Annotated in this window: 38 protein-coding genes; 23 read left to right on the top strand and 15 right to left on the bottom strand. The window is 64.7% G+C overall.

Features of this window, described 5'->3' with window-relative positions; translation table 11 throughout:
* Window positions 1-39 precede the first annotated feature (39 nt).
* Together FXV83_RS30805 and FXV83_RS30800 are read right to left on the bottom strand one after the other, a co-directional pair.
* Window positions 40-417 carry a VOC family protein gene (locus FXV83_RS30805; protein WP_187436280.1) on the bottom strand — a complete coding sequence of 126 codons (378 nt, stop codon included), beginning with the start codon at window positions 415-417 and terminating at the stop codon, window positions 40-42.
* 130 nt (window positions 418-547) lie between these two features.
* Window positions 548-1,327, bottom strand: a complete 780-nt coding sequence (locus tag FXV83_RS30800; RefSeq protein WP_148743346.1) for an SDR family NAD(P)-dependent oxidoreductase — start codon at window positions 1,325-1,327, stop codon at window positions 548-550.
* Here FXV83_RS30800 and FXV83_RS43160 point away from each other — a divergent pair.
* From FXV83_RS43160 to FXV83_RS30785, 4 genes are read left to right on the top strand one after another with little or no spacing between them, the layout of a single operon-like run.
* Complete coding sequence (locus FXV83_RS43160; protein WP_187436279.1) at window positions 1,326-1,481, top strand: hypothetical protein; 156 nt, start codon at window positions 1,326-1,328, stop codon at window positions 1,479-1,481. The genes FXV83_RS30800 and FXV83_RS43160 overlap by 2 nt on opposite strands.
* Before the next feature lie 10 nt (window positions 1,482-1,491).
* A complete protein-coding gene (locus FXV83_RS30795; RefSeq protein WP_148743345.1) occupies window positions 1,492-2,280 on the top strand; it encodes an enoyl-CoA hydratase/isomerase in 789 nt (262 codons plus the stop codon).
* A complete protein-coding gene (locus tag FXV83_RS30790; protein WP_148743344.1) occupies window positions 2,277-3,263 on the top strand; it encodes a phosphotransferase family protein in 987 nt (328 codons plus the stop codon). Before FXV83_RS30795 ends, FXV83_RS30790 begins: the two co-directional genes overlap by 4 nt.
* Window positions 3,264-3,266: 3 nt before the next feature.
* Window positions 3,267-3,644, top strand: coding sequence for a DUF6285 domain-containing protein (locus FXV83_RS30785; protein WP_148743343.1), 378 nt, complete (start codon window positions 3,267-3,269; stop codon window positions 3,642-3,644).
* Between the two features lie 269 nt (window positions 3,645-3,913).
* Here the strand turns inward: FXV83_RS30785 and FXV83_RS30780 are convergent, their stop codons facing one another.
* On the bottom strand, window positions 3,914-4,693 hold the full coding sequence (locus tag FXV83_RS30780; protein WP_148743342.1) for an enoyl-CoA hydratase-related protein: 780 nt from the start codon (window positions 4,691-4,693) through the stop codon (window positions 3,914-3,916).
* Window positions 4,694-4,903: 210 nt separating this feature from the next.
* Between FXV83_RS30780 and FXV83_RS30775 the strand changes: the two genes are divergently transcribed.
* Window positions 4,904-6,178, top strand: coding sequence for an acyl-CoA dehydrogenase family protein (locus tag FXV83_RS30775; RefSeq protein ID WP_148743341.1), 1,275 nt, complete (start codon window positions 4,904-4,906; stop codon window positions 6,176-6,178).
* A 168-nt stretch (window positions 6,179-6,346) separates the two neighbouring features.
* On the opposite strand, the gene FXV83_RS30770 is transcribed toward FXV83_RS30775, so the two are convergent.
* Together FXV83_RS30770 and FXV83_RS30765 are read right to left on the bottom strand one after the other, a co-directional pair.
* Entirely contained in the window at window positions 6,347-7,924 is a 1,578-nt protein-coding gene (locus FXV83_RS30770) for a fatty acid--CoA ligase (protein WP_148743340.1), read from the bottom strand.
* A gap of 217 nt (window positions 7,925-8,141) precedes the next feature.
* Window positions 8,142-9,014, bottom strand: a complete 873-nt coding sequence (locus FXV83_RS30765; protein WP_148743339.1) for an SDR family oxidoreductase — start codon at window positions 9,012-9,014, stop codon at window positions 8,142-8,144.
* A 105-nt stretch (window positions 9,015-9,119) separates the two neighbouring features.
* Here FXV83_RS30765 and FXV83_RS30760 point away from each other — a divergent pair, with 105 nt between their 5' ends.
* From FXV83_RS30760 to ppc, 4 genes are all read left to right on the top strand, one after another.
* A complete protein-coding gene (locus FXV83_RS30760) occupies window positions 9,120-9,929 on the top strand; it encodes a crotonase/enoyl-CoA hydratase family protein (RefSeq protein ID WP_148743338.1) in 810 nt (269 codons plus the stop codon).
* 172 nt (window positions 9,930-10,101) lie between these two features.
* Entirely contained in the window at window positions 10,102-11,646 is a 1,545-nt protein-coding gene (locus FXV83_RS30755) for an acyl-CoA synthetase (protein WP_148743337.1), read from the top strand.
* Between the two features lie 74 nt (window positions 11,647-11,720).
* The gene (locus FXV83_RS30750; protein WP_148743336.1) at window positions 11,721-12,125 is read left to right on the top strand and encodes a YccF domain-containing protein; all 405 of its coding nucleotides are present in this window, start codon (window positions 11,721-11,723) and stop codon (window positions 12,123-12,125) included.
* A gap of 114 nt (window positions 12,126-12,239) precedes the next feature.
* Window positions 12,240-15,026: a phosphoenolpyruvate carboxylase gene (gene ppc / locus FXV83_RS30745; protein ID WP_148743335.1), complete on the top strand. Its 2,787-nt coding sequence runs from the start codon at window positions 12,240-12,242 to the stop codon at window positions 15,024-15,026.
* Window positions 15,027-15,085: 59 nt separating this feature from the next.
* Here ppc and FXV83_RS30740 read toward each other — a convergent pair whose 3' ends face one another.
* The 4 genes from FXV83_RS30740 to FXV83_RS30725 form a co-directional block, all read right to left on the bottom strand.
* Window positions 15,086-16,252 (bottom strand): SMP-30/gluconolactonase/LRE family protein, encoded by a 1,167-nt coding sequence (locus tag FXV83_RS30740; protein WP_148743348.1) that lies wholly within the window; start codon window positions 16,250-16,252, stop codon window positions 15,086-15,088.
* 112 nt (window positions 16,253-16,364) lie between these two features.
* Window positions 16,365-17,279 (bottom strand): SDR family oxidoreductase, encoded by a 915-nt coding sequence (locus FXV83_RS30735; RefSeq protein ID WP_148743334.1) that lies wholly within the window; start codon window positions 17,277-17,279, stop codon window positions 16,365-16,367.
* A gap of 199 nt (window positions 17,280-17,478) precedes the next feature.
* Window positions 17,479-18,618: a thiolase C-terminal domain-containing protein gene (locus FXV83_RS30730; RefSeq protein ID WP_148743333.1), complete on the bottom strand. Its 1,140-nt coding sequence runs from the start codon at window positions 18,616-18,618 to the stop codon at window positions 17,479-17,481.
* Between the two features lie 3 nt (window positions 18,619-18,621).
* A complete protein-coding gene (locus tag FXV83_RS30725; protein WP_148743332.1) occupies window positions 18,622-19,035 on the bottom strand; it encodes a Zn-ribbon domain-containing OB-fold protein in 414 nt (137 codons plus the stop codon).
* Between the two features lie 178 nt (window positions 19,036-19,213).
* Between FXV83_RS30725 and FXV83_RS30720 the strand changes: the two genes are divergently transcribed.
* The 5 genes from FXV83_RS30720 (at window position 19,214) to FXV83_RS30700 (ending at window position 24,166) form a co-directional block, all read left to right on the top strand.
* A complete protein-coding gene (locus FXV83_RS30720) occupies window positions 19,214-20,563 on the top strand; it encodes an amidase (RefSeq protein WP_148743331.1) in 1,350 nt (449 codons plus the stop codon).
* Window positions 20,556-21,242 (top strand): DUF2848 domain-containing protein, encoded by a 687-nt coding sequence (locus tag FXV83_RS30715; RefSeq protein ID WP_148743330.1) that lies wholly within the window; start codon window positions 20,556-20,558, stop codon window positions 21,240-21,242. Before FXV83_RS30720 ends, FXV83_RS30715 begins: the two co-directional genes overlap by 8 nt.
* A gap of 182 nt (window positions 21,243-21,424) precedes the next feature.
* A complete protein-coding gene (locus tag FXV83_RS30710) occupies window positions 21,425-22,171 on the top strand; it encodes a 2OG-Fe(II) oxygenase (protein ID WP_148743329.1) in 747 nt (248 codons plus the stop codon).
* 39 nt (window positions 22,172-22,210) lie between these two features.
* The gene (gene alkB, locus FXV83_RS30705) at window positions 22,211-22,864 is read left to right on the top strand and encodes a DNA oxidative demethylase AlkB (protein WP_148743328.1); all 654 of its coding nucleotides are present in this window, start codon (window positions 22,211-22,213) and stop codon (window positions 22,862-22,864) included.
* 57 nt (window positions 22,865-22,921) lie between these two features.
* Window positions 22,922-24,166, top strand: a complete 1,245-nt coding sequence (locus tag FXV83_RS30700) for an MFS transporter (protein ID WP_148743327.1) — start codon at window positions 22,922-22,924, stop codon at window positions 24,164-24,166.
* A 99-nt stretch (window positions 24,167-24,265) separates the two neighbouring features.
* On the opposite strand, the gene FXV83_RS30695 is transcribed toward FXV83_RS30700, so the two are convergent.
* From FXV83_RS30695 to hpaH, 6 genes are all read right to left on the bottom strand, one after another.
* On the bottom strand, window positions 24,266-25,894 hold the full coding sequence (locus FXV83_RS30695; protein ID WP_148743326.1) for a thiamine pyrophosphate-dependent enzyme: 1,629 nt from the start codon (window positions 25,892-25,894) through the stop codon (window positions 24,266-24,268).
* 24 nt (window positions 25,895-25,918) lie between these two features.
* The gene (locus FXV83_RS30690; protein ID WP_148743325.1) at window positions 25,919-26,788 is read right to left on the bottom strand and encodes a fumarylacetoacetate hydrolase family protein; all 870 of its coding nucleotides are present in this window, start codon (window positions 26,786-26,788) and stop codon (window positions 25,919-25,921) included.
* 174 nt (window positions 26,789-26,962) lie between these two features.
* Window positions 26,963-27,946: a 3,4-dihydroxyphenylacetate 2,3-dioxygenase gene (hpaD, locus tag FXV83_RS30685; RefSeq protein ID WP_148743324.1), complete on the bottom strand. Its 984-nt coding sequence runs from the start codon at window positions 27,944-27,946 to the stop codon at window positions 26,963-26,965.
* Window positions 27,947-28,074: 128 nt separating this feature from the next.
* The gene (hpaE, locus tag FXV83_RS30680) at window positions 28,075-29,613 is read right to left on the bottom strand and encodes a 5-carboxymethyl-2-hydroxymuconate semialdehyde dehydrogenase (RefSeq protein WP_148743323.1); all 1,539 of its coding nucleotides are present in this window, start codon (window positions 29,611-29,613) and stop codon (window positions 28,075-28,077) included.
* A complete protein-coding gene (locus FXV83_RS30675) occupies window positions 29,606-30,004 on the bottom strand; it encodes a 5-carboxymethyl-2-hydroxymuconate Delta-isomerase (RefSeq protein WP_148743322.1) in 399 nt (132 codons plus the stop codon). The genes hpaE and FXV83_RS30675 overlap by 8 nt, the downstream gene beginning before the upstream one ends.
* Before the next feature lie 31 nt (window positions 30,005-30,035).
* Window positions 30,036-30,842, bottom strand: coding sequence for a 2-oxo-hept-4-ene-1,7-dioate hydratase (hpaH, locus tag FXV83_RS30670; RefSeq protein ID WP_148743321.1), 807 nt, complete (start codon window positions 30,840-30,842; stop codon window positions 30,036-30,038).
* A 128-nt stretch (window positions 30,843-30,970) separates the two neighbouring features.
* Between hpaH and hpaR the strand changes: the two genes are divergently transcribed.
* The 9 genes from hpaR (at window position 30,971) to FXV83_RS30625 (ending at window position 45,386) form a co-directional block, all read left to right on the top strand.
* Window positions 30,971-31,489 carry a homoprotocatechuate degradation operon regulator HpaR gene (hpaR, locus tag FXV83_RS30665; protein ID WP_148743320.1) on the top strand — a complete coding sequence of 173 codons (519 nt, stop codon included), beginning with the start codon at window positions 30,971-30,973 and terminating at the stop codon, window positions 31,487-31,489.
* A gap of 300 nt (window positions 31,490-31,789) precedes the next feature.
* Window positions 31,790-32,566 carry an HpcH/HpaI aldolase family protein gene (locus FXV83_RS30660; protein ID WP_187436278.1) on the top strand — a complete coding sequence of 259 codons (777 nt, stop codon included), beginning with the start codon at window positions 31,790-31,792 and terminating at the stop codon, window positions 32,564-32,566.
* A 202-nt stretch (window positions 32,567-32,768) separates the two neighbouring features.
* Window positions 32,769-34,292 (top strand): UxaA family hydrolase, encoded by a 1,524-nt coding sequence (locus FXV83_RS30655; protein ID WP_148743318.1) that lies wholly within the window; start codon window positions 32,769-32,771, stop codon window positions 34,290-34,292.
* Window positions 34,293-34,485: 193 nt separating this feature from the next.
* The gene (locus FXV83_RS30650) at window positions 34,486-37,761 is read left to right on the top strand and encodes a transglutaminase family protein (protein ID WP_148743317.1); all 3,276 of its coding nucleotides are present in this window, start codon (window positions 34,486-34,488) and stop codon (window positions 37,759-37,761) included.
* A 27-nt stretch (window positions 37,762-37,788) separates the two neighbouring features.
* Window positions 37,789-40,302: a circularly permuted type 2 ATP-grasp protein gene (locus FXV83_RS30645; protein ID WP_148743316.1), complete on the top strand. Its 2,514-nt coding sequence runs from the start codon at window positions 37,789-37,791 to the stop codon at window positions 40,300-40,302.
* Window positions 40,299-41,177 carry a transglutaminase family protein gene (locus FXV83_RS30640; protein ID WP_148743315.1) on the top strand — a complete coding sequence of 293 codons (879 nt, stop codon included), beginning with the start codon at window positions 40,299-40,301 and terminating at the stop codon, window positions 41,175-41,177. Before FXV83_RS30645 ends, FXV83_RS30640 begins: the two co-directional genes overlap by 4 nt.
* 217 nt (window positions 41,178-41,394) lie before the next feature.
* Window positions 41,395-42,222: an HD domain-containing protein gene (locus FXV83_RS30635; protein ID WP_148743314.1), complete on the top strand. Its 828-nt coding sequence runs from the start codon at window positions 41,395-41,397 to the stop codon at window positions 42,220-42,222.
* Between the two features lie 322 nt (window positions 42,223-42,544).
* On the top strand, window positions 42,545-44,062 hold the full coding sequence (locus tag FXV83_RS30630) for an FAD-dependent oxidoreductase (RefSeq protein WP_148743313.1): 1,518 nt from the start codon (window positions 42,545-42,547) through the stop codon (window positions 44,060-44,062).
* A gap of 112 nt (window positions 44,063-44,174) precedes the next feature.
* Window positions 44,175-45,386, top strand: a complete 1,212-nt coding sequence (locus FXV83_RS30625; RefSeq protein WP_148743312.1) for an ABC transporter substrate-binding protein — start codon at window positions 44,175-44,177, stop codon at window positions 45,384-45,386.
* Window positions 45,387-45,440 lie beyond the last annotated feature (54 nt).

The following is a 45,440-nucleotide window of genomic DNA, read 5'->3' as shown; positions in this document are numbered from 1 at the left end:
GGCCTTCGCCGGGACGACACCGAGAGTGTGGCGCCCCACTCACGCCATCCGGTGCATCGCGCAGATCTTGTTGCCGTCGAGGTCGCGCAAATACGCAAGATAGAGCTTGACCCCCGGACCCTGGCGAATACCCGGCGGATCCTCACAGGTCTTGCCGCCACTGGCGAGGCCGGCCGCATGCCAAGCGTCGACCTGCTCCGGTGAATTGCAGGCAAAGCCGATGGTGCCGCCGTTCGCCGCCGTCGCCGCTTCGCCGTTGATCGGTTTCGACACCGAGAACACGCCGGTCTTGGTGATGTAGAAGATGCGATGGCCGTCGACCCGGGCCGGCCGCACCTCCAGCGTGGCGAGCAGCTTGTCGTAGAAGGCCTTGGCCTTGTCGAGGTCGTTGGTGCCGATCATGACGTGCGAAAACATTTGTCCGTTCCCTTCTACGCTTACGACACCGGAAACCGTAGGGTGGGCAAAGCGCAGCGTGCCCACCACGACAGTCGAAAATGCTTGCGGTGGGCACGCCGCAAGTGCGGCTTTGCCCACCCTACGCAAATCAAAACGCCGTATAGCCGCCATCGATCACGAACGTATCCGCGGTGTGATAGGATGACGCCCTGCTCATCAGGTACACCGCGATGCCGCCGAAATCGCTGGCTTCGCCGAACCTGCGCACCGGAATCCGCGGCATCACGTTGGCGACGAATTTGTCGTTGGCCATGAGGCCCGCGGTCATATCGCTCTTGATCCAGCCGGGCAGGATCGCGTTGGCGGTGACGCCGTGGCGCGCCAGCTCAACACCGAGTGCGCGCACCAGCGCGTTGATCGCGGCCTTGGTCGCAGCATAGTGCTCGTTGCGCGCAGTGCCGAAGATCGAGGCGAGGCTCGATGTGGCAACCAGACGGCCGAAGGGATCGCCGGCATTGGAACGCTCCGTCATGTGCTTCGCGGCCGCCTGGAACGCATGGAAGACGCCGTCGAGATTGGTCGAGAACATCGTGCGCCATTCCTCCTCGGTGCGCTCGATGAAGGAGCGCCGGCCGCCGCCGCCGATGCCGGCATTGGCAAAGCAGCCGTCGACCCGACCGAAAGCGTCGAGCGTCGCCTTCATCGCCGCATCGACCGAGGCTGGGTCGGTGACGTCGCAGATGCGGGTATCGACCTTGCCGGGCAGCCCGGACAGGCTCGCGGCAGCGGTTCTGTTCTTGTCAGGATTACGTCCCCAGATCGAGACGTTGCAGCCCTGGCCGGCGAGCGCCTGCGCGATGCCGAGCCCGATACCGCCATTGCCGCCGGTGATCACGGCCACGCGGCCGGTGAGGTCGAAGAGATTCATGGCGCGTTTCCTGTTTTCGCTTGAGGCGCATCAGCCGCTGCGCGCAAGATTGCTTGCTATGCTCTTATCACCATGGACAAGAGCGCGCCAAAAATCAAATATGCGTCCGGGCAAAAGTAATTCCGGTCTGCGAAACATCGCAGGCGACAACTGACGAGGAAGCCATGCAGTTCAAACACGTCACGCTCGATTTCGATGGGGCGGTCGCGATCCTCAAGCTCGACCATCAGGAGGTGATGAACGCGGTCTCCGTGGACATGCTGGGCGGTCTTGCCGAAGCACTCGACGCCATCGAGGAGAAGAAGGACGAGGTGCGCTGCGTCGTGCTGACCGGTGTGGGGCGGGCGTTCTGCACCGGCGCGAATCTCCAGGGCCGCAACAACCAGTCGAAGAAGACCAAGGCCGGCCTGACGCTCGAGACCGGGTTTCATCCCTTCCTGCGCCGCATCCGCAATCTGCACTGTCCGATCGTCACCGCTGTCAACGGCCCTGCCGCCGGCGCCGGCATGAGCTTCGCGCTGCTCGGCGACATGATCCTGTGCGCCCGCTCGTCTTACTTTCTGCAGGCCTTCCGCCGCATCGGGCTCGTGCCGGATTGCGGCTCGACCTGGCTCTTGCCGCGCCTCGTCGGTCGGGCGCGCTCGATCGAATTGTCGCTGATGGGCGAGCGGCTGCCGGCCGAGAAGGCGTTGGAATGGGGACTCGTCAACCGCGTCTACGACGACGGCGTGCTGATGGAGGAGGCGATGAAGCTCGCGCGCGATCTCGCCAGCGGTCCGACGGTCGCACTCTCGCTGATCCGCAAGCTCTATTGGGACAGTCCGGAAAATTCCTTCGAGGATCAGCTCAATCTCGAATTCCAGTGCCAGCTGCGCGCCGGCGATACCCAGGACTTTCGTGAAGGCGTCGGCGCGTTCCTGGAGAAGCGTCCGGCGCAGTTCAAGGGCAAATGATCGAGGCGGAGCTTTCCCGCAGCGTCGTGCGCTGGTGCAATGGGGCGACCGGTGCCACCAGGGCGGCAAAGCTGTCCGGCGGCGCCAGCCAGGAAACCTGGCGCTTCGACATCGTGCACCCCGATGGTCCGATCGGAGCGATCCTGCGCCGTGCACCGAAAGGCTATGGCGCGGCGCCGACGCGTGCGGCGGGCCTTGAGGCCGAGGCGCAGCTGATGCAGCTCGCCTACGAGGCCGGCGTGCCGTCGCCGCGCGTCATGCATGTGCTGGTGCCGGAGGACGATCTCGGCACCGGCTTCATTATGCAGCGGATCGAAGGCGAGACCATCGCGCGCAAGATCCTGCGCGACGACGCGTTCGCGGCGGCGCGGCCGCTTCTCGCGCGCCAGATCGGCGGTGTACTGGCCGGTCTGCACCGGCTGCCGCTGTCAAAGCTGCCCGAGCTACGCCACATGACCGCAACGAAGGAGATCTCTGAGTTCGAGCGGGACTATCGCGGCCTGAACTGGCCCAAGCCCGTGTTCGAGCTGGCGCTGCGGTGGCTGCGCGACAATGATCCTGGTCCTTCGGCCGAGGAGACGCTGGTGCACGGCGATTTCCGCAACGGAAATCTCATCATTGGTTCCGACGGCATCCGCGCCGTGCTGGACTGGGAGCTCGCTCATCTCGGCGATCCCATGGAGGATCTCGGCTGGGTCTGTGTCAATTCGTGGCGCTTCGGCGAGATCGACAAGCCCGTCGGCGGCTTTGGCTCGCGCGAGGAGATGTTCGCCGGCTATGAGGCCGCCGGCCGCAAGGTCGATGTTGCGCGGGTAAAATTCTGGGAAGTGATGGGGACGCTGCGCTGGGGCATCATGTGCGGCGGCATGATGCAGCGTTTTCGTGAAGGGCCGGATCATTCGATGGAGCGCGCCATGATCGGCCGCCGCGCCTCCGAGACCGAGATCGATCTGTTGCGGCTGCTTGTGCCGCGCGGGAGCTGAAGCATGCAGGACGAACCGACACCGCCCGAGCTGACCAAATCGGTCGCCGATTTCCTTCGCAACGACATCGCGCCGTTGATCTCCGGCCATCAGGCCTTCAAGCTCCGCGTCGCCATCAATATGCTCGACCTGGTGACGCGGCAATTGACCCTGGAGGAGGGGAGTGACGCTGCGGAGGTGACGCGGCTGCGCGCACTGCTCGGAACGGACGGCTCCGTGACGGAGCTCAACCGCGTCCTCTCCGAACGCATCGCCAAGGGCGAGATCGACCTAGCAACGCCGGGTCTCGCCGAGCACCTCTGGCAAACCACGATGGACAAACTTGCGATCGATCAGCCGAACTACGCCTCGTACAAGCGCGAGCTGTCAAGAGACGGCTAAGCGCAGCCCCATCTTCCGTCATTGCGAGCGTAGCGAAGCAATCCAGAGCCTTTCCGCGGAGGCAGTCTGGATTGCTTCGCTGCGCTCGCAATGACGACGTTGAGGCAGAGGCGCACACTCTCTAGCTGTCATTCCGGGGTGTCGCGTAGCGACGAGCCCGGAATCCATCCATCTTCGGTCTCTGCGGCGCGATGGATTCTCAGATGCGCAACTGCGTATCATAGCTCGCGCCTGTTGGCGCGCCCCGGAATGACGAGGGAAGGAGAGCGCTACTTCCCCACCCATTTCGGCGGACGCTTCTCCGAAAATGCCTTCGGACCCTCGATATAGTCTTGCGACGCCACCATCGCCTTCACCGCCGGATAGTCCCGCTGCTCCTCGATCGCCTGCTCCAGCGAGACGCCAAGCCCCTTCTGGATGGTCTGCTTCGACGCGCGGATCGACATTGGCGAATTCTTGGTGATCATCTCCGCCCAGCGCAGCGCGCCTGACAGCGCCTCGCCCTGCGGCACCACCTCGTTGACGAAGCCGAGCTCATGGCCCTCCTTGGCGCTGACATGGCGGGCGGTCAGGATCATGCCCATGGCGCGCTTCAGGCCGATCTGCCGCGGCAGCCGGTGCAGGCCGCCGGCGAGCGCGGCGAGACCGACGCGCGGCTCGGGCAACGCAAAGGTCGCATTCTCCGAGGCGATGATCAGATCGCAGGCGAGTGCGATCTCGAAACCGCCGCCCATCGCGACGCCGTTGACCGCCGCAATGATCGGCTTGTCGCAGTCAAAGCGCGAGGTGAGGCCCGCAAAGCCGCCCTTGTCCCAGCCACGCTTTCCGCCCGCCGCCTGCCACTTCAGATCGTTGCCGGCGCAGAAGGCTTTATCGCCGGCGCCGGTAACGATCGCGACCCACTGCTCGGGGTCGGCGGAGAAATCGTCGAAGACCCGTTGGAGCTCGAAATGCGCATCCGTGTGCAGCGCATTGTAGACCTCGGGCCGCGACAGTGTGACGATCGTGATCGGCCCCTTGCGTTCTACTTTGGAAAATTTCAGCTCCATGGTCGCTCCCCGCATTTTCTCCTGAAGGAATATTGGTGCCATACTAGCGCGGCGGCACGGTTCAACACCATCGATTTGCGCAACGCGGTTTGCGCGCCTCACACACCTCGGCTTGCTTGACTTGCGCACACGCTTCTCACCTTAATCGCTGCGAAGCCGAGGCGCGCGTAGCGCCTTGACGCAAACCAAAAAATCATCCGGGAGAGAACAGTGGATTTCTCATTGCCTGCCGATCTCGTCGCCTATCTCGGAGAGCTCGACCGTTTTATCGAACGAGAGATCAAGCCGCTGGAGGCGGCCGACGACAACATCCGCTTCTTCGATCACCGCCGCGAATGGGCGCGCACCGATTTCGAGAATGGCGGCCTGCCGCGCCACGAATGGGAAGCGCTGCTGCGCAAGGCAAAGGATCTCGCGGATGCCGCCGGCCATCTGCGCTTTCCTGTCCCAAGGCAATATGGCGGCAAGGACGGTTCCAACCTCTGGATGGCCGTGATCCGCGAGCATTTTGCCGCAAAGGGACTCGGCCTGCACAACGACCTCCAGAACGAGCACTCGATCGTCGGCAACTTCCCGGTCGTCACCATGCTCGACCACTATGGCCGCATCGACCAGAAGGCGATGATCGACGGTTCCATCAAGGGCAAGTACCGCATCACCTTCGGTCTGACCGAGCCGCATCACGGCTCGGACGCGACCCACATGGAGACGCGCGCGGTGCCGGCGACCCGCGATAACGTCAAGGGCTGGATCATCAACGGCGAGAAGATGTGGACCACCGGCATGCACGTCGCCACCCATTGCGCGCTGTTCGCGCGCACCAGCGGCAATGACGGCGATGCCCGCGGCATCACCTGTTTCCTGGTGCCGGCCAAGAGCCATGGCGTGAAGATCGAAGAGTACATGTGGACCTTCAACATGCCGACCGACCATCCCCGCGTTAGTTTTACGGATGTGTTCGTGCCGGAGGATGCGCTGTTCGGCGAGGTCGGTCGCGGCCTGTCGCTGGCGCAATGCTTCGTGCACCAGAATCGCATCCGCCAGGCGGCGAGCTCGCTGGGAGCGGCCGTCTACTGCATCAACGAAAGCGTCAAATATGCGCGCGAGCGAAAGCCGTTCGGCAAGTCGCTTGCCGAGAACCAGGCGATTCAGTTCCCGCTGGTCGAGCTCGCGACGCAAGCCGAGATGCTGCGCCTGTTGATCCGCAAGACCGCCTGGGAGATGGACCAGCTCACCGAGGAGCAGATCGAGCGCACGCTGTCCGACCGCGTCTCGATGTGCAACTACTGGGCAAATCGGCTCTGCTGCGAATCCGCCGACCGCGCCATGCAGGTCCACGGCGGCATGGGCTATTCACGCCACAAGCCGTTCGAGCACATCTACCGCCATCACCGCCGCTATCGCATCACGGAGGGGAGCGAGGAAATCCAGATGCGCAAGGTGGCGGGGTTCCTGTTCGGATATATGGGGCCGGGGAAGCGTTGAGGAGTCGCTGTGCGCTATCTTTTCCCGAGTCGTCCCGGCGAAGGCCGGGACCCATACCCGCAGGGTGGAGTCGTAGCGCCGAGATGCAAACCGCGAGTCTTCGCCAAACCACGCCCTGTGGCTATGGGTCCCGGCCTTCGCCGGGACGACGAGTTGATAGAGCGTGCCCTAATTCACCCGCCGGTCCTTCCCCGCCCAATACGGCTCGCGCAACTGTCGCCGCAAAATCTTGCCTGACGGATTGCGTGGTAGCGCCGGCAGAAACTCCACGCTCTTCGGCGTCTTGAAGCCGGCGATACGCTCGCGGGTGAAGTTGATGATGTCGGTGGCGGTCGCCTGCTTGCCGGGCTTCATCACCACGACGGCCTTCACGGCTTCGCCCCATTTGTCGTCGGGGATGCCGATGACCGCGGCCTCGGCGACGTCCGGGTGATCGCACAGCGCGCTCTCGACTTCGGCGGGATAGATGTTCTCGCCGCCGGATATGATCATATCCTTGATACGATCGTGGATGTAGAGATAGCCGTCCTCGTCGATGTAGCCGGCATCGCCGGTGCGCAGCCAACCGTCGGCGCCCAGCGTCGCGGCGGTTGCGTCCGGCAGGTTCCAGTATCCCGCCATGTTCGAGCCCGAGCGCGTCGCGATCTCCCCGACCTGGCGCGGCGGAAGCGGCTGGCCGTCCGCATCGAGGATCGCGATCTCGACGCCGGGCAGCGCCTTGCCGGCCGAGCGCATCCGCTCCAGCCCCTCGATATGATCCTCCGGCGGCAGCGCGACGATCGTGCCCGTCGTCTCCGTCATGCCGTACATCTGCACGAAGCCGCATTTGAAGACTTCGATGCATTCCTTTAGCAGCGCGGCGGGAATAGGGGAGGCACCGTACAGCATGTACTTCAGCCGCGAGAAATCCACCGTCTTAGCGCGCGGCTGCCGCACCACGAACTGCATCGCCGCCGGCACCATGAACAGCTTTGTGATGCCTGATAGCTCGAAGAAGTCGAGCACCTTGGTCGGATCGAACTCGCGCGCGATCACGCCGCGAGCGCCGTGATAAAGCCCCATCACGCCCCACCCCGAGCCGCCGATGTGGAAGATCGGCATCGCCACCAGCGAGACGTCGTCGGTCGACCACCGGTTCCACTCCGGCTTGTCCTCGGCGTTGCCGGTCTGAACGAGATTGAGGAAGTTCGCGTGGGACAGCATCGCGCCCTTCGGCTTGCCCGTGGTGCCGGAGGTGTAGAGCTGGATCGCGATGTCCTTGGTGTCGATTGGCACCCTCGGATCATCGCCGTTCCGCACATCTCGCCAGGCTGTATAATCCTGCCATTCCGGCGCGCCGCCCTCGGTGGTGATGACGGTGCGCACGTCCGGCAGCTTGTCCATGATCTGATCAACGAGTGCGATGAACTCCGGTCCCACGAACAGCACCGGCGCCTTGCAGTCGCTGACGATGAAGGCGACCTCGGGTCCTGCGAGGCGCCAGTTCACCGGCGCCATCACTGCACCGGCCTTCATCGCGCCCATCAGAAGCTCGAAATAAATGTCGCTGTTCTTGCCGAGATAGGCGATGCGCTCGCCCTTTTTTACGCCTATCGCAATCAGCGCGTTGGCGACGCAGTTGGTCTTGATGTCGAATTCGGCAAAGCTGGTGGCGCGCCCCTCGAACTCAAAGGCAATGGCGTTGCCGCGGCTCTTCGCGCGCTCGCGCACCATGTCGGCGAGATTCGCCAATGGCTGTGTGGACATGTTTCTCCCGTGGCGTCTGTTTTTATGCCGCGGAGTGTGGCGTCATCCGTGGGCAAAGACAATACGGGAGGGCGACGCTCGATCAACATGTCGTCCCGGCGAAGGCCGGGACCCATAACCACAAGACGCAATTTTGCGAAGACCGGCCATGACTAGTCTTCGTCAAGCTACGTTCGGTGTTTATGGGGCCTTCGCCGGGACGACTACGGAGAGAGCTCTACCCCCTTGCAGCCCGATCCTTCTCGTTCTGCGCCTTGATGCTGTCGCGCGCCGTGGCCCAGTCGTCGTCGCTCCAGTCGCGGAGCTGGTAGAAATTGCCGCCCATGGCGAGCGCCTGTGCGCCGTCCATGGCGATGGTCTCGCCGCTGATCCAGTCGCAGCCGCCGGAGATCAGGAACACCGCGAGGTTCTGCAACTCCTCCATGGTGCCGACGCGGCCCATCGGGTTCATCGCCTTGGTGTGTGCGCCGGCTTCGTCGCCGGGTTTGATGCGCTTGCTCATGCCCTCGGTCGGGATTTCGCCCGGTGCGATGGTGTTGAGGCGGATGCCGTATCTGCCCCATTCGGCCGCGAGCGACATGGTCATCGCATGGATCGCCGACTTGCTCATCGCCGACGGCACGACGTAAGGCGAGCCGTTGCGCACCCATGTCGTGGTGATCGAGACGACGTTGCCGGGCTGCTTGGCCGCGATCCAGCGCTTGCCCACCGCATGCGTGACGTAGAACGTGCCGTGCATGACGATGTTGGCGACCGCATCGAAGCCGCGCGGCGACAGCTCTTCGCTGCGCGAGAGGAAATTGCCGGCAGCGTTGTTGATGAGATCGGTTAGGGGTCCCTCGCGAAAGATGTTTTCGACCATCTCGTCGACGGCGAGCGCGTTGCGGATGTCGACGCCGTGGCTGGTGACGCGGCCGCCATACTGATCCATCAGTTCGGTTGCGGTCTCGTCGCAGACGATCTTGCGCCGGCCGCAGATGTGCACTTCGGCGCCGAGCTGAAGGAAGCGCGATGCCATCGACTTGCCGAGCCCGGTGCCGCCGCCGGTCACGAGGATGCGCCGGCCGGCCAGAAGATTTTCCTTGAACATGGGTGTTTCCCCCGTAGGGATTGTCAGTTAATTGGTCGATTGACTAAATCCGGCCGCCGTCTTCCTGTAAAGCGGCACCGAACAAGAACAGGGGAGAATTCATCCATGGAAGTGCGCGTCTCGATCTCGATCTCGGAAGGCGTCGCCGATGTTCGCCTGGTGCGGGCGGACAAGATGAATGCGCTCGATCAGGCCATGTTCGAGGCCCTTGTCGCCGCAACCGACCGGCTTTCGAAGGAAAAAGGCGTGCGCGCCGTCGTGCTGTCCGGCGAGGGCCGTGCCTTCTGCGCCGGTCTCGACATGGGGCGTTTTGCCGCCATGAAGGAAAACGGCGGCAACGGAATTCCGGGTGGCGAAAATCGCGACCTCACCAAGCGCACCCACGGCCAGGCGAACTTTGCGCAGCAGGCGGTCTGGGGCTGGCGTCAGCTTCCGGTGCCTGTCATCGCCGCGATCCAGGGCGTCGCCTTCGGCGGCGGCTTCCAGCTCGCGCTCGGTGCCGACATGCGCTTTCTCACCCCCGATGCGCGGATGTCGGTGATGGAGATCAAGTGGGGCCTCGTCCCCGACATGGCGGGCACGCCGATCCTGGCGAGCCTCGTGCGCGATGACGTCCTGCGCGAACTCACCTACACCGGCCGCATCTTCTCCGCACAGGAGGCGATGGCTTACGGCCTCGCTACCCGCATCTGCGATGATCCGCGCGCAGCGGCGCTCGAAGTCGCGCGCGAGATTGCCGGCAAGAGCCCCGATGCGATCCGCGCGGCGAAACGTCTGCTGAACAATCTCTCAGTCGATCCGGGCCCCGCGCTGCTCGCCGAATCCGTCGAGCAGCAGAAGCTGATCGGGAGCGCAAACCAGACCGAGGCCGTGCGTGCCAATCTAGAGAAGCGCGCGCCGAGGTTTGCGGATTGACGATTTCGCCGTCATGGCCGGGCAAAAGCGCGAAGCGCGTCTTCGCGCTAGATGTCCCGGCCATCCACGTCCTTCGCTCACTGCGATGAAGGAAGAACGTGGATCACCGGGACAAGCCCGGTGATGACGACTAATTGGCACCGTCGCTAAAAGAACCAAGAAAAAACGTCACATGAGCGAAACGTCCGAATTCCGCGGCATCGTCTCCGGCGAACGCCGTCGCACCCATGCCGAGGTCGCCGATCGCGCCGACCGCATTGCTTCCGGTCTCAGCGAGCTCGGCGTCCGCCAGGGCGATTGCGTCTGCATGCTGATGCGCAACGACATCGCCTTCCTGGAGGCCGCCTACGCCGCGATGCGGCTCGGCGCCTATGGCGTGCCGATCAACTGGCACTTCAAGCCGGAGGAGATCAACTACATCCTGGAGGATACCGGCACCTCAGTGCTGATCGGGCACGCTGACATGCTGCACGGCTTGCACGATGCGATCCCGTCGGGCGTTACCGTGCTCAGCGTGCCGACGCCGCCGGAGATACTTTCCAACTACAAGATCGAACCCGATCATCTGGCGACGCCTGAGTTCGCGAGCGATTTCGAGTCCTGGCTTGCGCAGTACCAGCCCTATGACGGCCCGGTCGTGCCTCAGCCCATGAACATGATCTACACCTCCGGCACGACCGGCCACCCCAAGGGCGTGCGCCGCAATGCGCCGACGCCGGAACAGGCGGCGGCCGGCGAGCGCATGCGTGGGATGATCTATGGGCTCAAGCCCGGCGCCCGGGCGATCCTGCCGGGGCCGCTCTATCATTCCGCGCCGAATTCGTTCGGCATTCGTGCCGGCAAGCTCGGCGGCGCACTGGTGCTGATGCCGCGCTTTGAGGCTGAAGAGTTTTTGGGGCTGATCGAGCGCTTTGAGATCGACACCATCTTCATGGTGCCGACCATGTTCATCCGCCTGATGAAGCTGCCGGAGCAGGTACGCAAGAAATACGACGTCTCCTCGCTGCGCCACATCATCCATGCCGCGGCGCCCTGTCCGGCCGACGTCAAGCGCGCCATGATCGAATGGTGGGGACCGGTGATCTACGAATTCTACGGCTCGACCGAATCCAGCGCCGTCACCTTCGCGACCTCGGAGGATGCGCTGAAGAAGCCAGGCACAGTGGGCAAGATATCGCCTGGCGCCGAGTTGCGCTTCCTTGGCGAGGACGGTCGCGTGCTGCCGGTGGGCGAGATCGGCGAGATCTATTCGCGCGTGCCCGGGATGGCCGATTTCACCTACCACAACAAGCCGGAGAAGCGCGCCGAGATCGACCGCGATGGCTTCATCACCTCGGGCGACGTCGGCTATATCGACGAAGACGGCTACGTCTTCATCTGCGACCGCAAGCGCGACATGGTGATTTCGGGCGGCGTCAACATCTATCCGGCCGAAATCGAATCCGTTTTGCATGCCGTTCCCGGTGTGCATGATTGCGCGGTGTTCGGCATCCCTGACGCCGAATTCGGCGAGGCGTTGATGGCGGTGGTGGAACCGCAAGAGGGCATCGCGCTTGATGCTGGCGACATCCGTGCCCGGCTGAAAACCTCGCTCGCCGACTACAAGGTGCCAAAACACATCGAGATCCGTACAGGGCTGCCGCGCGAAGACTCCGGCAAGATATTCAAGCGCCGCCTGCGCGATCCTTTTTGGGAGCAGGCTGGACGTAAGATCTGACGATGCCGTAGCCCGAGGGAGATTTCTCGCAGGTCGTGTTATACAACCGGCATCATTGACTCTCGGATCATCCCATGGCTCCGGTTTCCATCCTGCTCAACCTGCTCTGGATTCTCATCGGCGGCGCCTGGATGGCGTTCGGCTGGCTGGTCGCTTCCGTTATCATGGCCATCACCATCGTCGGCCTGCCTTGGGCCCGGGCGGCGTTCAACATCGCGGTCTATACGCTCCTGCCATTCGGCTCAAAGGCGGTGCGGCGCGACGAGGTCACCGGGATGAGCGATATCGGCACCGGCCCACTCGGGGTGCTCGGCAATATCGTCTGGTTCGTGCTTGCCGGCTGGTGGCTGGCGCTCGGCCATCTCGTGACCGCTGTGGTCCTCGCGATCACCATCATCGGCATTCCCTTCGCCTGGGCCCATCTCAAGCTCGCGGGCATCGCGCTCTGGCCGATCGGCAAGGTGATCGTGCCGGCGTAGCTCTCGCGAGAAGCGCGAGCTGAAATTCGCCCCAAGTGTGCGCCGCCCCCAAGTTCATCTTGCGCTGCGACAAAAAACTTGCACACTCGTCCGGGCCAGGCAGCGGAGCTCGCCATGTCCCTCCAGACCGTAATATCCGACGCCGACCATCGCCCAAACCGCCCTGAAGACGCCCAGGCACTGGAGGCGGATGCGCGGCTGCGCGACGACATCCGCCTGCTCGGACGCATCCTCGGCGACACGGTGCGCGACCAGGAGGGGCCCGAATTGTTCGACCTGGTCGAGCGCATCCGCCAGACCTCGATCCGGTTCCACCGCGACGAGGACCGGCTCGCCCGCCACGAGCTCGAGCAGATCCTCGACGGCATGTCGATCTCCGAGACGCTGCGGATCGTCCGCGCTTTCAGCTATTTCTCTCATCTTGCCAACATCGCCGAGGACCAGAACAACATCCGCCAGATGCGCGCCAGCAAGGGGGGCGGTTCCGGCGTGCTGGCCGAAACGCTCGCCCATGCCAGGGGGGCGGGCATCAGTGCCGACCAGCTGCGCAGCTTCTTCAAGACCGCGCTGGTCAGCCCGGTGCTGACGGCACACCCGACCGAAGTCCGCCGCAAGAGCACCATGGACCGCGAGATGGAGATCGCAGCCCTGCTCGACCGCTGTGAGCGAGTCGCGCTGACTGAAGACGAAGCTGCGGCCAGCGACGAGCAACTTCGCCGCGAGGTGCTGACGCTGTGGCAGACCAATCTGCTGCGCCGGACCAAGCTCACCGTCCTCGATGAGGTCGCCAACGGCCTGTCGTTCTACGATTACACTTTCCTCCGCGAGGTGCCGCGGCTGATCAATACGCTGGAGGACCGGCTGGAGGAGGGCGGCGAGCAGACGGCAGGCGAGCTCGCCTCGTTCCTGCGGATGGGAAGCTGGATCGGCGGCGACCGCGACGGCAATCCCTTCGTCACCGCCGACGTCATGCGCGGCACGCTGCGGCTCCAGTCCAGCCGAGTGATGCAGTTCTATCTGAACGAGCTGCACGTGCTCGGCGCCGAACTGTCGATCGCGGCGCATCTTGCCGACGTGTCCGGGGAGCTGCGCACGCTGGCGGAGCGTTCGCCCGACACCTCGCCGCACCGGAGCGGCGAACCGTACCGCCTCGCGGTGTCAGGCATCTATGCGCGCCTTGCGGCGACGGCCGAAAAACTCCAGGTCGAAATCACCCGCCGCCCGGTCGGCAAGGGCGCGCCTTACGAGAGCGTCAAGGAGCTTCAGGGCGATCTCGATGTGCTGCATCGCTCGCTGATCTCCAACAATGCCCGCGTCATCGCCCGCGGCCGGCTGCGGCTGCTGCGCCGCGCGGTGGATTGCTTCGGCTTCCATCTGGCCCGGCTCGACATCCGCCAGAACTCGGCGGTGCACGAACGGACCATCGCCGAGCTAATGGACGCGGCGAACCCCGGCACGTCCTACCTCGCGCTCGGCGAAGACGCCCGCATCGCGCTGCTCAGCAATGAACTGCGCAGCACGCGCTCGCTGGTCTCGCCGTTCGTCAAGTACAGCGACGAGACCATGGGCGAGCTCAACGTGTTCCATGCTGCCGCGGAGGCGCATGCGAAGTTCGGCTCGGACGCCATCCAGCAATGTATCATCTCGATGTGCAAGAGCATGTCTGATATGCTCGAGGTCGCCGTGCTGCTCAAGGAGGTCGGCCTCGTCCATCCGTCCGGCCGCAGCGCCATCAACATCGTGCCGCTGTTCGAGACCATCGAGGACTTGCAGGCCTCGAGCGGCATCATGGACCGCATGCTCTCGCTGCACGATTACCGCCGCCTCGTCGACAGCCGCGGCAGCGTGCAGGAGGTCATGCTCGGCTATTCCGACAGCAACAAGGATGGCGGCTTCGTCACCTCGGGCTGGGAGCTCTACAAGGCCGAGATCGGGCTCGTCGACGTGTTCGAGCGGCATGGCGTGCGCCTGCGCCTGTTTCACGGCCGCGGCGGCTCGGTCGGCCGCGGCGGCGGTCCGAGCTACGACGCCATCATCGCGCAGCCCGGCGGCGCTGTGAACGGCCAGATCCGTATCACCGAGCAGGGCGAGATCATCTCGTCGAAATATTCCAATGCGGAAGTAGGCCGCAACAATCTGGAGATCCTTGCGGCGGCGACGCTGGAGGCAAGCTTGTTGCATCCGCGCCAGAGCGCGCCGCGGCGCGAATACCTGACCGCGATGGACGAATTGTCGAACCTCGCCTTTAGGGCTTATCGCGGTCTTGTCTACGAGACCGACGGTTTCGTCGATTACTTCTGGGAATCCACCGTCATCAACGAGATCGCGACACTCAACATCGGCAGCCGCCCGGCCTCGCGCAAGAAGACCCGCGCGATCGAGGATCTGCGTGCGATCCCGTGGGTGTTCTCTTGGGCGCAATGCCGCCTGATGCTGCCGGGCTGGTACGGCTTTGGCAGCGCGGTCGAGCAATGGATCGCCGAGCATCCCGACCAGGGCATGCCGTTCCTCAAAGAGCTCTACAAGGAATGGCCGTTCTTCCGCATGCTGTTGTCGAACATGGACATGGTGCTGGCGAAAAGCTCGATCGCGATCGCCTCGCGCTATGCCGAGCTCGTGCCGGATGAGGCCCTGCGCGAAAAAATCTTCGGCCGCATCCGCCGCGAATGGCATTCCTGCATCGAGGCGTTGCTCGAGATCATGGACCAGGACCGTCTGCTTCAGGGCAATCCGCTGCTGGAACGCTCGGTGCGCCATCGCTTCCCGTATCTCGATCCGCTCAACCACGTTCAGGTCGAGCTGTTGAAGGAGCATCGCGCGCAAAATCCGGACGAGCAGGTGCTGCGCGGGATTCAGCTCACGATCAACGGCATCTCGGCGGGGCTGCGGAATACGGGGTAGGGGGCGAGCAGCGAACAGAGGGCGTGCCGCAACTGTTCGCTACCCCAACCCGCTACTCGCTATGGCTTCATCGCGCCCTGCACACTGGTATACACAGCATAGAGCGAGGTCGAGCCGCAAATATAAAGCCTGTTTCGCTGCTGACCGCCGAAGCTCAGATTCGCCACTGTTTCCGGAATATGAATCTTGCCGAGCAAATCGCCCGATGGCGTATAACAGCGCACGCCGTCTTCGTTCGGATCGCCCCAGCCCACCGAACACCAGACCCGTCCTTCGGTGTCACAGCGGACGCCGTCGGTGATGCTTGGCTTTGGCATTTCGGCGAAGACCTTGCTGTTCGACACCTTCCCCGCTGCCACGTCGAGGTCAAACACGCGGATATGCGATGGGTTGTCCGGTCCGTCGGTGAACCCGGTCTCGCAGATGTAGAGCTTCTTCTCGTCGGGCGAGATGGTGATCCCATTGGGCTCTACAAAATCGTCGATGACGACCTTGACATCTCCGGACTTCGGATCGACCCGGTAGACGTTCTTCTTCGCCTGCTCTGGCTCGGCCTTGATCCCTTCATAGAAGCCGCCGATGCCGTAGGCGGGGTCGGTGAACCAGATCGCGCCATCGGCAGTAACGACCGCATCGTTCGGCGAGTTGAGTCGCTTGCCATTGAATTTGTCGGCAATGATGGTGATCGAGCCGTCGAGTTCGGTCCGTGTCACGCGCCGACCGCTATGCTCGCATGTGATCAAGCGTCCTTCGCGATCGATCGTGTTGCCGTTCGAGTTCATCGAGGGCTGACGGTAGACGCTGACGTGACCGTCGTCCTCCGAGAAACGCATGATGCGGTTGTTGGGAATATCGCTGAACAGCAGGTATCGCCCGGCCGCGAAATACACCGGACCCTCGGCCCATCGGAAGCCGGTTGCAACACGCTCGACCGCCATGGTGCCGGCAAAGGCCGGGAAGTCCGCGGGCCCGAACGTTGGCGGCCCCTTCTTGGCGGATTCCAGATGGGAGTCTGGGTAGCGGCTGCCGGGTAGCGGCCCCAAGGGCAATGGCGCCGTCGACCTCGTCGGAGCGCCGGTCTGGCCGAACGGCGTGACGGAGGCCGCCAGGGCTGCGTTCATGGTGACACCCGTCGCGGCTACCGCAGCCGCCGCGCCTTTCAGGAGAGTGCGGCGCGCGAGGCAAGGCTCACTGGTATCGGTAGAAATGGTCAGTGGTTTTGTCATAGTCACCTCCCTTTTTTGTTGGAAGGAAACCATTCGCCCCCAATCGGGCGTAATGCGGGCGATCTCCGGCCGGACAACCGGTGATCGCGACGCAACATTAGCTGGGATCCGGCTAGACGGGATCCCAAGGGAAGATGTCGGCTGAGCGGTCGAGCTTGTAGAACGAGCCCTTCAGCGCCGGCATGCCGTGTTCCGCGATTGACTGCGGCGTCCAGCCTTCGCTCCGATGCACCGAGCGCAGCGGCCTGTTCTGGCTGAACAGGAAGAGTTCGTTCATGCGCGCGCCGAAGATCTGCCCGGTGACGTCCTTGGCGGCATCGGAAAGCAGATAGGCGCAAACCGGCGCGATCTTCTCCGGTCCCATCTGCTTGATCTTCTCGACGCGCGCCTTCTCGGCTTCGGTCTCGGTCGGGATGGTGCCGATCATGCGGGTCCAGGCGAACGGCGAGACGCAGTTGGAGCGGACGTTGAAGCGGCCCATGTCGAGCGCGATCGATTTCGACAGACCGACGATGCCGAGCTTGGCGGCGGCGTAATTGGCCTGGCCGAAATTGCCGATCAGGCCGGAGGTCGAGGTGAAGTGCACGAACGAGCCGGACTCCTGCTCGCGAAAAATCCGCGCCGCGGCGTGCGAGACGTAGAACGAGCCCATCAAATGCACCTTGATGACGGCCTCGAAGGCTTCCACGCTCATCTTGTGGAAGATCATGTCGCGCAAAATGCCGGCATTGTTGACGACGCCGTCGAGCCGGCCGAAATGATCGGTCGCGGTCTTGACGATCTTGCTCGCGGGGATCGCTTCCGCCACAGATTCGAAATTGGCAACGGCGGTGCCGCCGCGCTTCTTGATCTCCTCGACCACCTCCTCGGCGGGCGTGGCGCTCGTGCCGGCGCCGTCGGCGGCGACGCCCGGATCGTTGACGACGACCTTGGCGCCTTCCGCCGCGCAAAGCAGCGCGATCTCCCGCCCGATGCCGCGGCCTGCGCCGGTGACGATGATGACCTTGTCTTGCAGTGATTTCGTCATGTGGGTTCTCCGCTGTCGATCCGGTGTTTCTTACCTCGCCCCGCTTGCGGGGAGAGGTCGGATCGCATCGCAGATGCGATCCGGGTGAGGGGGACTCTCAGCGAGTCCGAGTGCATAGAAGCGGTCACCCCAACCCTCTCAGCGCGAGCGAAGCTCGTCGCAGCCCCGTAAGAACGGGGAGAGGGAGAGGCAAGCAGCGCTACCTCTCGTTCGTAAACACGATCGTGCCTGATGCCGCGAACATGCCGCCGACGCCGTGGCACACCGAAATCTTCGCATTCGGCAGCTGCGCCGGCGCAATGCCGCGCATCTGGCGTACGCTCTCCTGAAGCGCGTACATGCCATACATGCCCGAGTGCATATAGGACAAGCCGCCGCCATTGGTGTTGAGCGGCAGCTTACCTCCAGGCCGTGTGTTGCCGTCGGCGATGAACTTGCCGGTTTCCTCATGCGGCATGAAGCCGAGGTCGCCGAGGCCGAACAGCGGCAGATGCGCAAACGCGTCGTAGATCATGAGATGGTCGACATCCCCATGCGTGATGCCGGCTTCCTTGAACGCGAGCGGCCCCGCGGTCTTGAAGGCGCGCGAGGAGTTGAACGTCTCCATCTGGCTCACCATCGGTGTCTCCACACTCTCGCCAGTGCCCATGATGTAGACGGGCTTCCGCGGAAAATCCCTGGCGCGGTCGGCTGAGGTCAGGATCAGTGCGCCGCCGCCGTCGGTGACCAGACAGCATTGCAGCAGCCGGAACGGATAGGCGATCATGCGCGAGTTGAGAACGTCGGCGACCGTGATCGGGTCCTTCATCATCGCCCGCGGATTCTTTGCCGCCCATTCCCGCTGCACCACCGCCACCGAGGCGAGCTGCTCATGGGTGATGCCGTAGGTCTTCATGAAGCGCAGCACGGGAATCGGGAACATGCTGGGCGGGCCGTAAACGCCGAATGGCGCCTCGAATTGGCCTTGCAGGCTGTCGACGGGGATCGAACGCGGCGCCTTGCCGATCATCGACTTGCCGCTCTCGGCATGGGTGATCAGCACGGTCTTGCAGAGGCCGGCCTCGATCGCCGCGGCGGCATGGCGGACGTGCAGCATGAACGAGCAGCCGCCGACCGAGGTACCGTCCACCCACGTCGGCTTGATGCCAAGATAATGGCAGACCTGCTGCGGCGTCTCGACCGCGGTGGCGAAGCCGTCGATGTCGGACAGCTTCAGCCCGGCATCGGCGATGGCATTGAGCGCCGCGTCCGCGTGAAGCTGAAGCTGCGAGGCGTTTGGGATGACACCGAGCTCGGTGGTCTCGGCGGCGCCGACGACGGCAACCTGGTTGCTGCGCATGGTCTATCCCTTCGCCGGACGGAAGACGGGGAGAGTGATCGCGTCGTCGAGCTTCTCGAAGGCGACCTCGAGCTTCATGTCGAGTTCGAGCGCTTCCGGCGTCTGCGGGCAGTCGATGATGTTGCTCATCATCCGCGGCCCCTCGGCAAGCTCGACCACGGCGATCGCGTAAGGCGGCGTGAATCCGGGCGCGGCGGGACGATGGTTGATCACGTAGCTGTAGAGGAAACCCTTGCCGCTCGCCTTGAAGGCAGAGACCTTGCGCGAGGCGCACGACGGGCAGAACGGGCGCGGCGGGAAGTAGACATGCGCGCAGGCATCGCAGCGTTGCAGGCGCAGTTCGCCCGCCTTGGTGCCGTCCCAGAAGTGCTGGGTCTCCGGCGTCGGTTTCGGTCGCGCGCGCTGCGGTTCGGCCATGTCGGCAAGTCCTCCCAAGGTTCAGGCTGTGAGGCCCGCCCGTTGCGATCTTGATGCGACAATTGACTATGGCGCGTCAACGGTCCAGCAACGCACATGCATGCCATCATGCGCACAATGCTTGTGTCGAACTGAGGCGGCGCTATAGATTGCGCGCGAAATATTCCGTGAGACAGACATGCCCGATTTTCCGACACTGGCGAAGCTCGCCGAAGACCTCGAGAGCGGCCGCACGACCTCCCGCAAGTTGGTCGAGGCGTGCCTCGCCAAGATCGCCGATCCGGCGGGCGAGGGCCAGCGCACCTTCCTCCGTGTCGACAAGGATGCGGCGCTTGCCGCTGCGGATGCTATGGATGGCCTGCGCAAGGTGAAGGCAGCGCCGTCGCGTTATGCCGGTATCCCGATCTCGATCAAGGACCTCTTCGACATCAAGGGGCAGGTCACGCGCGCCGGCTCCCGCGCGCTCGACGATTCCCCGCCGGCCGAACATGACGCCGCGACAGTTGCGCGGCTGCGCCAGGCCGGTTTTGTCCTGATCGGGCGGACCAACATGACCGAGTTCGCCTATTCCGGCATCGGCATCAACCCGCATTACGGCACACCGAAAGGTGCCTGGAACCGGGCCGCGGGACATGTGCCGGGCGGCTCGTCCTCGGGCGCGGCGGTGTCCGTGCTCGACGGCATGGCGCATGGCGCGCTCGGCACCGACACCGGCGGCTCCTGCCGGATTCCGGCGGCCTTCAACGGCATCGTCGGCTACAAGCCGACGCAACGGCGCGTGCCCCTCGACGGCTCAGTGCCGCTGTCGTTTTCGCTCGACAGCATCGGACCGCTGGCGCGATCGGTCAGTTGCTGTGCCATACTCGATGCAGTGCTGGCGAACGAGCCGATCGTCCCGCTGAGGCCGCGACCGGTCCAGGGCATGCGGCTCGCGGTGCCGACCACGATCGCGCTCGACAATCTCGACGCTGAAGTGGCCGAGACGTTCGAGCGCGCGCTGAAGTCGCTGTCCGGTCATGGGGCCATCATCGAGCGCATCGAGATGGCCGAGTTCCACGACATCGGGCCGATGAACGCCAAGGGCGGCTTTGCCGCGTCCGAAAGCTACGCCTGGCATCGCTATCTCCTCACCGCAAAGGGCGACGTCTACGACCCCAGAGTCTCCGTGCGCATCATGCGCGGCGAGGCGCAGAGCGCGGCCGACTACATCGACCTCCTCAACGAGCGCCGCTCGCTGATCGCGCGCGTCAATGCACGCATCGCGTCGTACGACGCGCTGGTGCTGCCGACCACCGCCAACACGCCGCCGAAGATCGCCGACCTTGCCGACGACAAGGCGTTCACCACCGAGAACCTGCGGGCCTTGCGCAATTGCACCCTGATCAACATGATCGATGGTTGCGCCATCTCTCTCCCAGCACATCGCGAGGGCGACGTTCCCGTTGGCCTGATGCTGGCGGGTAGCGGTGGATCGGATCGCCGTATTTTCGAACTTGCTGCCGGCATGGAGGCCGTAATTCGTGTTTGACCTGACTTTCACCGTCGACGCCCAAGACACCACAACGCCGCTGACGCTGGCGATCGACCAGGCCGTCATCGCCGGTTGGACCGGCCGCGATCCCGTCGCGCGCGACAAGCATATCGCGGAGCTGGAGGCCGTCGGCATCGCCCGGCCGGCCTCGACGCCGATCTACTACCGCGTCTCGGCGCGGCGGCTGACCATGGAAGACAGCATCGAATGCTGCGGCGGCGATTCCTCGGGCGAGGTCGAGTTCGTGCTGATCGGCTGGCAGGGCCGTATCTTCGTTGGCTGCGGCTCCGACCACACCGACCGCAAGGTCGAGGCCTACAACGTCACGGTGTCCAAGCAGATGTGCGACAAGCCGATCGCGCCGGTGCTGTGGGAGCTCGAGGACGTGATCGGTCATTGGGATAAGATGACCTTGCGTTCCTACGCCTGGATCAACGGCGAGCGCGTGCTCTACCAGGAGGGCACGCTGGACGCGATGCTGCCGGTTGACGACCTCATCGCGCGCGGCTTTGGCGGTGAGAAGCTGCCCGACGGCTGCGCCATGTTCGGCGGCACTTTCGCCGCAAAGGGCGGCATCCGCCCCGCCGACCGCTTCGAGTTCGAGCTGAAGGATCCCGTGCTGAAGCGGACGATTCGGCACGCCTACGACGTGGTGACGCTGCCGGTGCGGGGCTGACGTCTCTCCACCGTCATTGCGAGCGAAGCTCCCTCCGCCGTCATTGCGAGGAGCCCTTGCGACGAAGCAATCCAGACTCGTTTCGCGGAGGGACTCTGGATTGCTTCGCTTCGCTCGCAATGACGGGGAAGCAGTCGGAAATCGGGTGGCAGCAGAGGGGGCGTATTGCGAAGGTCGTAGTCATGACAGCAACAGCACGCAAATTATCCCATAAACCATCCGTCGACCTTGCCGCCCGCGTCGATGCCCTCGACTGGCCTCAAATCACCAGCGAACTCGATTCCCACGGCTGCGCAGTCCTGAAGGGCCTGCTCACGCCCGACCAATGCCGCGCCGTCGCTGCGCTCTACCCGGACGACCCGCACTTCCGCAGCCGCATCGTCATGAGCCGCCACGGCTTCGGTCGCGGCGAGTACAAATACTTCTCCTATCCGCTCCCAGATCTGATCGCGCAGTTGCGGCCGGCGCTTTATGCCCACCTGCAAGGCGTCGCCAATCGCTGGAACGAGTCGATGGGAATCGACATCCGCTATCCTGCCGCGCATGCGGCGTTCCTGAAGCGCTGCCACGAGGCGGGTCAGGACCGGCCGACGCCGCTGCTGCTGCAATATGAGGCCGGCGACTACAATTGCCTGCACCAGGACCTCTATGGCGAGCACGTGTTCCCGCTCCAGGTCGCGATCCTGCTGTCGGAGCCGGGACGCGACTTCACCGGCGGCGAGTTTGTGCTGACCGAGCAGCGCCCGCGCATGCAATCCCGCGCCGAGGTCGTGCCGCTCACGCAAGGCGATGCGGTGGCTTTCGCTGTGCATCAGCGCCCGGTGCAGGGGACACGTGGCACCTACCGCGTTAACCTGCGCCATGGCGTCAGCCGTCTCAGGTCCGGCCAGCGCCACACGCTGGGTGTGATCTTTCATGACGCCAAGTAAACCATGCGACAAGTAAACCATGCTGAGTGAGGCCGAGGATTGACGGCGGATTTGTTCGACAGTCTTGCCGAGGCGCAGCCGTCGCGCGAGGAGATCGCTGACGGCGCCGCGTTGTTGCGCGGATTTGCCAAGCCGATCGAGCAGGAGTTGATCGCGGCCGTGCATGCGATCGCTGCGCAGTCGCCGTTTCGGCGGATGACCACGCCGGGCGGTTATCAGATGTCGGTGGCGATGACGAATTGCGGTGAGCGCGGCTGGATCACCGATCACACCGGCTATCGCTACGATCCGATCGATCCGCGATCCGGCACGCCATGGCCCGCGATGCCACCCGTGTTCCGCAATCTCGCCCTGCGTGCGGCGGAGCAGGGCGGCTTCACAGGCTTTGCGCCCGATGCGTGTCTCGTCAATCGCTACGAACCCGGCACGCGGCTGTCACTGCACCAGGACAAGGACGAGCTGGATATGTCCGCACCGATCGTCTCGGTCTCGCTCGGGCTGCCCGCGACCTTCCTGTTCGGCGGCATGGCGCGCAGCGACAAGCCGCGCCGCTTTCGGCTGGTCCATGGCGACGTCGTGGTCTGGGGCGGGCCGAGCCGGCTCGCCTATCACGGCGTGGCGCCCCTCGCCGAGGGCGAGCACGCGCTGCTCGGGCGGCAACGGATCAATCTGACGTTCCGTCGGACCCGCTGACGCATTTCCTCCGGGCCACCTCTCGTCTAGGCTTGCCGCTCGGGGGGAGGCGGCGACATGACCAAGGCACAATTGTCAGCGGCGGCCGGCGCGAGCGCCAAGCGCGCCGGGGTGTATCTGGCGGTGCTGCAACTGGTGTTCACGCTGGGCTGGACGACTTATGCCATCTATTTGCCGAGACTTGCCGCCGAAGTCGGTCTCGCGCCGACGACCGTCATTCTCATCCTGATGCTCGATCAGGCGATCTTCACCATCGCTGATACCGCGATGGGCGTAGCTGCCGACAAGATTGCGCCCCGCGTCGGCAGGCTTGGTCTGTTCGTAGGCCTGATGGCGGCAGTCTCCTGCGCTGCTTTCGTGGCGCTTCCCTTCGTGGCCGGCGCTGGCGCTGCCGCACAGGCCGCGTTCATCGGACTGATCGTGGTCTGGTCGATCACCTCCTCGGCCTTGCGCGCGCCGCCGCTGACCCTGCTCGGCAGGTACCGCGCAAAGCCTCAGGTGCCGTTGCTCGCGGCCCTGGCGATGCTGGGTTATGGGATCGCGGGCGCGATTTCGCCCTATCTCGGCGTGGTCCTGCGCGAGCACGACGCGCGGCTGCCCTTTGTGATCTCCAGTGCCGTTTTGCTCCTCACGGCTCTCGCGCTGTCGCGGATCGAGTACGACGTTGCGCGCAACACCTCGCCACCGGCGCCGGCAGAAGCCGCCAAGCCGCTCGGTCTCGTCCCGATCGCTTTCATCGTTGCGATGGTGGCGCTCGCGCTCGGCTACCAGCTCCATTTCGCCATGAACAGCGCGCCGTTCTACCTCCGCTTCGCCAAGCCCGACCAATTGCAATGGCTGATGCCGGTGTTCTGGATCGGCTTCAACATCGCGATGTTTCCGGCGAGCCTGGTCGTCAAGCACCGCGGTGGCCTGATCGTGATGGGCGCGGCCGGGTTGTTCGGCGCGCTGGCGATCGTAACCGCCGAGCTCGCCGGCAGCCTCAGCGTTCTGACGGCGGCGCAATTCCTGGCGGGCGTCGCCTGGGGCTGCATGCTGATGAGCGCGGTCTCCGCCGCGCTCGCGATCGGCGCGACGGGCGCGGAAGGCAAGGTGACGGGCCTGGTATTCTCGGCCCTCGCGCTCGGCACGTTTGCGCGGATGGCGGCGGTTGCCGGCGGCTTGCAGAAGATGCCGGACTACGCGCCGCTGCTGCAGTGGGCGCCGGTCGCCTGCTGGTCGGTCGCAGGCGCCGGCCTGCTCGTGATCGCTGCCGCGCGGCTTCAGGGTGGCCTGATCGAAAAAACTAACTCCTCATCCTGAGGAGCGCGCCCTTCTCGCACGTCTCGAAGGAGAGGCCGAGATGCGGTGCCCGAGCCCTCATGTTTCGAGACGGCGCTCCGCGCCTCCTCACCATGAGGATCAAGGCTTCGGCGGGTGAATGAACGCCCACGGGCTCACTTCGGAGTCCCGCGGCACCTCGACCGAGATCAGGTACGGCCCGCCATGGGCCAGCGCCTTCTCCATCGCCGCCTTGAACTGATCCGGCGAAGTCACGCGCGCCGCGGCAACGCCAAAGGAGTCCGCAAGCTTGACGAAATCCGGGTTGACCAGGTCGGACGCCACCACGCGGCCGTCGAAGCGCTCGCGCTGGTCGCGGCGGACATTGCCGTAGGCGTTGTTGTTGAACACCAGCGTCACCACGGCGATGTTGAACTGTACGGCGGTGGCGAGCTCCTGCACGCCGAACATGAAGCCGCCGTCGCCGGTGATCGCTACCACCGCCTTGTCCGGATTGGCGACCTTGGCGCCGAGCGCTGTCGGGAAGCCCGAGCCGAGCGTGCCCTGATAGCCAGAGGTGATGAAGGTGCGCGGCTGGTAGATCGGAAAGCCGTACCAGGAGGCGAAGCCGACCTGGGACAATTCATCGGTCACGATCGCGTTCGCCGGCAGCACCTCGCGCAGGATGTTCAGATAAGCCATCTGCGGCTGGATGCGCTGGATCTCGACTTGCGCGCTCGCGGTAGCCTCGCGGATCTCCGCGCGGCGACCGCTGCTCTTTGCAAAGCCGACCTTCTTCACGGCTGTGACGAGATCGGCCGTGCCGGCCTTCGCGTCGGCGACAACAGCGGCATCGGAGGCGACCCGGCGCATCTCGGCCGGATCGATATCGATACGAATGGATTTCAGCCCGTTCGGCTGATACGGCCAGCGGAAGCCCGATGCCGGCAGTTCCGCGCGGGTGCCGATTGCGATCATCAAATCGGTCTTCGCCCACAGCTTGTAGGCGGCCGCCATGGTCAGCCCGAGCTCATGGGCGTTGGAGACGATGCCGCGGCCGCTGCGGAAGGCGACGACGGGCGCATCGATCATCTCGGCAAGTTCGAGGATCTCCTCGCGCGCCTCGATGGCGCCGCTGCCGACGAAGATCATCGGCGCCTTGCTGTTCCTGATGAGCGCGGCTGCCTGCTTGATCATATCAGGGTCGGGCAGGGGTGCCGGCAGCGGCTCCAGCACCCTTGCGGCCGCCGTGTCCGCGCGCTGCGTGAAGACGTCCCAGGGCATCTCGACCGAGGCGGGGCCGCGCCGTCCGGACGTCATCTCCTGGAACGCGCGCGCGACGACCGTCGGCGCGTTGCCGGGATATTCGATCCGGTCCGCCCATTTGACATAGGTGCGCAACGTTGCGAGCTGGTCCGGCATCTCGTGCAGATGGCCGCGGCCCCTGCCCAGAAACTGAGTCGGCACCTGTCCGGTGACGCACAGGACCGGCTCGTTGCAGCCGTACGCAGTCAGCAGCGCCGCGCTGGCGTTGAGCACGCCGGGGCCGGGCACCACGCTGAACACGCCGGGCCTGCCGCTGGAGCGCGCATAGCCGAACGCCATGTAGCCGCAGGCCTGCTCGTGCCGGGCGCCGATCACCTTGAGCTGGGCCTGATGGAAGGCGTCGAACAGGCCGTAGACCTGTGCGCCGGGCAGGCCGAACACGGTGTCGACGCCATGGGCGACAAGGCCGCTTACGATCGCTTCGCCGCCGGTGAGGGTGGTCATCGCTTAATTCCATTCGTTCGCTGATCAGGCTTCGTCGACGACGCCGTTGCGCAAAGCTCCGATGCCCTCGGCTTCGACCTCGACGACGTCGCCCGGTTTCAGATAGCGCGGCGGATCGAACCGCGCGCCGGCGCCGGTCGGCGTGCCCGTGACGATGATGTCGCCGGGCACCAGCGTCGCGAAGGTCGAGATATAGTTGATGAGGTAGCGGAACGGGAACATCAGCCGGCTGGTTCGGTCGTCCTGGCGCAGCTCGCCGTTGACGCGTGTGGTCAGGCGGATGTCGGCGATCTGCGATTCCTGCATGTACGGCACGAGCCACGGTCCGAGGCTGCCGCTCGAGTCGAAGTTCTTGCCTTGCGTGACGTTGAACTTGGCGTGGCGCAGCCAGTCGCGCACCGAGCCTTCGTTGCAGAGCGTGAGCGCCGCGAGGTGATCGAGCGCCGCGCTTTCGGCGATGTGCCGGCCGGCCTTGCCGATCACCAGCACGATCTCGCCCTCATAGTCGAGCTGCGCCGAGGCGCGCGGGCGCACCAGCGCCGTGTCATGGCCGACGAAGGACCGTGGGCTCCGCATGAACATGCTCGGATATTTCGGCGCCTCCTGGCCGTCTTTGTACTCGGCGTTGCGGTCGGGATAGTTGACACCTATGCAGATGATCTTTTCCGGCGCGGGTATCGGCGGCAGCCAGGTGATGTCACTGAGCGCATGATCCGGCGCGCGGCCAGCGGCTTCTTGCGCGAGGCTCGCGAGCTTGCCGGCGGCGATGACCTCGCGCAGCGTCGGATAATCCTTGGCGTGGCGCGCGGAGAGATCAACGATGCCGCCGTCCACGACGGCGCCATAGCGGGTTGCACCGTTGACGGAATAGGTGGCGAGGCGAGGGAGGCTCATGGGCAGCTCACTATTTCTCGTCGTCCCGGCGAAGGCCGGGACCCATACCGCGTGATCTACCGGTCGTGCGCAATGACAATCCCGAACGACCAACCTTCGTCAAACTTCTCCCTGTGGTTATGGGTCCCGGCCTTCGCCGGGACGACGGGAGAGAGTTCTTAATTGTCACAAGCATCAATCCGCCACCAGCACGTCGGCCACGAATTTCGGCTCGCGCACAGTCTGCCCTGCGAACGGCGAGCCCTGCTCGAACCACGAGCGCGGGGCTGGTGCGCCCCACAGCGTCTGACGGCGCGGGTCGCGCAGCGACCAGCGCAGCGGCTCGTGGTCGTGATCGCCGGTAAAGTAGTCGCTGGTGTAGAGCTCGAGCCGGTGGCCGTCAGGATCCCTGACATAGAGGAAGAACGCATTCGAGATGCCGTGGCGTCCGGGACCGCGTTCGATGTTCTTGACGAAACCCTGCGACGCCATGACGTCGCAGAGGTGGATGATGTTCATCGCCGTCGGCGTCCAATAGGCGAAATGATGCAGCCGCGGCCCCTTGCCATTGGTGATGGCGAAGTCGTGGACGTTGCCCTTGCGATGCATCCAGGCCGCGGCGATGCGCCCGTTCGGCCCGTCCTCCTCGGCATATTCGGTGAGACGGAAGCCGAGCCGGGCATAGAAATCGACGGTGTCCTGCACCTCGGCGGCAAAGACATTGAAATGGTCGAGCCGCTGCGGATGACAACCCCTGTAGAGATCGTAGCGGCGCAGCAGATGCGGCCGCCGGTCCATTGACGCGTAGAGTTCGATCCGGAAGCCGAAGGGATCGGTGAACTGCAGGGTACGACCCTGGAACGGCTGGTCGACGAAGGCGTAGCCAAGGCCGTTCTCGGACAGGAACGCAGCCGCCTTGTCGAGATCCTTGTCGTTGCCGACCTTGAAGCCGAGCCGGTTGCAGGCGGGAGCGGCCGCCTTGCGCAGCACCAGCGAGTGATGCTGATGCTCCTCGGCGCCACGCAGGTACACCACATTGTCGTCGGCGTCCTCGACATGCAGGCCGACGGTGGTCTCGTAGAACTCGCGGCTGAACTTCAAATCGGTCACGTCAAGCACGGCGTGGCTGGAGCGGATGATGTTGAACGGCGGCTCGAAGACGTGTTGCGGTACGGGCATTGCGTTTCCCCTCGGAGTCATTCCGGGGCGGCTCGAAGAGCCGAACCCGGAATCCATCGTGCAGCAGAGTCGGTGGATGAATGGATTCCGGGTTCGATGCTTCGCATCGCCCCGGAGTGACCGATTCCCTAAATTCCCAGTTTCGGAATCTTGTGCGTGCCCCGCGCCAGCGAGACGTGCTTAGTTTCCATATAGAAGTCGAACGAATAGTCGCCTCCGTCGCGGCCGATGCCTGAGGCCTTCATGCCTCCGAACGGCGTCGGCAGATGGCGGACGTTTTCCGAGTTTAGCCAAATCATGCCGGCCTCTAACGCGTCGGCGACACGCAACGCGCGGCCCAAGTCGTTGGTCCAGACATAGCCGGTGAGGCCATAGCGGATGTCGTTGGCGATCTCGATCGCATCCGCCTCGTCGCGGAAAGGAAGAACGGTGAGGAAGGGACCGAACACTTCTTCCTGCGCCACTCGCATCTTGCCATGCGCGCCGGTGACCAGCGTCGGCTCGACATAATGTCCGCCGCCGGGCCCGTCATAGGCTTTGCCGCCGACGGCGATCACAGCGCCATCCTGGCGCGCGACGTCGAAATAGGAACAGACCTTTGCCAGGTGCCGCTCGTGGATCAGCGGCCCGATCTCGGTCGCGGGATCGAGGGGATGACCGATCTTCAGCGCCTTCACCCGCGCGGTCAGCTTCTCGACGAATTTTTCGGCGATGCTGGCCTGGATCAGCAGGCGGCTCGAAGAGGTGCAGCGCTCGCCGTTGAGCGAGTAGATCATGAACACGACCGCATCGAGCGCGCGGTCGAGGTCAGCGTCGTCGAACACGATCACCGGGTTCTTGCCGCCAAGCTCGAAATGCACGCGCTTCAGCGTCGGCGCGCCCTGCTTCATGATGGCGGAGCCCGTCGCGCTCTCGCCGACAAAGCCGATTGCCTTGATCGCGGGATGCTCGGTCAGCGCCTTGCCGGCCTCTTCGCCAAAACCGTGAACCGTGTTGAGCACGCCATCGGGAACGCCGGCCTGCTTGACGAGCTTCGACAGGATATCCGCGGTCACCGGCGACCACTCGGCCGGCTTGTGCACGACGGTGCAGCCGGCCGCGAGCGCAGGCGCAATCTTCCAGGTCGAGAGCATGAACGGCGTGTTCCACGGCGTGATCACGCCGACGGGGCCGATCGGCACCCGCGTCGAGATATTCCAGTGCTCATCGCTCGGCGTGTTCTGGCCGTCGCGGGCTTCGCCGCATCTGTCGGCGAAGAAGCGGAAGTTTTCGGCAGCGCGGACTGCAGCCTTGGCCATGAAGCGATAGGGCTGGCCGGTGTCGATGCATTCGAGCACCGCGATGTCTTCGGCATTGTCCTCGATGGCGCCGGCGACCCGATGCAGCAGCTTCTTCCGCATCGCAGGCGCCATGTCGCGCCAGGATTTGAAGGCAAGCGCAGCGGCGGTGGCCGCGCGATCGACGTCCTCGGCGTTGCCGCGGGCGACGCTCGCGAGCGTTGCGCCGTCGACCGGGGACCTGGTCTCGAAGCTCTCGCCCGAGATCGAGGCAACGGTCTTGCCGTCGATCAAATGGCCGATGCCGTCGGCGCGGAGCTTCTTGAGCAGCGGCGCGACACGGTCGCGGTTGGCCTGGAACATATCGGCCTTCGGCGCGGGCTTATCCATGGGCGGCCTCCACTTTCAGGGCGTCGTGGATGTTGTTGCGCTTCCAGCTGGTATCCTTGTCGTTGATCTGCATGTCGAACGACAACGCGAATTTGCTGGCGGCAAAGACGGGATCGAGATGTCGGGAGAGCGCCTGGAACACATGCTCGCCGGCTTTCTTGCGGGTCGGAAGGTCGCGGCCCTCGCCGATGCGAAGCACCATGTCGAGAAAGCCGTAGTCCTGGCGGGCATCCGCAATCGCATAATGCTCGCACTTAATGGCACGGACGCGGATGCCGCCGAGCGGGAAGATGCCGGTCTCGACCGCCGCCTTGCGCACGAGCTCGCACGCCGCGCCGATGTCGAGGCGGCCCTCGAGATTGGCCGAATATTCGATCGTGAAATGCGGCATGGCGGTTTCACTTCCTGTGTCTTTTTGTTCGTCAGGCGAAGTAGCAGCTCACCGAACCGTAGGCGCCATAGTCGGCTTGAATTGTGTCGCCCTTGCGGGTCTCGATCGGGCGGATGAAGGAGCCGGCGAGCACGACCTGCCCGGGCTCCAGCGCGAGACCGAGCGGCGCGATCTTGTTGGCGAGCCAGGCGACGGCGGTGGCGGGATGATTGAGCACGCCGGCGGCAAGACCGGTTTCCTCAAGCTGACCGTTCTTGAAACAGAGCGCGCCGATCCAGCGCAGATCCGCTTCCGAGGGGCGGATCGGCCGGCCGCCCAGCACGATGCCGGCATTGGCCGCATTGTCGGCGATGGTGTCGAAGATCTTTCGCGTCGCCTTGGTTGCGGGATCAACGCGCTCGATCCGCGTATCCAGAATTTCCAGCGCCGGCACCACGAAGTCGGTGGCGTTGAGCACGTCGAACATCGTGCAGTCGGGACCGGAGAGACGCTTGCTCATGATGAAGGCGAGCTCGGCCTCAACCCGCGTCGCGATGAAGCGCCCGGTTGGAACCAGCCCGCCGTTGGCAAAGAACATGTCGTCGAGCAGCACGCCCGAATCAGGCTCGTCGATGTTGAGCGTGCTCTGCATCGCCTTTGACGTCAGGCCGATCTTGTGGCCCTTCACGATGCGTCCTTCGGCAATCTTGACATCGACCCACGCCTTCTGAATCGCGTAGGCATCGGCGATGCTGATGTCGGGGAAGTCCTGCGAGAGCTGGCGGATCTGCGTGCGGGTCCTCTCCGCCTGGTGCAGACGCTTCGCGCAAGCTTGGATATCGTCGTTGGAAAGCGCCATGTGATCTTACAATGTGTGATCTTACAAATCGTGGTGCTGGAGAAGTACTTAACATGTTAAGCGAATGCGTCAAACACAATTTGATCTTGCTGCACTGCAAACATTTTGCGGCCTGAAGGCGGGGTATCATGGCGAAGAGACCGGCTGATCCAGCGAACGCAGGCGCGACTGCCGCGCGGCAGGTGCCGATGCGCGACTTCTCGCGCTCGCTGCCGATGTCGCTGCTCAGGGCGCGCGAGGCGGTGATGCGGCAATTTCGTCCTTCGCTGCGCGAGCACGGCTTGACCGAGCAGCAATGGCGCATTTTGCGGGCACTTGCGGCGATCGAGGCGGCCGAGGTCACGGAACTCGCGCGCACGGCGTTCCTGCTCGGACCGAGCCTGTCGCGTATCCTGCGCGATCTCGAGGCGCGCAATCTGATCGAGCGCAAGACCGCGAAAGCGGACCTGCGCCGCAGCATGGTCTCGATCTCGGAGAAAGGCGTGAAGCTGATGGCTTCCGTCGCGCCGTCATCGGAGGCGATCTATTCCGAGATCACGCGACGCTATGGTGCACGCAAGCTCGCCGAGTTGCAGGACATGCTGGCCGAGCTCGAACGGAGTCTCGCCGAACTTGGTGCCTCCGACGAGGCAATAGCCGAGGAGTGAACCCAGATATGCGCGTGCGCGCGGCGAGAGCGATGGACATCGCCGCATTTTTTCGCTCAAAGTCCCCCAAAGCCGATCCGCTCAAGATCGGCTCCACCCTTGCCGGATGACACCTGGGCGGCGATAGTGAACACCGCCCGCGAGGTCGGCGTCAGCGAAGTCAGCATCCAGAGGGCGACTGCATAGGTCTTGCGTCATTGCGAGCGTAGCGCGGCGATCCAGTTAGCGGTAACAGCGGATCGCGCCGTCGTAGCGCTCGTCATGGTGACGAAGGTCCAACAAACAAAGAAGGAAGGCAACGTGGCGAACAAGGTCAAGGAAATCTGGAAGTCGGGCAAGGCCGTGGTCAACGCGTGGCTCGCGATTCCCTCCGGCTTCTCGGCCGAGATGATCGCGCAATGCGGCTTCGACAGCGTCACCGTCGACATGCAGCACGGCGTGCAGGACTACCTGTCGATGGTGCAATGCTTCCAGGCAATGGACAAGCATCCGATCACGCCGATGGTTCGCGTGCCCTGGAACGAGCCCGGCATCATCGGCAAGGTGCTCGACGGCGGCGCCTATGGCGTGATCTGCCCGATGGTCAATACGCCCCAAGAAGCCAGGAACCTCGTCTCCTATTCCAAATATCCGCCGAAGGGCGTGCGCTCCAACGGCCCGATCCGCGCCGGCATGTACGGAACCGCGGGCTCCTACCAGAAGACGGCGAACGACGATATCGTGCTGCTGCCGATGATGGAGACCAGGACCGCGGTCGAGAATATGGAAGCGATCCTCGATGTCGAGGGCCTCGATGGCGTCTATATCGGCCCGTCCGACCTCGGCTTCTCCTACGGCCTCGAGCCGAAGCTCGATCGCACCGAGCCGGAGATCCTCGCGATCTACGACAAGATCATCAAGGAGTGCGGCAAGCGCGGGCTCAATCCGGGCATCCATTGCAGCGGTGCCGAAGGCGCCGCGCGCGCCATCAACATGGGCTTCAAGCTGGTGACGCTGTCGAACGAGGTCGGCCTGATGACGACCTACGCCAAGATGCAGGTCAACGCGACCCGGAAGGATTCGGCCGGGAAGGCGTGAGCTCTCTCCTCTCCCTCTCCCCGCTCTTGCGGGGAGAGGGTTGGGGTGAGGGGCCTCTCTCAAAACGGACTGAACTAACGATCGAGCGCGCGGCTTGCGCTCACCCGGATCGTACCGGACAATGCTTCGCATCGCCGGGAGCGATCCGACCTCTCCACGTAAGAACGGGGAGAGGTGAAGTAAGAAGACCAAGGAGATACCCATGACCGTCAGCCCCGTCATCCGCCTGCATCCCGATGATGGCGTGCTGATCGCGCGCGCCAGCCTGCCGCCCGGAACGGTGGTGGCCGACGGCGTGACGACGGTCGAGCGCATTCCCTCAGGCCACAAGGTCGCGATCAAGCCGATCGCAGTTGGCGAGCCGGTCAGGCGCTATGGCCAAATCATCGGCTTCGCCACGGTGCCAATCGCGCCGGGCCAGCACGTGCACACCCAGAACTGCGGCATGGGCGACTTCGCCAAGGACTACGCTTATTGCGCCGACGTCAGGCCGACGCCGAACTTCGACCTGCCGGCGACCTTCGAAGGCATCCGGCGCCCGGATGGCCGCGTCGCTACGCGCAACTATATCGGCATCCTCACCTCGGTGAATTGCAGCGCGCATGTCGCCAGCCTCGTCGCCGACGTCTTCAAGAAGAATCCGTTCAGTGGCGACAATCCGCTGGCTGATTTTCCCAACGTCGACGGCGTGGTCGCGCTGACTCACAAGACCGGCTGCGGCATGACCCAGAACGAGCCCTTGGCGCTGCTCCGCCGCACGCTCGGCGGCTATGCGCGGCACGTCAATTTCTCCCACGTCATCGTGCTCGGCCTCGGCTGCGAGGTGAACCAGATCGGCGGCCTGATGGAGGAGCAGAAGCTTGCCGGGCGTCTGCGCGCCATGGATATCCAGGAGGTCGGCGGCACCCGCAAGACCGTGGAGGCGGGCATTGCCTTCGTGCGCGAGGCGCTCGCTGACGCCAACAAGGTCAAGCGCGAGTCCGTGCCAGCGAGCGAGCTTACCGTCGCGCTGCAATGCGGCGGCTCGGACGGCTATTCCGGCGTGTCGGCTAATCCAGCCCTTGGTGCGGCGAGCGATCTGATCGTGCGTCACGGCGGCACCGTGATCCTGTCGGAGACGCCGGAGACTTATGGCGCCGAGCATCTGCTCACGCGCCGCGCCGTCAGCCGCGAGGTCGGCGAGAAGCTGGTCGATCTCATGCGCTGGTGGGACGAATACACCGAACGCGAAGGCGCCGAGATGAACGCCAATCCGAGCCCCGGCAACAAGGCGGGCGGCCTCACCACCATTCTCGAAAAGTCGCTCGGTGCGATGGCCAAGGCCGGCACAACCAACCTCGTCGACGTGCTGCGCTACGCCGAGCCGGTGACCAAGAAGGGTTTTGTGTTCATGGACACGCCCGGCTACGACCCGGTCGCTGCGACCGGGCAGGTCGCCGGCGGCGCCAATCTCGTCTGCTTCACCACCGGGCGCGGCAGCGTGTTCGGCTGCAAGCCGGCACCGTCGATCAAGCTCGCCACCAACACGCCCATGTACAAGCGCATGGAAGACGACATGGACGTCAATTGCGGCACCATCCTCGAAGGTGCGGAGAGCGTCGAGCAATGCGGCCAGCGCATCTTCGATCTCATCCTGAAGACCGCCTCCGGCCAGCCGACCAAGAGCGAGAGCTTTGATTTCGGCAGCGCCGAGTTCGCCCCCTGGGTGCTTGGCGCGACCATGTGACGGACCCGGTAGCCCAGATGGAGCGGAAGCGAAATCCGGGACGATTCAATCCGCGGATGAAGAACCCCGGATTGCTCTGCGCTCCATCCGGGCTACGGCGGATACTTCGTAGGCACGTGCTGCCCGTTGTTAGTGCTTGATCGCGATCACCAGCGGTGTTCTGCTCAAAAAAGCTGCTGGAGTACCGCAACCCGTGTCGATCTACGTCGCATTACACCACGTCACACACTACAAATACGACCGTCCGATCGATCTTGGCCCGCAGACCATTCGGCTGCGGCCGGCGCCGCACACGCGCACGCCGATCCTGAGCTATTCGCTCAAGGTCACGCCATCAAATCATTTCGTGAACTGGCAGCAGGATCCGCAAGGCAATTGGCTGGCGCGCTACGTCTTCCCGGAGAAGACCACGGAGCTGAAGATCGAGGTCGATTTCACGGCGCAAATGACCGTGGTCAATCCGTTCGACTTCTTCGTCGAGCCCTACGCCGACAGCTTTCCGTTCGAGTATCCGCAAGATCTCAAGACGGAGCTCGCGCCTTATCTCGAGACCATCAAGCCCGACCGCCTGTTTGCGAAATATCTCGACACGCTCCCGCACGAAGCTCCGAACACCGTCAACTTCCTGGTCGATCTCAACAGGGAGCTGCGCGAGAGAATTCGTTACGTCATCCGGATGGAGCCGGGCGTGCAGACGCCGGAGGAGACGTTGTCGTCGTGCGCCGGCTCGTGCCGCGACTCCGCCTGGCTGCTGATCCAGGCCTTCCGCCATCTCGGGCTGGCTGCCCGTTTCGTCTCCGGCTACCTGATCCAGATCCGTCCCGACATCGATCCGATCGAGGGGCCGCCAGAGGTCGAGAGCGACTTCACCGATTTGCACGCCTGGGCCGAGGTCTACCTGCCCGGCGCAGGCTGGATCGGATTCGACGCCACGTCGGGCATGCTCGCGGGCGAGGGGCACATCCCGGTCGCCGCGACGCCGCATTACCGTTCCGCGGCGCCTATCTCGGGCGGCGCCGGCTTTGCCGAGGTCGAGTTTGCCTTCGACATGAGCGTCCGGCGCATCCGCGAGGCGCCGCGTATCACAAAGCCTTTCTCCGACGAATCCTGGACCCGGCTCAACGATCTCGGCGAGCAGGTCGACGGCGATCTCGCCGCGCAGGATGTGCGGCTCACCATGGGCGGCGAGCCGACCTTCGTCTCCGTCGATGATCTGGAAGCGGCGGAATGGAACACCGAGGCGGTCGGTCCGACCAAGCGCGCGCTTGCCGACGATCTGATCCGCCGCCTGCGCACGCGCTTTGCGCCCGGCGGCCTGCTGCACTACGGCCAAGGCAAATGGTATCCCGGCGAAACCCTTCCGCGCTGGGCGTTCGGTCTGTACTGGCGCAAGGACGGCGTGCCGATCTGGAAGAATGCCGACCTGATCGCCAAGATCGAGAATCCGCGGCGCGCCGCGGTCAAGGACGCCGAAGCCTTCATGCAGGGCACGGTGGCACGGCTCGGGCTCGATCCCGGCTACATCATGCCGGCCTATGAAGATCCTGCCTACTGGCTGCAGAAGGAGGGGGAGCTTCCCGTCAACGTCGATCCATCCGACTCCAAGCTGTCCGATCCGGAAGCGCGCGCGCGCATGGCGCGGGTGTTCGACGAGGGGCTGAATACGCCAAAGGGCTTCGTGCTGCCGGTGCAGCGCTGGAACGCGGAGGCGCCGCGCTGGCGCAGCGAGCGCTGGAATCTGCGCCGTAACCACCTGTTCCTGATGCCTGGCGATTCCCCGCTCGGCCTGCGATTGCCGCTCGCCGCGCTCGAATATGTGCCGCCCGATCGCTATCCCTACATCGTCGAACAGGATCCGATGGAGCCGCGGAGCAAGCTGCCGGTGTTCGGCCGCATGCAGCGCCTGGAAGCGCCGGCATCACGGGTCGCGCCGAAAGATCCCGATGCGCCGGAGCCGGTCCGCACCGCGATGTCGGTTGAAGTCCGCGACGGCGTGCTCTGCGCCTTCATGCCGCCGGTGGAGCGGATCGAGGATTATCTCGAGCTGGTCGCGGCCCTCGAAGCCACTGCCGAGGAGATGCAGCTCCAAGTCCATGTCGAGGGTTATCCGCCGCCGTTCGATCCGCGCGTCGACGTCATCAAGGTGACGCCCGACCCCGGCGTGATCGAAGTCAACGTCCAACCGGCAAAGAGCTGGCGTGAGGCTGTCGACATCACCGTCGGGCTCTACGAGGATGCCGCCAAGATTCGTCTCGGTGCCAACCGCTTCCTGGTCGACGGCCGCCACACCGGCACCGGCGGTGGCAATCACGTCGTGGTCGGCGGCTCTAGCCCGCAGGATTCGCCGTTCCTGCGCCGACCTGATCTGCTCAAGAGCCTGGTCCTGTACTGGCAGCGTCATCCGTCGCTTTCTTATTTCTTCTCCGGCCTGTTTATCGGCCCCACCAGCCAGGCGCCACGGATCGACGAAGCGCGCCACGACAGCATTTACGAGCTCGAGGTCGCGCTCTCGCACGTGCCGCCGCCGGGTTACCAGGCGCCGCTGTGGCTGGTGGACCGGCTGTTCCGGCACCTGCTCGTCGACATCACCGGCAACACCCACCGCGCCGAGATCTGTATCGATAAGCTCTATTCGCCGGATGGCCCCACGGGGCGGCTCGGCCTCGTCGAATTCCGCGCGCTCGAAATGCCGCCCGATCCGCGCATGTCGCTGGCCCAGCAGCTCCTGATCCGCGCGCTGATCGCAAAGCTCTGGCGCGAGCCGCAAGCCGGCAAGTTCGTGCGCTGGGGCACCGCGCTGCATGATCGCTTCATGCTGCCGCATTTCATCTGGGAGGACTTTCTGGACGTGCTCTCGGAGCTGAAGCAGTCCGGCTATCCGTTCGAACCGGAATGGTATCTGGCCCAGCTCGAATTCCGCTTCCCCGCCTTCGGCCGCGTCCACCATGGCGGCGTGACGCTGGAATTGCGCCAGGCGCTGGAGCCCTGGCATGTCCTCGGCGAGGAGGGTTCGGCCGGCGGCACGGTGCGCTACGTCGATAGCTCGGTCGAACGGCTCCAGGTCAAGGCGGAGGGGTTCGTCGAGGGCCGCCATGTCGTGACCTGCAACGGCCGGCGCCTGCCGATGACCTCGACCGGCCGCTCGGGCGAGGCCGTCGCCGGCGTCCGCTTCAAGGCCTGGCAGCCGGCCTCCGGCCTGCACCCGACCATTCCGGTCCATGCGCCCTTGACCTTCGACCTCATCGACACCTGGAACGGCCGCTCGCTCGGCGGCTGCGTCTACCACGTTGCCCATCCCGGTGGCCGCAGCTACGACACCAAGCCCGTCAATACCTACGAGGCCGAGGCGCGGCGGCTGGCGCGCTTCCAGGACCATGGCCATACGCCCGGGCCAATCCGGCCGCCGCCGGAGGAACGCACAAATGAGTTTCCGCTGACCCTCGACTTGCGAACGCCGCTCCTGCAATGAGTATGGGGGTAGGGCAAGGAGACTCGCATGGGCGAGCGCGCAGCCGAAGAGAACGACCAGGCGGGCAGGGCGTCCGGCCAGAGCCGCGTCGCGCAATGGGTTCGCGACTATAGCCGCCTGCCCGGCATCCCCGACGAATTCCTCGGCCCCGACGGGGCCCCGCGCGCGGTCTGGAGCCGCTTCCTCGATGCCTTCGGCGCGCTCGCGCCCGACGAGATCGAACGGCGCTTCGCCATGGCCGACCGGCATTTGCGCGAGGCCGGTGTTACCTACCGCGCTCCGGGCGATGCCGCAGATCGAACCTGGCCGCTCAGCCACCTGCCGCTCCTGATCGACGAGGCCGACTGGCGCCAGCTCACCGCCGGCATCAAGCAGCGCGCTGAGCTGCTCGAGCTGGTGCTGCGGGACATCTATGGCGAGGGACGGCTGGTTGCCGAGGGCGCGCTGCCCGCGGCCGCGATCGCCGGCAGCGCCGAATATCTGCGGCCCGTCTGCGGCGTCCCGCCGCCCGGCGGGCGCTATCTTTCGATCTATGCCGCGGATGTCGGCCGCGGGCCCGACGGCCGCTGGTGGGTGCTCGGCGACCGCACGCAGGCGCCATCGGGCGCGGGGTACGCGCTGGAGAACCGCCTGGTGCTCTCGCGCGCCTTCTCCGATCTCTACAAGTCGATGAAGGTGCCGCGCGTCGCGCCGTTCTTTGAGGCCTTTCGTGACTCGCTTCGCGCCACCGCCGACCGCGACGAGCCGCGCATCGGCGTGCTCTCGCCCGGCAGCTTCAGCGAGACTTATTTCGAGCATGCGACGCTGGCACGCTATCTCGGATTCCTGCTGGTCGAGGGCGACGATCTTGCCGTCAGCGACAACCGCGTCCACATCCGTACCGTCGCAGGACTTAAGCGGCTCGACGTGCTGTTGCGCCGCGTCGATTCCAACTCGCTCGATCCGCTCGAGCTCGATGCCTCCTCGCGGCTGGGTGTGCCCGGCCTGATCGACGTGCTGCGCAAGGACGGCGTCGTCGTCGCCAACATGCCCGGCTCCGGTGTGTTGGAGGCCCGCGCGCTGCTCGGCTTCCTGCCGGCCCTGAGCCGCCGCCTGCTCGGTGAAGAGCTGAAGATGCCGCATATCGCGACCTGGTGGTGCGGCCAACGTTCGGCGCGCGACGAGGTGCTGTCGCGGCTCGACGAAGTCGCGATCGGAGGCGCCTATCGGCGCGGCGTTCCGGGTTTCGACAGCAACGGACCGGTGCTTGCGAGCGAGCTCGATGCAAGCGGCCGCCGGCGCCTGGTCGACTCCATCAACGGCCGTGGCATGGACTATGTCGGCCAGGAGGTGGTGCGGCTCTCGACCATGCCGGTCTGGGAGCAGGGGCAGCTCACGCCGCGCCCCTTCGTGCTGCGCGTGTTCGCGGCCGCGACGGCCGATGGCTGGACCATCATGCCCGGCGGCTTCTGCCGGATCGCCGAACGGGCGGATGCGCGCGCGGTGTCGATGGGCGACGGCGCGCGCGCCGCCGACGTCTGGGTCGTCTCGGACAAGCAGGTCCAGGCCGCGACGCTGCTGCCGGCGACCGACAAGGTGCGGATCCGCCGCATCGCGGGCGTGCTGCCGAGCCGGGCTGCCGACAATCTGTTCTGGCTCGGCCGCTATCTCGAACGCGCCGAGGCGACGCTGCGCCTGGTGCGCGCCTTGAGCTCGCCAAGCGGGCCCAACAAGGGCACCTCGGCCACGATGCAGTCGATCGAACGCATCCAGCGCATGCTGGTGTCCTGGGGCGCGATTTCGCAAGCTTCGCGCGCGGCACCCGGGCGCATCGCCGCCGAAGCGCTGCAGGGCGCGGAGCGTCCCGGCTCGGCGTTGTCGCTGGTGCGCGCGTCACAGCGAACGGCGACCTCCTTGCGCGAGCGGCTGTCGCCGGATGCCTGGCAGGTCATTACCGAAATGGCCGAGCGGCTGGCTTACGAGGTCGAGGATGACGACAGCGTGCTGAGCGCCGCGGAACTGACCCTGCAGGAGCTGGCGAGCTTCGCCGGCTTAGCGCAGGAGAACATGAACCGCGCCGCGGGCTGGCGCTTCCTGGATATCGGCCGCCGTGCCGAGCGCGCGATCAACACCACGCGCTTCGCGCGCCAGTTCGCCTATGACGAGGCCTGCGACGAGGATCTCGATATCCTGCTGACGCTGGTGGATTCACAGATCACCTACCGTTCGCGCTATCTGCTGGCGCCGATCCTGGCCCCGGTGCGCGACCTTGCGGTGCTCGACGGCTACAACCCGCGCTCGGTCGCATTCCAGGTCACGATGCTGAACGAGCACATCGCGGCGCTGCCGAGCCTGAAGGAACACGGCCTGATCGAGCGGCCGCAGCGGCTCGCGGTCGCGGTGCAGGCGATGCTTGCGACCGCCGAAGCCGAGAAGCTCGAGGTCAAGACGCTGTTCGCGCTGGAGCAGGACCTGCTCAGCCTCGCCGAGGCAATCGGGCTGCACTATTTCCCGCATGGTCCCAATGCCAGCCGTCCGGAAAAGCTGACGGGGCTGGCGTGATCTACGACATCCGTCACGTCACCACCTACGAGTACGAGAGCGCGGTCAGCTTCGCCCGCTGCACGCTCCGGCTGGAGCCGAGGAGCGGCGGCGGCCAGGAGCTGATCTCACACAATGTCGAGATTCGGCCGCGCCCGGCGGAGCGCAACGTTCGGCGCGATTTCTTCGGCACGCTGACCGAGAGTGTGGTGATCGAGGCCGCGCATCGCACCTTGCGGATCGACTCGCGCTCGCGCGTGTCGGTGTCGCGCCAGACGCCGCCGCGTGACGCCGCGAGCCTGTCCTGGGAGGGCATCCGCGACCTGGCCTTCGAGGCGACGAGCCTCGGGCCGTCCTCGCCAGTGGGCTATGTCTTTGCAAGTCCCCTTGTGCCGGTGCTGCGGCCCGTCAGCGCCTATGCGGAGGCGAGCTTTGCGCCCGAGACGGGCATTCTCGCCGGCGCCGTCAATCTCATGCATCGCATCCGCACCGAGTTTCGCTACGATCCCAAGGCGACGGCGATCTCGACGCCGCTCGACGAGGTCTTCGACAAGCGTCACGGTGTCTGCCAGGACTTTGCCCATGTCATGATAGCTGGCTTGCGCGGGCTCGGTCTGCCCGCGGCCTATGTCAGCGGCTATTTGCGTACCATTCCGCTGCCGGGCCGGCCGCGCCTGCAAGGCGCCGACGCCACCCATGCCTGGGTGTCGCTGTGGTGCGGAGCGGAGCTCGGCTGGGTCGATTTAGACCCGACCAATGATCTCTTGGTCGCCAACGATCACATCGTGCTCGGGGTCGGCCGCGATTTCTCAGATGTCTCGCCGGTCGACGGCATCATCGTCGGCTCACCGAAGCAGAAGCTCGGCGTCGCCGTCGACGTGCTGCTGGTGGAGTAAGCGTGGTTCGCCGTCCCGGCGCGGCGGGCGCACCGCAGGGTGTATTGAACTGTGACAGCAACCGTGATGTTGCGAAGCGGGACGGTAACATATTTCCGGATTTTCGTCCCGGGGTTTGGTCAGTTCCTGAAGATGGGCTATGCTGGTTTTGCGTCGAGGACGCGAACGAGACGTCGGGAGTTGGCGTGGGACACCACCGGCAGGCAGGGCTGCATCCATGATCACGTTGCCGAAACTGGCAGCCGAAACCCTGGAGAAATTGCTGGGCTCGTTCATGCGTCGCCGGTACGACGAGACTTCCGCAAGCATCGTCGAGAGCGCGACCCGCACCGCGATGGAATGCATCGGCAACAGCGATGCGCTCTATCACAATATCGAGCATACCATGCTGGTGACGCTTGCGGGCCATTCCATCCTCAGTGGCCGCAGCCTCCATACCCACCTGTCGGCCGAGGATTACGTCCATGTCCTGATCGCCTGCCTCGCCCATGACATTGGCTACGTGCGCGGCCTGTTCAAAGAGGATGACGAAGACGGCTTCGTGATCGATGCAGCCGATACCAAGGTATCATTGCCGCGCGGTGCGTCGGACGCGAGCTTGATGATGTATCACGTCGACCGCTCGAAGCTCTATGTGACGCGGCGGCTGCGACATATCCCCGGACTGGATCCGGAACGCATTGCCCGCGCCATTGAGGGTACGCGGTTTCCGGCCCGGGAAGGCCAGGACTATGATGACGATGCCTCGATCCTGCGCGCTGCCGACTTCATCGGACAACTCGGCGATCCCAATTATCTGCGCAAGGCCAACGCGCTTTACTACGAGTTCGAGGAGGTGGGCATGAACCGCCAGCTCGGCTACGACTCGCCCGCCGACATCGTCAATCGCTATCCACAATTCTATTGGAACAGCGTCGCGCCGCACATCCAGACCGAGATCGGCTATCTCAACAAGACCGAGATCGGCCGGCAATGGATTGCCAACCTCTACAGCAACGTGTTTCGCGCCGAGCGAGAGATATCGCTGTCAGGGCCGCAGAAATAGCCCCGTAGCCCGCATGGAGCGACTTGTCCGCCGTAGCTCGAAGAGCGAAGGCGGAAGCGCAATGCGGGGACGCCTGCATCCGCGAATCCCGGATTACGCTGTGCGCTCCATCCGGGCTACAAAGCTACGGCCTCGCAAAGCTCCGTGAGCAAATCATGCAACAAGAAACGGTCACCACTGAGTTCCTCGAGATCGCCTATCGCGATTACAGCGCGGCGGGCGATGTGCGCAAAGCGGCCGGATGAGCTGATTTTGCCGCCGCCGGGAACTTTTCGCTGACAGCGCCGTCCGAATCCTGTGCTGAGCTGCGAAGGAGACGACCATGAACGAGGAGAGCAAGCCGAGCGGACCTGACCTGACCAAGGGCGTCTCGCTGACCGAATTCAAGCACGGCAAGCTGCTCGGCCATGTCGGTGCGGAGGATGTCTTGCTGGTGCAGGCGGGCAGTGAGATCTTTGCGATCGAGCCCTCTTGCAGCCACTACCACGGACCGCTTGCCGAAGGGTTGGTGGTCGACGACACCATCCGCTGCCCCTGGCATCACGCCTGCTTCTCCTTGCGCACCGGCGAGCCCACGCGTCCGCCGGCGCTGAACGCGCTGGCAGTGTGGGAGGTGACGCGCGACCGGGATCGGATCCTGGTTCAGAGCAAGCGCGAGATGCCGGCGCCCCCGGCGCCTCATCGTGCGGCGCCGATGCCGGAGAAATTCGTCATCGTCGGCGGCGGCGCGGCCGGATTCGCGGCGGCCGAGATGCTCCGGCGCGAAGGCTTTGCCGGCGCCATCACCATGCTGAGCGACGACGGCGCGATGCCGGCCGACCGGCCGAACCTGTCCAAGGACTATCTTGCCGGCAACGCGCCGGAGGACTGGCTGCCGTTGCGAAGCGAGGATTATTTTCGGGATGCAGGCATCGACCTCAGGCTCAACACCAACGTTTCCGCGATCGATCCGAAGACAGGCCGCGTGATGCTGGGCAATGGCGACACATTGCCATTCGACCGGCTGTTGCTGGCGACCGGCGCCGAGCCGGTTAGATTGCAGATTCCCGGCGCCGAACAGCCGCATGTCCATACCTTGCGCTCGGTCGCCGACAGCCGCGCCATCATCAAGGCGGCAGGTGGGGCGAGACGGGCGCTCGTGATCGGCGCCAGCTTCATCGGCCTCGAGGTCGCAGCCTCGTTGCGGGCGCGAAAGCTCGAAGTCCACGTGGTCGCGCCCGAGGAGCGACCCATGCAGCGCGTGCTGGGGCCCGAGATGGGCGACTTTGTTCGTGCGCTGCATGAAGAGAACGGCGTCAATTTCCACCTCGAGGACACGGTGGAGAGGATCGACGGCACGCGCGCGACGTTGAATAGCGGCGGTGTCGTCGAGGCGGACCTCGTCGTGGTCGGCATCGGCGTCAAGCCGCGCCTTGCGCTGGCCGAGCAAGGCGGACTTGCGATCGATAGCGGCGTCAGCGTCAACGAATATCTCGAAACCAGCGTGTCAAGCATCTACGCCGCCGGCGATATCGCGCGCTGGCCCGATCCGCATTCGAAGCAAAACATCCGCGTCGAGCACTGGGTGGTGGCGGAACGCCAGGGCCAGACCGCGGCGCGCAACATGCTCGGCGCCCGCGAGCGCTTCGATGCGGTGCCGTTCTTCTGGAGCCAGCACTACGATGTGCCGATCAACTATGTCGGCCACGCCGAGAGCTTTGACGACATCGCGATCGCCGGCAGCATCGCCGGCAAGGACTGCCTGCTGAAATACCGCAAGGGCGGCCGCGTGCTGGCGGTCGCTTCAATTTACCGCGATCTCGACAATCTCGAGGCTGAGCTCGCGATGGAGCAGTCGTAACCAGCAACTCGACGCAAGACCGTCTTGCCGAACTCCGCTGATCTGACGCGCTGACCAAAAGCAGCACGCCGTGCGTTTGCCTCGCGCGGACGATTGTCATCGGGGAGAAACCATGAAAGCCGCTCTGGTCCTGGCCGCAGCGCTGGCTGCCGCCGGTCTGTCCACACCCGTCTCCGCGCAAAAATCCTACGGTCCCGGCGTCAGCGACACCGAGATCAAGATCGGCAATACCATGCCCTATAGCGGGCCGGCGTCGCCGCTCAGCATCACCGGCAAGGTGATCGCGGGCTATCTCGACGAGGTCAATGAGAAGGGCGGCGTCAACGGGCGCAAGCTCAACTTGATCTCGCTGGACGATGCGTTCTCGCCGCCCAAGACCATGGAGGCGGCACGGCGGCTGGTCGAGAGCGATGGCGTCGCGTTCATCTTCGCGACCATGGGCACGGCGCCGAGCTCGGCGATCGCAAAGTACCTCAACAGCAGCAAGGTGCCGCAGTTGTTCTTGATCAGCTCGGCCTCGAAGTGGAACGATCCGGCCAACATGCCCTGGTCGATGGCGCTGCCCTGGGCGCCGAACTACACCAGTGAGGCCACGATCGACGTCGCCTATGCCCGCGCCAAGAACCCGAATGCGCGCTTTGCGGTGCTCTACCAGAACGACGACGCCGGCAAGGAATATCTTCGCGGCGTCAAGGAGGCGCTCGGCGCTGATGCCGACAAGGCGATCGCGATGGCCTCGAGCTTCGAGGTTGCCGATCCCACCGTCGATTCCCAGGTGCTGACGCTCGCGAGCACCAAGGCCGATGTCTTCATGATTTATTCGGTGACGCCGCGCGCCTGCGCGCAGGCGATCCGGAAAGCCCACGAGGTCGGCTGGCAGCCACAGCGATTCCTCGCCTCAGGCTGCGCCAACAAGGCCACCGTGATGGTGCCGGCGGGGGTCGATGCCGGCAAGGGCGTGCTCTCGCTCGGCTCGCTCAAGCCGTTCACGGCCGAGCCGAAGGACGATCCGGCGATGTCGGCCTATATGGATTTCATGAAGCGGCGCCTGCCCAATGCCGACGTCAACAACGTCGCTGGCCTCTACGGCTACACCGTCGCCGAGGCGCTGGTCGTCGTGCTGAAGCAGTGCAAGGACAATCTGACGCGCGAGAACATCATGGCGCAGGCGGCGAGCCTGAAGAGCGTGCCGCTGTCGCTGCTGATGCCCGGCATCACCCTCAACACCACGCCGCAGGATTTCCGCCCGATCAAGGACGGCTATATGCTTCAGTTCGATGGCAATGACTGGATCGTGGCGAGCGAGCTGTTGCGGGGGACGTGAGGCGCGCAGGTCGGGGAGCGGCCGCAGAAGCGGTGCACCCTCTCCCCTTGTGGG

Source organism: Bradyrhizobium hipponense, from assembly GCF_008123965.1.
Classification (GTDB): Bacteria; Pseudomonadota; Alphaproteobacteria; order Rhizobiales; family Xanthobacteraceae; genus Bradyrhizobium; species Bradyrhizobium hipponense.
This window is presented reverse-complemented; position numbering and strand designations above follow the sequence as displayed.

Excerpts from the sequence above, each read along its gene's own strand:
- FXV83_RS30625 (WP_148743312.1), top strand. The coding sequence starts at position 44,175 with ATGAAAGCCGCTCTGGTCCTGGCCGCAGCGCTGGCTGCCGCCGGTCTG.
- hpaR (WP_148743320.1), top strand. The coding sequence starts at position 30,971 with ATGGCGAAGAGACCGGCTGATCCAGCGAACGCAGGCGCGACTGCCGCG.
- FXV83_RS30695 (WP_148743326.1), bottom strand. The coding sequence starts at position 25,894 with ATGACCACCCTCACCGGCGGCGAAGCGATCGTAAGCGGCCTTGTCGCC.
- FXV83_RS30790 (WP_148743344.1), top strand. The coding sequence starts at position 2,277 with ATGATCGAGGCGGAGCTTTCCCGCAGCGTCGTGCGCTGGTGCAATGGG.
- FXV83_RS30800 (WP_148743346.1), bottom strand. The coding sequence starts at position 1,327 with ATGAATCTCTTCGACCTCACCGGCCGCGTGGCCGTGATCACCGGCGGC.
- FXV83_RS43160 (WP_187436279.1), top strand. The coding sequence starts at position 1,326 with ATGGCGCGTTTCCTGTTTTCGCTTGAGGCGCATCAGCCGCTGCGCGCA.
- FXV83_RS30690 (WP_148743325.1), bottom strand. The coding sequence starts at position 26,788 with ATGAGCCTCCCTCGCCTCGCCACCTATTCCGTCAACGGTGCAACCCGC.
- FXV83_RS30730 (WP_148743333.1), bottom strand. The coding sequence starts at position 18,618 with ATGCGCAGCAACCAGGTTGCCGTCGTCGGCGCCGCCGAGACCACCGAG.
- FXV83_RS30725 (WP_148743332.1), bottom strand. The coding sequence starts at position 19,035 with ATGGCCGAACCGCAGCGCGCGCGACCGAAACCGACGCCGGAGACCCAG.
- FXV83_RS30630 (WP_148743313.1), top strand. The coding sequence starts at position 42,545 with ATGAACGAGGAGAGCAAGCCGAGCGGACCTGACCTGACCAAGGGCGTC.
- FXV83_RS30720 (WP_148743331.1), top strand. The coding sequence starts at position 19,214 with ATGCCCGATTTTCCGACACTGGCGAAGCTCGCCGAAGACCTCGAGAGC.
- FXV83_RS30710 (WP_148743329.1), top strand. The coding sequence starts at position 21,425 with ATGACAGCAACAGCACGCAAATTATCCCATAAACCATCCGTCGACCTT.
- FXV83_RS30785 (WP_148743343.1), top strand. The coding sequence starts at position 3,267 with ATGCAGGACGAACCGACACCGCCCGAGCTGACCAAATCGGTCGCCGAT.
- FXV83_RS30645 (WP_148743316.1), top strand. The coding sequence starts at position 37,789 with ATGGGCGAGCGCGCAGCCGAAGAGAACGACCAGGCGGGCAGGGCGTCC.
- FXV83_RS30655 (WP_148743318.1), top strand. The coding sequence starts at position 32,769 with ATGACCGTCAGCCCCGTCATCCGCCTGCATCCCGATGATGGCGTGCTG.
- FXV83_RS30805 (WP_187436280.1), bottom strand. The coding sequence starts at position 417 with ATGTTTTCGCACGTCATGATCGGCACCAACGACCTCGACAAGGCCAAG.
- FXV83_RS30635 (WP_148743314.1), top strand. The coding sequence starts at position 41,395 with ATGATCACGTTGCCGAAACTGGCAGCCGAAACCCTGGAGAAATTGCTG.
- FXV83_RS30740 (WP_148743348.1), bottom strand. The coding sequence starts at position 16,252 with ATGACAAAACCACTGACCATTTCTACCGATACCAGTGAGCCTTGCCTC.
- hpaE (WP_148743323.1), bottom strand. The coding sequence starts at position 29,613 with ATGGATAAGCCCGCGCCGAAGGCCGATATGTTCCAGGCCAACCGCGAC.
- FXV83_RS30750 (WP_148743336.1), top strand. The coding sequence starts at position 11,721 with ATGGCTCCGGTTTCCATCCTGCTCAACCTGCTCTGGATTCTCATCGGC.
- FXV83_RS30675 (WP_148743322.1), bottom strand. The coding sequence starts at position 30,004 with ATGCCGCATTTCACGATCGAATATTCGGCCAATCTCGAGGGCCGCCTC.
- FXV83_RS30795 (WP_148743345.1), top strand. The coding sequence starts at position 1,492 with ATGCAGTTCAAACACGTCACGCTCGATTTCGATGGGGCGGTCGCGATC.
- FXV83_RS30765 (WP_148743339.1), bottom strand. The coding sequence starts at position 9,014 with ATGTTCAAGGAAAATCTTCTGGCCGGCCGGCGCATCCTCGTGACCGGC.
- FXV83_RS30760 (WP_148743338.1), top strand. The coding sequence starts at position 9,120 with ATGGAAGTGCGCGTCTCGATCTCGATCTCGGAAGGCGTCGCCGATGTT.
- FXV83_RS30755 (WP_148743337.1), top strand. The coding sequence starts at position 10,102 with ATGAGCGAAACGTCCGAATTCCGCGGCATCGTCTCCGGCGAACGCCGT.
- FXV83_RS30735 (WP_148743334.1), bottom strand. The coding sequence starts at position 17,279 with ATGACGAAATCACTGCAAGACAAGGTCATCATCGTCACCGGCGCAGGC.
- ppc (WP_148743335.1), top strand. The coding sequence starts at position 12,240 with ATGTCCCTCCAGACCGTAATATCCGACGCCGACCATCGCCCAAACCGC.
- FXV83_RS30780 (WP_148743342.1), bottom strand. The coding sequence starts at position 4,693 with ATGGAGCTGAAATTTTCCAAAGTAGAACGCAAGGGGCCGATCACGATC.
- hpaH (WP_148743321.1), bottom strand. The coding sequence starts at position 30,842 with ATGGCGCTTTCCAACGACGATATCCAAGCTTGCGCGAAGCGTCTGCAC.
- FXV83_RS30700 (WP_148743327.1), top strand. The coding sequence starts at position 22,922 with ATGACCAAGGCACAATTGTCAGCGGCGGCCGGCGCGAGCGCCAAGCGC.
- hpaD (WP_148743324.1), bottom strand. The coding sequence starts at position 27,946 with ATGCCCGTACCGCAACACGTCTTCGAGCCGCCGTTCAACATCATCCGC.
- FXV83_RS30770 (WP_148743340.1), bottom strand. The coding sequence starts at position 7,924 with ATGTCCACACAGCCATTGGCGAATCTCGCCGACATGGTGCGCGAGCGC.